Origin of the sequence: Caballeronia sp. dw_19, from assembly GCF_018449515.1 — a bacterium.
In the GTDB taxonomy this organism is placed as follows: Bacteria; Pseudomonadota; Gammaproteobacteria; order Burkholderiales; family Burkholderiaceae; genus Caballeronia.
In genome coordinates this window covers 114,540-170,319 of the sequence record NZ_JAAVUQ010000009.1, presented here as the reverse complement: position 1 = coordinate 170,319, position 55,780 = coordinate 114,540, and the positions used below count along the sequence as shown (strand labels likewise).

Here is a 55,780-nt window from a genome sequence, read left to right as displayed (position 1 = left end):
GATCATCGCTTCCATGGTCTTCTGGACCGCGATGGTCTCGGGCACGTTCTCTTCTTCCACGACCTTGACGTTGGGCAGCTTCTTGATGATTGCCGCCGCCGACGCCTGCGCCTGGTTGTAGCCATAGTCGCCACGCGCACCGACATAGATCACGCCAACCGTTGTGTTGCCCGCGGCAAACGCCGACCGGAACGGGGCCATGGTCGCGAGCGCCAACAGGCTCGCGTCTTTGATAAAAGTGCGGCGGCTAGTCATGTCATTCGACTCCTGGTTAGCGGTTATCGAGCTGTTTTCTGAAGACTGTAGAGATAGGCGATCCAGCGCCGAGAGCCGGCATGCCGTACGCGCCGCAAGAGCGGCTAACAAAGCCGCGACGCGTGGACGGATTGAATGGATCAGGGAGTCTGGACATGAATTCCGTCTTGAATACAAGATGGAATTCATCAATGCAGGAGCTATGCCAGGAGAAGGGCGCGCTCGCGTTCAACCCCGCCAAGCGTCATGGCACAAGGCTTTGCGCCAATCACGCGGGCTCGGCGCATTGGCTTGCTGAGTGCCCGGTGCTTTAGCTGCTGGTGCGCGATGCACCGTCGAGTAACGTGCGCGCACAAAAGCGGCGCTTGCAGGCGCCGCGAATCACAAGCCATCCTGAACAGTTCGGGTCAGGACGCCTGGTTCGCTCGCGAGGACGCGAGCGCACTTCGTCCCGTCAGGAATTTCCCCAGATAAATCGACGGACGCTCCACCACGAAGTGAGTCACGGCGGCAACGGGAATGACAAGCAACGCCGCTGTCATGATCGAGCGCCATGCCGGAACCGAAGCAGGCATTAGATGGATTACTGTAAGGAGAACGACAGTATGGGTCAGATAGAGACTGTAGGAGATCGTGCCCAGGAATACGATCGGGCGTCTGGCCAGCGCCAACGTGAAGCGCCTGGATACGATTGTCGTACAGGTGATACCCGCAGCACCCGCCACGACACACCAGTCGAAAATGTACTGGCCCAGGATACCCGACGTAATCGACATTATCGAGCGCGACAGGAAATAGAGCGTGACCGAAGCTGCGAGGACGAGCATGGTTCGATCGCCCTTCGCTAGCCATTGTTGCCAGCCCACGCGGTGGAAAGCCAGCGTCGCACCGACGATGAACATCCCCAGGTAATGCGCCGTCATCGCCCACTCGCCACTGAAACTTGGGCTGCTGGTCACGTCCGTATTTCGCCCCATCGCGAACGCGAAGGAAACCAGGGAAATACCCAGCGCCGCCGCCAGACACGTGCGTGCAGAAACGCGCCTGACGCAATATACGACCAGCGGCATCATCAATGAGATACGCATTTCGTAGATCAAGGACCAGATAACGGGAAGCACGCGATTGGCTTTATATTGTCCGATGAATAACAAATGCTCCAGTATTTCGCCGCCCGAGAATGATCCGGTCCATATATGGTTGAACCATGAACCGGCCCATTTAACGGGCTCTATATTGATCAGATAAATGGCCGAAAAAGCGGCAAACAACACAACGAGATAAGGCAGGTAGATCCGGCAAATCCGCTTGATCACATAGTCGCGATACGTAATGCGGCGGTCCGATATTAACTGGAGGGTCAGGACAAATCCGCTAAGTATGAAGAATAAGATGACCGCTTCATGGCCGAGCGCCAGCACGCGCAACGGTGACCTGGGTATCCACCGGAGCGGGCCGACCAATACAAAATGATTAATGACGACCATCAGGGCAGCTATGCCGCGCAATGCATCCAACTGAGGATAATGGCGACCGCGAAAAGGACTTGTTTCATTCATCCGATAAATACCTTGAAGTGGTGGTTATGGGTGAGTGATGCCAATGTTCGGTTGATACGCTCTACCAAATTAATTATTTGGTAAAGGAAAGTTTAATTGGCGGCTGAATAGCCAATTCGATCCGTATTACTTTCTAATATTTTTTTACTTTATTGCCGATGAATCCGGCACGAACACGCGTAGTTTTTGCCAGCGTGATTCAGGCAGCTTCATATTGGAACCTGGAGTACGTCGGCATGACCGTGACGCAGACGTTCAAGACGTGGACCGTGTGCGAAACGATTATTTCGGTGTTCACGCCGGGGTTGTCGATGGTGCCTTGTTGCGGATCGTATGGAACAACGTCTCCTGGTCTTCGGTATTGATCTTTCTCCGCAGCCGGCCTATCAGCAGATGCGCGCCACATTGATCAAAAATGCGGACGCATCCCACCGCAATCTGCTGTCGAGACCCAAGGAACAGCCCGCAAGCCCGCACCCCCTTGGTGCTCCAAGTCATCAAAGGTTCATTCAACTCGTCCACTGTCGCGCCGTTAAGTCAGTCAGATCAACGGAATTCCCATGCAATTCTCTACCCTCCATGTCACACACGGCGCGCCATCGACGGTCGACGCGTTGATTGCCGACCGTGCGTTGTGGGCGGTATTTCAGCCTATCGTGCATCTTTCCGATGGCGAAATTGCGGGCCATGAAGGGCTCATCCGCGGCCCGGCGGACACCTGGCTGGAAACTCCGCGCGGCTTGTTCGCACAGGCGCAGCAGGAAGGGTCGGCACACCGGCTGGAGATAGCGGCGGCACAGGTATGTTGCGAGTCCTTTGCCCGCCTCAACGGCAGCGGCCTGCTGTTCGTCAACGCAAGCGCCGCCGTAATCGAAGCAAGCATCGGCGAGGGCGACGGCATTGCCAATCTGCTCGGCGCCAGTGCGCTTGCGCCCGAGCGCGTCGTGATCGAACTGACCGAGCAGAGCGTCATTGCCGACCTTGATCGTTTCGACGCGACCGTTCGCGGATTGCGCGCAAGCGGGGCCGCGTTCGCGCTGGACGACTACGGCAGCGCGAACGCGAACATGAATCTCTGGGTACGGCTCGCACCCGGTTACGTGAAGATCGACCGGTTTTTCATCGACAATATCGCACTCGACCCGATGAAATTCGAGGCAATCAAAGCAATGGCCGCGTTTGCAAGAGCCAGCGGCGCCGAGCTGATTGCAGAGGGCATCGAGCGGCCAGCGGATCTGGGAATCGTCCGCGACCTGGGCATTACGTATGGACAAGGGTTCTTGCTGGGGCGCCCGGCGGCACTGCCCAGTCAGGCATTGCCCGCGCCCATCCTGCACTTGCTGCGCTCGTCCCGGATCACCGTCTATCCCTCGCATACCCATACGCACCGCGAGTCACGCGCGAGCGGATTTGAACTCGACCGGATGCTGATTCTCGCGCCTTCGTTGCCGCTGGATGCTCGCAACGATCACGTGGTCGACCTGTTCAACGCAGCGCCGGACTTGCACGCGGTGGCGATCATCGACGACGGCCGGCCGGTCGCGCTTATCAATCGCCGCGCCTTCATGGACCAGTACGCGCTGCCTTACCATCGCGAGCTGTTCGGCAAACGGCCTTGCCTTCAGTTTGCCAATCCGGCGCCGCTGGTGGTCGAGCGTTACGCCACGCTGGAGCAAGTGGCGCATATGCTTGCCAACGACGACCTGCGTTATCTCTCCGACGGTCTCATCATCACCGACGCAGGCCGCTACGTAGGGCTCGCCACCGGGGAGCGGCTGGTGCGCGCCGTGACGGACATCCGGCTGGAAGCGGCACGTTATGCCAACCCGCTGACGTTTCTTCCCGGCAACGTGCCGATCAATTCGCATGTCGAGCGGCTGATCGACAATGGCGTCGACTTCGTGGCGTGTTACGTCGATCTCGACGACTTCAAGCCATTCAACGACTGCTATGGTTATTGGCAAGGCGACGAAATGCTCAAGGCGGCCGCTGCGGCGCTACGCTCGGTCTGCGAACCAGCGAGCGATTTCCTTGGGCATATCGGGGGCGACGACTTCCTGATGCTGTTTCAAAGTGCGGACTGGCGCAACCGCAGCCTCCAGGCCATTGACCACTTCAATCAAGAGGTCAAACGTTTTTACTCACCGGAAGACCGGCTTGCGGGCGGCATCTACAGCGAAGACCGGAGCCGGCGCCGGCAGTTCTTCGGCTTCGTCACCATGTCCATTGGCGCGGTCAGGGTAGCTGCGGGAACGGCGCGCATCTGCGAGGAAATAGGCACAGTCGCGGCTGTTGCCAAGCGTCGCGTCAAGAAGGAAAAGACCGGGATTGTCGCGATCGATTTTGCTCATCACCGGTCCGTCTGATTATTCCGCACGCGGCGTCCGCTGCATGCTTACACTAAAGTTACATGCGCGCCGTTGCATCGCTCCCCGACCGGTCGGACGTTTTTTCTCCAGTATTCTGATGATCGCGAACGGAGCGGCCGCTCGCATGCGTGAACCAAGCCTGTTTAAAGCGTAACTGGTATAACGACATACTTAGCGTCGCACACGGCCCGCTCCGCGGAGCGCAATTCTGACAGCAAACTCGCGATTCCTTACGCACCATGACCACTCAAACTCATTCAGCCGCGCCCGATCTTCCTGTCGACATGATCATCTTCGGCGGCGGCGGCGACCTGTCCGCACGCAAGCTCCTGCCCGCTCTCTACATGGCGCATTTGCACGGCAACCTGCCTGTGCAAACCCGCATTATCGCGATCGGCCGCCGTGACTGGTCGCGCGAGCAGTACGTGCAATTCGTGGAAGAGCAATCGAAACCGTTCGTCGACAAGAAGGCGCTCGACCCGCAAGCGTGGGACAGTTTCCTGGCGCTCTTCGACTACGTGCGCATCAACATTGATTCGGCAAGCGACTATCTGCGGCTGGCGGAAGTTGCGCGCAGGGAGGTATGCCGCGTGTTTTATCTCGCGACGTCGCCGGACCTGTTCACGACCATCTGCGACAACCTCGCGGCCGCCGGTTTGGTCGACGGCAACTCGCGCGTCGTGCTGGAAAAACCGCTCGGCCATGATCTTGCCTCGGCGCAAGCGATCAATGCTTCCGTCGGCCGTCATTTCGCCGAAGCGCAGATTTATCGCATCGATCATTACCTCGGCAAGGAAACGGTGCAGAACCTGATGGTCCTGCGTTTCGGCAACGCGATCTTCGGTCCGCTATGGCAGGCTCCGTATATCAAGAGCGTGCAGATCACGGTGGCGGAAACGGTGGGCGTGGGTAGCCGTGCAGGCTTCTACGACCAGACCGGCGCGCTGCGCGACATGGTGCAGAACCACTTGCTGCAACTGCTGTGCATCGTGGCCATGGAGCCGCCTGTGTCGCTCGATCCCGATGCCGTGCGCGATGAAAAGCTCAAGGTGCTGCGTTCGCTGCGCAAGATGACCGTCTCCGATATTGCCCGCGATACCGTGCGTGGCCAGTACAGTCCGGGCGCGATTGGCGGCGAGCCGGTCAAGGGTTACATGGAAGAGGACAACGTGCCGGTGGAGAGCCGTGCCGAGACCTTCGTCGCCATTCGCGCGCATATCAACAACTGGCGCTGGGCGAATGTGCCGTTCTTCCTGCGTACGGGCAAGCGCTTGCAGAAGAAGCAATCGGAGATCGTGATCGACTTCGCCGACCTGCCGTTCTCGATCATTCCCAGCGGGCCGCGCAACTATGGCAACCGGCTGATCATCCAGTTGCAACCGGAGGAATCCATCCAGTTGCAGATGCTCGCGAAGGAGCCTGGTAGCGGCATGCATATGCTGCCGGTGAATCTGAATCTGGATTTGCAGCAGGCCTTCACCGAGCGTCGCGCGGAAGCGTACGAGCGGCTGTTGATCGATGTGATGCGCGGCCGCCTGACGCATTTCATGCGCCGCGATGAACTCGAAGCGGCGTGGGCGTGGGTGGAGCCGATCCTCGACGGCTGGAAGGAACTGAACGACCGGCCGCGCACCTACACGGCCGGCACGTTCGGCCCGGCCGCCTCTTCGGCGCTGATGGCGCGGGAGAACATGGCCTGGGCTGAAGAGGCCTAAAAGGGGGTTTTCGTTCGCACTCGGGGGGTGGGGTTTTTGGGGGCGATGCTGGGTTGCGGGTTGGTCGGTTCTGGGGTTAGTGGTCGGGGTCAATGCCGGGTTGGTGCTTTCAGTGTTAGTGGTCTGCGAGAGTCGGATTTTCTCTTTATCACTATTAGCCACTGTGCGTGGCGGCACGTCATTTCTTTGTCCAAAGCGACAAAGAAACGAAGCAAAGAAAGCGCTTTAACCGCTCTACCCTAAGTGTCCACAGCGTGCAGTTTTCATTCATAGGTGCCCCAAAAGCACGGTGCTCGCCAGAGCGACGGATGTGTGAAACCCTCCTTCTCGCGAATCCTGACACGAACACGCTTCGCCCCGTACGCTCTCGGGCAAGCACCATTCGCCCGGCAACCCGCTCGGCCCCACCCGCATTTAAGGCTTCGTTTCTTGGTAGGTTCGGTAAGTGGCTTGCGCTGCGGGTGTAGTGGTCTAATTTCGCTCTCGGGCAAGCACCATTCACCCGACAACCCGCTCGGCCCCACCCGCATTTAAGGCTTCGTTTCTTGGTAGGTTCGGTGAGTGGCTTGCGCTGGAAGGCCCCCGTGGCCAGCTTCGCCAATCACAGCCTGATGTCTATTTACCGCTTCAACCTTTGGCGAGTCGGCTGGTCGATTGCATGGAATTCGTCGGTTACGGCCTCACGCATCCTGCGGCCTCGTTTCAACGTAGGTTGGCGAGATAGTTCGTTATACATACAAATTGGTGCCCGGTTGTCCGCGGATAGCGCAGGGTGCCCCTTGGGCAGGTTCAATCACTGGTGGCGAAGCGTGTGGGTATCGGTGTTCGGAGAAAGAGGGGTTCACACATCCTCCGCTCTGGCGAGCACCGTGCTTTTGGGGCACCCATGAATCAAAACTGCACGCTGTGGACACTTAGGGTAGCGTGGTTTAAAAGCGCTTTCTTTGCTTCGTTTCTTTGTCGCTTTGGACAAAGAAATGACGTGCCGCCACGCACAGTGGCTAATAGTGATAAAGAGAAAATCCGACTCTCGCAGACCACTAACACTGAAAGCAGCAACCCGGCATAGACTCAGACCGCTAACCCTGGAACCTAGCAACCCAGCACTAACCCCGACCGCTAACCCCAGAACCGACCAACCCGGCACTGACCCCGGACCACGAACCCCAAAACCTCCCCGCCGCCACCCCAACTCCCCCGAGTGCGAACGCCCCTAAAGCGAAAACCGGACCTCGGCCGCAAGACCCTTCCCACCCGAGCCGTCATCAAGCCTGATGCTCGCCCGGTGCGCCCGCACGATCTCACGCACTATTGCAAGACCTAGCCCGCTGCCCTCCTCCCCCGATGCCCTGAAGAACGGCTCGAACACGCGATCGCGGACATCGGCGGGAATGCCAGGACCGTCGTCAGTGACGGCAAGCACAATCGTCTTCTCGCGCCGCTCGATCAGCAACGTCACGTGACCTGACGCGGGGGTGTATCGAATAGCATTGTCGACCAGGTTGAACACCAGCACCGACAATAAACGCGCGTTCCCTAATACGATCGCGTCGTCGGCAAGCTGCGCGGCCAGCTCGATCCCCCGACGTTGCGCCAGCAGCGCCAGCTCTTCAATCACGGTTGTCGCGACTTCGCGCAAATCGACACGCTCGCCCTCGAAATGGCTGTAATCAGCGGTCTCGGCTTGCGCGAGCAACAGCAACTGATTCGTCAGCGACACCAACGCCCCATTGCTCTTGTGCATGGCCGACAAGGTCTCTTTGACGGTGGCGAGATCGTCATGGCGTCGGGCATATTGCAGTTGCGCACCGAGCAACGTCAGCGGCGTTCTCAACTGATGCGCGGCATGCGCAATGAAACGGCGCTGCATGGCGGTCTGCCGCTCGATCCTCGCAATGCACTGATTGATCGCATCCACAATAGGCCGCAACTCGCTCTGAAGATGCTCCGAGCGCAACGGCACGAGTTCGTTCGGCGCCCGGTCGCGCACGTCGTTAGTCAGCGCCATTAAATGCCGCAACTCGAACGTCAGGCCGACGCACACCAGCACAATTGCAATCGCAATGATCTCCGCGAAATGCTGCAGTTGCGGTCGCCATAGCTCGGTCGCCAATGCATCGCGCTCCAGTTCCGTACGGCCCACCGAAACAAGGATGCGCTTGCTCTCGCCAGAGTCGTACATCGGCCGGATGATGGAAACTGCCCGCACCGGTTGACCGTCGATCTCGGTGTCGTACCAGCCGGGGGAACTCGGCGGCTCGACCTGCTCAAGATCCGACGTGCCCGCAATCGCCGGTCCGTCAATCACGCGGATACGAAAAAACACCCGGTCGCCATAGGGCGAACTCAGGATTTCAATAGCGCTCGGCGAGATGTCGGCGTGCAGGAAACTGTCGTCCCACTTGACGTCGCCGGCCATCACGCGCGCAGACGCGAGCAACGCATTGTCCTGGATCAGGCTCGCGGTTTTCTGAGCGCCTTCACGGGCCATGTAACCCGCGGCGAGCACATAGACCGTCAGCGGCAGCAGCAACCACAGCAGAAGCCGCAGGCGCAGGCTATTCGTCATCGCTGCTGGCTTGCAACAGATAACCCAGGCCTCGGAGCGTAATGATGGTGGCGGTACTTTTCTCGAGCTTCTTGCGCAGCCGGGAGACGTATATCTCGATGGCGTCTTCGCTCGTGTGGGTAGTCGAACTGCCGAGGGAATCGGCCAGCATCGGCTTGGAGACAGTTTTCTTGGCCTTGAGGATCAAGGTCTCGAGCACGGCATGCTCTCTCGGTGTCAGGCTCAGCACTTCGCCCGCTACCGAGAACTGCCGCCGGTCGATATCGTAGGAAAGATCGCCGCAGCGCGTGCTGTTGGAACGCGAAGGCAACTGCCGCCGCACCAGTACCTTGACCCGTGCGACCAGCTCGCGCGCATCGAATGGCTTGACGACATAGTCGTCCGCACCGGCGCTCAGGCAAATCACCTTTTCATCCACGGAACCACTGGCGGTCAGGATCAGCACCGGCGTGTGGTCGCCCCGTTCTCTCAGCCGCCGCAACACGCCCTTGCCCGACAGGTTAGGCAAGTTGAGATCGAGCAGCACGACGTCGTAGCGCGTGGTGCGCAGGAACCGGTCGGCCGCGTCGCCGTCGCTGACGCGATCGAGCACAAAACCATCGTCTTCCAGAATCTTAGCGAGCCAGTGAGCCAGTTGCTCATTGTCCTCGACCAGCAGTAGCTTCATCACGTTCACCGCGTTATGCGTGGGCATTGTCCGTCGACCCGGCATAGGCGTGATTCGAATGAGCCTCACGCCATGCCGGTCCACGGCCCTCAGGCGAAGTGTATCTCGCTCGGGGCGTGGTCATGGCGTCGTGCGCTGCCCGTCAAGCGGTCTTGTACTGACTGCGGGCTTCCGTGGATCGATACAGCACCAGCGTCGCGATCAATCCGCAGACTGCGGCAACGGCCATCCACGCGCCCGGCGCCGCCTTGTTGCCGGTTACGTGAATCAGGTACGTGGAGATAGCGGGCGTGAACCCGCCGATAGTCGTCGCCAGGCTATACGCCAGCGAAAAACCCGTCGTCCGTACTTCGACCGGCATGACTTCGGTGAGCGCCACGACCATCGCGCCGTTATAGCTGCCGTACAGGAATGAAAGCCACAACTCCACGCCGAGCAGGCGCAGGAACGATGGATCGGCGACCAGCCACTGCACCGCCGGATACGACGTGAGGATGGTCAGGACAGTGAAGAACAGCAGCACCGGGCGGCGTCCCACACGATCAGACAACGCACCCGAGAGCGGCAGCCAAACTAGGTTCGACAAGCCCACGAACACCGTCACCACCAACGCATCGATAGAAGAAAGCTTGAGCACTTCCTTGCCGAAGGTCGGCGTATAAGCCGTGATCATGTAGAACGACACCGTGGTCATGATGACCATGCCCATGCCGGCGAGCACAATGCCCCAGTTCGAGAGCATCGACTTCATGATCTCGCCCATCTGCGGACGATGTTTGCGTGCAAGGAATTCTTCGGTTTCCTGCAACGAACGGCGAATGATGAACAGGAACGGCACGATCAGGCAGCCGATGATGAACGGCACGCGCCATCCCCACGAAGTCATCTGGTCGGGAGGCAGGATGCGGCTCATGCCCACACCGATCAAAGCAGCGAACACCACGGCCACCTGCTGGCTGCCCGACTGCCATGAGCAGTAGAAGCCCTTGTTGCCCTTGGTCGCGATCTCGGAGAGATACACCGACACGCCGCCGAGTTCCACGCCAGCCGAGAAGCCTTGCAACAGACGCCCGAGCAACACGATGATCGGCGCCAGCACGCCAATGGTCGCGTACCCCGGAATCACCGCGACCAACAAGGTGCCGGCTGCCATCATGGCCAGCGTGAGGATCAGGCCCTTGCGCCGGCCGTGATGATCGATATACGCACCGAGCACAATTGCACCAATTGGCCGCATCAGGAAGCCCGCGCCGAACACGGACAGCGCGAGCATCAGCGACGCAAATTCGTTACCGCTCGGGAAGTAGGTCTTGGCAATGGCCGAGGCGTAATAGCCGTAGACCATGAAGTCGTACATTTCGAGGAAGTTGCCGCTGACGACCCGAAATACCGATTTGAATTTCGAGTCGTTGGCAGACGTAGCGTGTGAGGACATGAACTTGACCTTCTCAAAGGATGCGGCGTGCCGGCGCACGATGGCGACAACAATCACTGCATTCGATAACAATTAACCACGACCGGCGCGAGTGCGACGGACGCATTGGTGATGCCTATCCAATCATCAATACCGACTTGCCCACCTGGCGCCGTGCCTCCAGCTCGGCATGCGCCTCTTCAACCTGATCGAACGTATAGCGGGCGCTGATGGAGATGCTGAGCGAGCCATCGGCCAGCGCGGCGAACACGTCGTCGGCGCGGCGCTGCACGGTTTGCGCGTCGGCGAGATGATCGGCCAGCCGCGGACGCGTCAGGAACAATGAGCCGCTTTCGCCCAGTTCGATGGGATCGAGGTCGTTCAACGAACCCGACACCGATCCATAATTGACAACCAGTCCACGCACGCGCGTCGCGCGGAAACTGTCGCGCAGCGTCGTGCGGCCGACTGCGTCATACACCACATCCACGCCCCGGCCGCCGGTCGCTTCCCGCACACGATCAGCAAAGCGGCCATCGTCGTAAAGCATCACGTGATCCGCACCGAGCTTGCGCGCGACATCCGCCTTCTGCTCGCTGCTGGTGGTGGCAAACACCGTCGCGCCGCGACGCTTGGCAAACTGCACCAGCAACTGGCCGATACCGCCGGACGCCGCATGGATCAGGCACGTGGTGCCGGCGCTCACATGGCCGACATCGTCGATCAGGTAATGAGCAGTCGATCCCTGGAAGATAGCGGCGGCGGCGAGGTCAAAGGGAATCCAATCGGGAATTCGCGCGAGCCGTGCTGCTGGTACGACGGCATAATCGGCGTAAGCGCCCCACGAAATACACCACGCGACTCGCTCTCCCAGTTCGAACGACGTCACGCCCGGGCCGGTTTTAACCACGTCGCCGGAACCTTCCATGCCAAGCGTGCACGGAATTCTCACGGGGTACGTCCGCGACGCCTTGTATTTCCCCTGGCGCGTGTGGATATCCATGAAGTTGATACCGGCGCATCTGACCTTGACCAGCACCTCGCCATGCCCCGGTTCAGGAACTTCGATATCCTGACGAATCAGGACTTCGGGGCCGCCGTACTGTTCTATGCGTATCGCTTTCATGGCATCGCTTCGAATAGAGGGAAATGAGTCGCCGGTTCCACGTTATTGTTTCGACGTTACTTGGCGCCAAGCTGCACGCGATCCACGAACTCGTTCGTGTAGGTCCTCGACAGATCGATATGGCGCGGATCAATCGACGAGTTGGCCAGCGTGAGCACCTTCAGCACGGCCGCAGGCGTACCGTCCGGCATCCGCCCATCCTTCGTAAACATCGGCAGGGAGGACTTCAGGGCGCTGATATAAAGCGCCTTGCCTGGGCCCGGTCCATAAAAATCGCTGGGCACCTTGGCCGTTATCTCTTCGGCGCTATGGCTCGTAATGAACGCCAGCGAGCGCACCATTGCGCGCACGAGCTTCTGCGCTTCATCGTGGTGCGAGTTGACCCAGCTTCGCTGAGCATAGAAACACGGGCCGGCATACGGGCCACCCAATGCCGCCACCGTGCCCGCGGCACTGCGCATGTCCACCAGCACTTTCGCATCGCCGCTGGCCAGCAGCCGGCTCGCGACCGGCTCCTCGATCATGCCCGCGTCGATACCGCCCTGATTCAACGCGGAGATAAAACTGTCGTCGGAACCCACCGGCAATATCGAGTATTCCTTCGGCGACAACCCCGCGCGCGCGGCAAGATAATGAGTCAGGAAGTTGGTAGACGATCCCAGCCCCGTCACGCCCAGCGTCTTGCCTTTCGCGTCAGCCATGGTGTTGAAACCCGCCGCGGATTTCTTCGAGACCAACTCGACCAGCCCCGCGCTCTTGCTGAATACCATGAGCGCTTCAACGTCCTTGCCGCGGCTCTGCAGGTCGATGGTGTGATCGTAGAAACCGACCGCTCCCTGGATCGCGCCGGCGAGCAGTTCCGTCGCGGTATCGACGCCGGCCGGCTGGGACAGGATCTCGAATTCGAGTCCTTCATCCTTGAAATAACCAAGTTGCGACGCAAGGATCAAGGGCAGATAGACGATTTTGGAGGTGCCTCCCGCCATCAGCGTCAGCTTTTCTGCCTGCGCGGGCGGCGCGGCGCACATCAGCGCGGCCAGCGTGCAAGCGAGCGTGAAAAGGCGGGGCGAAAACTGCATCGAGAAACGTCTCCTTCTATCCCTGGCAAACCGGCATCTTGTTCTAATGTGCGCAAGTATAAGAAGGCAAAGCCTTCTGCCTGCTTTCTGCCAGGGTGGAAAAATATCGGCGTTTACCCTTGGCGGGTGGAATTGGCCGGGTTTTAAACGACTACGCGCTCAAACCCGTGAGGGAGAGAGCGCGTTTTATGTCCAGACTTTGTTACGGCGTCTTGCCTGAATCCGGGCTTACCAGGCGGCGATCACCGCGCCCGCGTACTTCGCTTCAATAAACTGCTTCACTTCTGGCGAGTGATAAGCGGCCACGAGTTTCGCCACCCACGGCTTGTCCTTGTCCACGGCGCGAATCGCGATGATGTTCGAGTACGGGCCGTTCGGATCTTCAATCGCGATCGCGTCCTGCTTCGGCTTCAATCCGGCTTCCATCGCGAAGTTCGTGTTGATCGCGGCGGCGTCCACATCCGCGAGCGAGCGCGGGATTTGCGCGGCGTCGAGTTCGACGATCTTCAGCTTTCTCGGGTTATCGATAATATCGAGCGGCGTTGCTTTCAGGCCTGCATCGGCGCGCAACTTCAGCAAGCCGTTCTTTTGCAGCAGCAACAGCGCCCGGCCACCGTTGGTCGGATCGTTCGGCACGGCAATGCGCGCGCCCACCGGCAACTCGGCCAGCGTCTTGAACTTCTTCGAATAGATGCCCATGGGGAACGTGACGGTATCGGCGATCTTGATCAGCTTGTAGCCGCGGTCTTTCACCTGCGCGTCGAGATACGGCGCGTGCTGATAGCTGTTCGCGTCGAGATCGCCCGAAGCCAGCGCCGCATTCGGCTGGACGTAATCGGCGAACTCGACAATCTTGATGTTCAGTCCGTTCTTCGCAGCTACCTGCTTCACGATTTCCATGACCTGCGCATGCGGACCACCGGTCACGCCCACCTTGATGGTTTCGTCGGCTTGTGCGACGTTGGCGAGCAAAACCGTTGCGCTGAAAACAGCAGCCAGTTTGAGAATGAATCGACGTTGCATGAACTATCCTATGAGCTTTATATGAAAAATTATTTGTGGCTGATCATTTGTGGCTAAGACGACGCACGAGCCAGTCACCGAGCGACTGCACAAGCTGCACGAAGACGATCAGGATCACCACCACCGTCAGCATCACTTCCGGCAAGAACCGCTGATACCCGTAGCGAATGCCCAGGTCGCCCAGACCACCGCCGCCGATTGCACCGGCCATGGCCGAATACCCGACCAGTGACACGAACGTAATCGTCAAACCAGCCACCACCCCCGGCAAGGACTCCGGCAGCAACACCTTGAATACGATCTGGCTCGTGGTCGCGCCCATGGCCTGCGCTGCTTCAATCAAGCCGCGATCGACCTCGCGCAGGGCAGTTTCGACCAGCCGCGCGATGAACGGCGCGGCCGCGATAGTCAGCGGTACAACCGCGGCCATCGTCCCGATCGACGAGCCCACCACCAGCCGCGTGAACGGGATCACTGCGACGAGCAGAATGATAAACGGTGTCGAACGCACCGCGTTCACGACGCCGCCCATGATCCGGTTCACTGCGAGATTGCGCAGCACGCCGTCGCGGTCGGTGAGATACAGCAGCACGCCCAACGGCAGCCCCAAGGCCGCGCCGACCAGCCCGGAAATGCCCACCATCACGAGTGTTTCCCAGAACGACTGGACGAACATATCGAACATTTCACTCAACATGGGACATCTCCTCTACCACTACACCTTGCTCACGCAGATAAGCAATGGCCTCGGCCACGTTCGCCGGTTTCCCCGCTGCGAGCACCGCCAGCGAGCCGAACGCCTGGCCCTGAATCTCGTCGATCTGGCCGTGCAGGATGTTGAAATCAAGTTCGAAGCGGCGAATTGTTTCGGAGAGGATCGGCTGGTCGACGCCGGAGCCGGTGAATGCGAGCCGCAGCAAATGACCGCTGCCGGTTTTCAAACGCTCGGCCACGCGCAGCTTCAACGCAGGCGGCAACTCATGCGCGATCACGTCACCAATCAACGCGCGCGTGACTTCGTGATGCGGCTGCATGAAGACATCGACCACATTGCCCTCCTCTACCACGCGGCCGGCGTCGAGCACCGCGACGCGATCGCAGACCTGCTTGATCACGTCCATCTGATGCGTGATCAGCACGATCGTCAGGCCCAGCTCCTTGTTGATCTTGCGTAGCAGATCAAGAATTGAGCGTGTGGTTTCAGGATCGAGCGCGGACGTGGCTTCGTCGGAGAGCAGCACTTTGGGCTTGCTGGCAAGCGCCCGGGCGATCCCCACGCGCTGCTTCTGGCCACCGCTGATCTGGGCCGGGTAACGATCTTTTTGCGTGGTCAGCCCGACGAGTTCCAGCAGCGGCAACACGGTCGCCTCGATCTCGCCGCGTTTCATGCCGACGAGTTCGAGCGGCAACGCGACGTTGTCGAACACCGTGCGCGACGACAGCAAATTGAAGTGCTGGAAGATCATGCCGATGTCACGGCGCGCCGTGCGCAATTGCGCGGCGGGCAGCGTGGTGAGGTCCCGGCCGTCCACGATCACGCTGCCTTCGCTTGGCCGCGTCAGCAGGTTGATGGTGCGCACCAGCGTACTTTTACCGGCGCCGCTGCGCCCGATAATGCCGAACACTTCGCCCGGCGGGATCGTCAAATTGACGTTATGCAGCGCTTCGATCCAGCCTCGTGGGCCCGCGAAGCGTTGCGAAAGATTGCGTATTTCGATCATGTAAACAAAAAAAGCGGCGGACTCCCTATTGAGCGAGTTCGCTCGGGAAGCCGGCCGCCGTTCATCCCTGGTTCGTGAGAGGCGAAAGTTTAACGTAACCCACGTCGCGGCTTAATAATCTATTGCGCAAGGCTAATTACTTATCCGTATGTACGTTGCGTGGCGGGGCCGTCAGGGGCGTTGATCGTCCTTGAAATACGCAAAGCTCATATCGATTCAAGCAAAGCTCGGTTCCATCGCGCAAAATCGCTCGATAGAATGGCTCGCCGAGATGGCGGGTTAATCCCGATTTGATCATCGCCCGATAAAGCTGCCGTGCTTTGCGTACGAACAATGCGCACGTGGCTCCACTGCAATCCTGGGAGTATTTCGTTGAAGAGCTTTGAATTTCGCCGGCCGCTTGTGGTTGGCATTGGCGGCACGACCCGCGCGGCTTCATCGACTGAACGCGCGCTTCGTCTCGCCCTGCTCGGCGCCGAAGCCGAAGGTGCACGCACGCGGCTGTTCGGCGGCACGTTCCTGCATTCGCTCCCGCACTATGCGCCCGAACATGGCGAACGCTCGGCAGAACAGCTCGAATTGATTGAGGCGGTGCGTGAAGCGGATGCGGTCATCATCGCGACGCCGGGTTATCACGGCGGTGTCTCGGGGCTGGTCAAGAACGCGCTGGACACGCTGGAGGAACTCAGTGACGACAAGCGTCCCTATCTCGACGGCCGTGCGGTGGGTTGCGTGGTGACGGCATATGGCTGGCAAGGCGCCGGCGCTGTGCTCACGTCGTTGCGCTCGATCGTGCATGCGTTGCGGGGCTGGCCGACGCCGTACGGTGCTGCGGTCAACTCGCTGGAAACGCGCTTCGAGACGATTGATTCCTGTTCGGACCCGAAGGTGGCGGAGCAGTTGGCGACGGTGGGGCGGCAGGCGGCTCAGTTTGCGCTGGCGTTCAATGCACGCGATGCGCTGGGTGAATTGGGTCTGCCATTGACCATATCCGATTGAAAGTTTCGCTCGCGCCGGTGGACGGGGTTGGGGGGGATTTGGGGGTGGTGGGAGTTGATGCCGGGTGGTTGTTTCTGGGTTAGCGGTCGGGGGTCTATGCCGGGTTGGTCGGTTCTGGGGTTAGCGGTCGGAGTCAATGCCGGGTTGCTGCTTTCGGCCTTAGTGGTCTGCGAGAGTCGGATTTTCTCTTTATCACTATTAGCCACTGTGCGTGGCGGCACGTCATTTCTTTGTCCAAAGCGACAAAGAAACGAAGCAAAGAAAACGCTTTCAACCACGCTACCCTAAGTGTCCACAGCGTGCAGTTTTCATTCATAGGTGCCCCAAAAGCACGGTGCTCGCCAGAGCGAAGGATGTGTGAAACCCTCCTTCTCCGAACACCGATACCCACACGCTTCGCCACCAGTGATTGAACCTGCCCAAGGGGCACCCCGCGCTATCCGCGGAAAACCTCCTCCGAATTTGTACGCATAACGAACCACGTCGCTAACCCATCAAGAAACGGGGCCACGCGGATGCATCAGGCCGTAGCGTAGCTGGCAAAAGAATCGCGCAGCCCGCGCAACAACCCACCAAACATGAAGCCGTAAATATACGTTCGGCCGTGTAGCCCACCAAAAAAATAGCGCACGCTCGGCCAACGCACCGAGAAACGCGGCAGCGAATGCGTGTGAGGCCGTGCGGGTCCCTCGGCAATTGTGCTTGCCCGAGAGCGTACGGGGCGAAGCGTGTTCGTGTCAGGATTCGCGAGAAGGAGGGGTTCAAACATCCGTGGCTCTGGCGAGCACCGTGCTTTTGGGGCACCTATGAATGAAAACTGCACGCTGTGGACACTTAGGGTAGCGTGGTTAAAGCGCTTTCTTTGCTTCGTTTCTTTGTCGCTTTGGACAAAGAAATGACGTGCCGCCACGCACAGTGGCTAATAGTGATAAAGAGAAAATCCGACTCTCGCAGACCACTAAGGCCGAAAGCAGCAACCCGGCATTGACTCCGACCGCTAACCCCAGAACCGACCAACCCGGCATAGACCCCGACCACAAACCCAGAAACAACCACCCGGCATCAACCCCCACCCCCAACTCCGTCCACCGGCGCGAGCGAAAAACCCTTGGCTAATCCCTGAACGGTAACTCCGGCGTGAAAACAAACGGATCGAGCGCATAACCCGTGTGGAAATAGCCACTGCATGCACACGTTGCGATGCGTTCAAGATCGTACGGCTCGCGTGCCGCCCCGCGCGATTGATCAGCGGCCACCGTACGCCGCTCCCGCCAGTGCCGCAGCACTTCACTCCCCCAGTTTCTAAAAATGGCTCTCGGTTCAGACATCGCAATTCTCCTTGAACACGTTCCGGTACGGGCTACCGCTAAATACAAGGTAGGTCAAACTTAAACGTACAGGAACCATCTTTTATTCATTTGGATATCTGACGATGAATAGAAAACCTATCGATCCCGAATCGATCCCTATTAAGCCAGCGTCACGGAGTGTCATTAAGGGTCCCTCATAAACGACCCATGTCCGGTGTGTAAAGCAAAGTCCAATCGCTTCGTTGCCGCGACCGCGCACGGATGCTTCAATTTATTGCCGCTGCATTTTTCCGCCCGCCCCAGCGCGCAAGCATCCCGATACACAACGATCGACAACGACACCCGACAATATCCAACGATTCCCCAAGGAGCACCCGATGACCCTCATCGCCACGCCTGCCGTTGCCGCCGAATCCTCAACCGCGCTGGACCTCAACGTCCATGCAGTAGGCGGCCGGATCGGCGCCGAAATCCGCGGCGTACGCCTCGGGCCGGATCTGGCCGACTCGACCATCGCGGCCATCAACGCCACGCTGCTGCGGCATAAGGTGATCTTCTTTCGCGGTCAGTCGCATCTGGACGACGCCGCGCAGGAAGCGTTCGCCAGCCGCTTCGGCGAAACCGTCGCTCATCCAACGGTGCCATCGGTCGCCGGCAGCAATCGTCTGCTCGAACTCGACTCGAAGGACGGCACGCGCGCCAATTCCTGGCATACGGACGTGACCTTCGTGGAAGCCTATCCAAAGATCTCGATCCTGCGAGGCGTGGTAATCCCGCCCGCTGGCGGCGATACGGTCTGGGCCAACACTGCCGAGGCCTACACTCGTCTGCCGGACCCGCTGCGTGCCTTGGCGGACTCTCTGTGGGCCATTCATACGAATACCTACGACTACGCGGCGAACCGCAGCGCACCCGCCACCGACGCCGAGCGGGCATATCGCGAACAGTTCACCTCGACAGTCTATGAAACCGAACATCCGGTCGTGCGCGTGCATCCGGAAACAGGTGAACGCAGCCTCGTGCTGGGTCATTTCGTGCAACGCTTCGTCGGCTTGTCACAACGCGATTCGGATCGCCTGAAAGAGCTCTTTCATGATCACGTCACGCGCCTCGAAAACACGGTGCGCTGGCGCTGGACCCAGGGCGACGTAGCGATCTGGGACAACCGGGCAACGCAACACTACGCGGTAGCGGATTACGACGAGAGCGCACGCCGCGTGGTCCGGCGCGCGACGGTGCATGGTGATGTGCCCGTGGGTATCGACGGCCGGCGCAGCCGCGCGTTGCGCGGTACGCCTGCACCAAACTGATCCCGCCCCCGGCAGCGTTGCAGGCCACGCTGCCTTTCGCCTCCCCTTCATTGCGTCTTCCTTACGAATTCAATGACCCCACGATCCCTCCTGCATTCCCTCATTGTCACGCTGGGCATGGTTGCCGCCACGAGCGTCCTGGCTGCCGCCCCGGCTGTCGTCCGGATCGGCGTGGCGACGCAAGGTTATGGCGATCCGCCCGTGTTCGGCGGCTCGCCGGCCGCGACCGCCCAGTTGCAGCACCGCGTGGAAGACGCGCTCAAACCCGACGGCGTCAAGGTGGAATGGCTGTTCTTCAAAGGCGCCGGACCCGCGGTCAACGAGGCGTTGGCGAATCGTCAGATCGACTTCGCCTACCAGGGCGACCTGCCCGCCGTGCTCGGCCGCGCGAATGGCCTCAAGACAAAATTGCTGCTGGAATCCGGCGTGCGTACGGGCGTCTACCTGGCCGTGCCGCCCGACTCCGACATCAAAAGCGTCAAGGACCTGAAGGGCAAGCGAGTCGCGATCTTTCGCGGCACCAACCTGCAACTTGTAGTCGATAACGTCCTGAAGGCGAACGGTCTCTCCGAGCGTGACCTGCGCGTGATCAATCTCGACGACGCCGCGTCGCAAGCCGCGCTTGCATCGAAGGGCGTGGACGCCGTGTTTCTCGACTTCAAGCTCTTCAAGCTCCAGCGGCAGGGTCTCGCGAAGATCATCTACGCGTCGCGTGACGGTGGCTTGCAGTACACGCGTCAGGCGCATCTGCTGGTTCTCGACGACTTCGACCATGACCACGCCGACATCGTGCAAAAGGTAGTGACGTCGGTCGTGCAAGCGTCGCAGTGGTCCTCGGACGAAGCCAATCGCAGCGCGCTTTTCACGCTGTGGGCGAAGAGCGGTGTGCCAGTGGAATCGTGGCAATCGGAGTACGCGAACCAGACACTCAAGGAGCGCACTTCGCCGTTGATCGATCCGTTTATCGTGGCGCGCTATCAGGCCGTTGCCGACGACGCGCTGCGTCTCAACCTGATCCGTCAGCCCGTGAGCGTGAACGGCTGGTTCGAACCGAAGTATCTCGATCAGGCCTTGAAGACGCTGAAGCTCGAAAACTACTGGCCCCGTTTCGATCCGTCCGGCAAGCCGCTGGCATCGTGAACGTCTGAACTTTTCTGGAGAAGCCGGTCATGGCGAACAGCATTGCCCGCACTGTGTCTCCCAACCGCCGCCAGGCTTCGCTCGACAACGCGCACGGTCACGCGGCGAGCGTGGCGCGCTCGCTGGGCTGGATCGCGTTGCCCTGGCTCGTGCCCGTGGCTTGCGCCGTGTTGTGGGTGCTCGGGTCCCACTACGGCTGGATCTCGCCGCAAATCCTGCCGTCGCCCACCCTCGTCTTCGATACCCTCGGCGGCCTCGCCAGCACCGGCGAACTGTGGATGCATATCGGCGCGAGTCTGTCGCGGATCGCGGTCGGATTCACCGGCGGCGTCGTGCTCGGCTTGCTGCTTGGCGCATGGCTGGGGCTGTCGCGCACAGCCGAGGCTTACATCCTGCCCAGCTTCAATGCCGTCGTGCAGGTGCCGGTACTGGGATGGCTGCCGTTTCTCATGATCGTGGTGGGTATCGGAGAGCCGTTGAAGTATTTGCTGATCGGACACGCCGCGCTCGTGCCGGTGACCTTGAGCACGCTGCAGGGATTCCGCCGGACGCCACCCGCGTATCTCGATGTTGCGCGCGTCTTTCGCTATTCACGCCGCCAGACGATCTTCAGCGTGATCCTGCCCTCGGCCGTGCCGGTCATCGGCACCGGTATTCGCCTCGCGTTCACCAAGGCGTGGCTCACGCTGGTCGTGGTTGAACTGGTGGCATCGTCGGAAGGGCTGGGTTATCTGATCGTGTACGGACGGCAGTTGTTCCAGCTCGATCTGGTGCTTGCATCGGTGCTCATCGTGGGTGCGATCGGGTATGCGGCGGATCGCCTGCTTACGGTTCTGGAACACAAACTGTCGCCCGCGCGGCCGGCCTGAAGGAGTATCGAAATGGCCACGTCGTCTCTTGAACTCGAAACCGGCTCCGCGGCTATCGCAGCGTCGGGCGAACCGGGCAAAACCGGACGCCGGCGCGGCTGGGTCATCCCGGCTGTCGCCCTGTTCTCCTGGTGGTTTGTCTCGCGTCATGTGGTCGCCGGGCACGGCATGATGACCTCGCCTGCGCAGGTGTTGCATACCGCTATCGATCAGGCGCGAAGCGGTGCGCTGTGGCGGGCGCTCTCGGCATCGCTTGCACGCGAACTCACCGGCTTCACGCTCGGCGCAAGTCTTGGGCTCGTGCTGGGTGCGTTGCTCGGTGTCTCGCCCTTCGCGAACCGGCTGATCGGCCCCAGCTTCAATGCGTTCAAGCAGGTCTCCCTGTTTGCGTGGATACCGCTGATTTCCGTATGGTTCGGTCTCGGCGATGTCGCGAAAGTCGTGTTCCTTTCGCTCGCCGCGCTGGTGCCCGTGGTCGCGCATACGAGCGACGGCATCCGCGCGGTCTCCCCTGCGCTCCTCGATGTCGCCCGCGTGTTCCGCTACAGCAAGTTGCAGACCGTCAGACATGTCGTGCTTCCCGCTGCGTTGCCGTCCATCTTCACCGGCATCTATCTCGCGCTCATCTATTCGTGGCTTGCAACGCTCGGTGCGGAGTATCTGCTGGTCGCTGGCAGCGGCATCGGCAACACGCTGGTCGACGGCAGCGAGCAGTTCCGCATGGATCTCGTGGTATTCGGCGTGATCGTGATCGGCATCACCGGGTGGGCGTTGAATGCGTTAGCCCGTGCCATCCAGCAACGCTGGTTCCGCGATCCGGCCATGTGATTGCGCATTTTTCATATTTCATAAAGAGTCCATATCATCATGGCGACTGTCCCCAGCACCCGAACAAGCGATCTCAACCTGCATCACGTCTCCAAGCGTTTTGCCGGCGACGACCACGCCGTGCCTGTGCTCGATCGCATCGACCTGTCGGTGAAGAGCGGCGAGTTCGTGGCTATCGTGGGGGCCAGCGGTTGCGGCAAGTCCACCCTGCTGCGCCTGATTGCAGGGCTCGACGACCAGTTCGATGGCGACATCGAATTCAGCGGCGAGCGCGTTCGCACCACCGATCTTGCGCGCGGTATCGTGTTCCAGGATCACAGGCTGTTTCCGTGGCTCAACGTCGAGCAGAACATTGCGGTTGCGCTGAAGAATTCAGGGCGTAGCAAGGAAGAGAAACGCCGTGCGGTAGCCGAGCATATCGCGCTGGTCGGCCTGAAGGGTAATGAAGGGCATCATCCGCATCAGCTTTCGGGCGGCATGGCGCAGCGCGTGGCAATCGCCCGGGGGCTCGTCAACCGGCCGAAGCTCCTGCTGCTCGACGAGCCGTTCGGCGCGCTCGATGCGCTCACGCGCAGCCGCCTGCAGAATGAGTTGCGACGCATCTGGGAACACGAGCGGATCACCATGATCCTGGTCACCCACGACGTTGACGAAGCCGTATTCCTTGCCGACCGCGTGGTCGTCATGCAGGCGCGGCCGGGGCGCATTGGCAAGATCGTGAAGGTTGATCTGCAACGGCCGCGCAATCGCAGCGATGCCGCGTTCGTGCGCTTGCGCGATGAAATACTGGCGGACTTCAGCGTGCCGCAGGACGTGGCCGCCTGATCAGGCGCGTTCTCTCATGCACATGCTTCGCAACTTTTTCTTCTTTCCAATCCCTGGCGGCAACGGGTTTGCTTTTGCCAAATGCTTGTTTCCATTGTCTTGCGAGGCTCGTTAATGTGGGGCACATGCATTCCACTGCATTGTGTACCGGAGGAAAAACAAGCATGCATTACAAGGGTTATGAAGTCGCTCCCGCGGCACAAGCGCTGCCTAGCGGATTGTTCGCCGCCAATCTCGTGATTCAGGACGAAGCGTCGCTGCAAAAGCGCGCTTATGTATTCGACGCGCTCGACTACTTCTTCGAATCCGATCTCGCCATTGCTTACGCTGCGCGCTGGGCTCGCATGTGGATCGACAACCGGCGGCTGCCGCGCGCCTGACGTTGGTTTCCATCCATCCCCCCGAATTCACGGAGGGGGGAGTTCCGTAACCGATTTCAGTTCAATGCCATGGCTGCTGCCGCATTGACCGGCGACCCTTCCAGGGCGACCGAAGCACGACCGTCCGGTCCCACCGGCACGTCGCCCACCAGCGTTGTCCGATACAGTTGCCGGTCGAACTCCAGGTCGAAGATATCCGATGGCGCGAGGTGCGCCGTCGACCGGTTGTCCCAGAACGCTATGCTGCCGGGTTCCCATTTGAACCGTACCGTGAACTCCGGACGCGTCACGTGCTCCCACAGCAGTTCGAGAATCGCCTGACTCTCACGCGGCGTCACACCAACAATGTGCTTCAGGAAACTTGGGCTGACATACAGCGCCCGCTCGCCAGTTTCAGGATGCACGCGCACCAACGGATGTTCACTGACCAGTGCGCGTTGCTGCACGGCTTGCTCAAATGCGCTGGTGGCGCTGGCCCCGGCGGGCGCCGTAAATTTATGCACGCCGCGCAAGCCATCGACAAAATCACGCAGCGGCGCCGAGAGTTTTTCGTACGCGGCAACAAGGCTTGTCCATTGCGTGTCGCCGCCATAGGGCGGAATGGTGACGCCCCGCAGGATCGATGCGAACGGCGGATTGACGGCAGCCGTTACGTCGGTATGCCAGCCGGTCCACGGACGCAACAACGCCTGTCCTTCGAAACGCGTTGCCTTGCGATACTTGGAAATGGAATAGATCTCGGGGTGCCCGTCAACGTGCCCAAACACGGGATGCCCCAGCGTAAGCTCGCCGAACTGCGCGGAGAACGCCACGTGCTGCGCGTGCGTGAGGAACTGCTCGCGAAAGAAGATCACGCGCCACTTCAACAACGCCGCGCGAATCTGCGCGACCTGATGGGTGTCGAGTGGCTGCGATAGATCGACGCCGCTGATTTGTGCCCCTATGAATGCCGACAGCGGCGTGACCTGGACCGACTCCGTAGTACTTGCGACGGCTGCGTTCATTATGTGTCTCCTGAAAGGGGATCGCCAGCTTGAGGTGGGGATATTCGGGTCTTACGATTGAAGCTCAGGCATACGCGGCGGCATGACAAAGGACCCCGATGTTTCGATATGCACCTTACGACCGCCTCGCAGCGGCCTCAACCAATCGATCCGCATATGCAAACCACGCCGAACGCAAAAGATGGCCGAAGACTAGAATCAATCTCGCTGTGTCGAATAACGTTATCGTGTTTTCTTCCTTTCCAATCGCCACGAGCCGGTCTAACTTCACCGCCATGAACTCAACCATCCAGTCACCTTCCAGTCTTCCGCATGAACAACCGCCGGTCGCGTGGATCGCCGGGGTCGGCGCCAGCGCGGGACTGGGCGCAGCAGTCGCCCGGCGCTTCTCGGAGGGCGGCTTCACGGTCGCCCTCACGGGACGCACGGCCGAACGTGTGGGGAGCATCGCCGCGGAGATTCGCGCCTCGGGCGGCGTGGCCCACGCATTGCCCGGCGATATTTCGGATGAAGCAACCGTTGCCGAGCTTGCCGAGCGCGTGCGTGAACTTGGTCCGCTAACGGCGGCCGTATTCAACGCAGGCGGTGCAAGCCGTGCGCCCACGCTTGAACTGAGCGCAGCGGACTTCGAGCAAGCGTGGCGTACCGGCGTGCTCGGCGGTTTCCTGTTTGCGCAGGCAGCGCTGCGCCGGATCTTGAACAATGGACTGAACGGCGGCAGTTCAACGGGGCGCGGCACGCTGCTGTTCACGGGCGCTACGGCCGCGTTGCGCGGCAAACCACCCTTCGCGGCGTTTGCTGCTTCGAAGGCGGCGTTGCGCTCTCTCAGCCAGACCCTCGCGCGCGAGTTCGGCGCCCAGGACGTGCATGTCGCGCATATCGTGATTGATGGGGGCATTGACGGCGAGCGTCTGCGGCAATCCGCGCCGCAGCGCGTGCAGCAGGCCGGTGACGATGGCTTGCTGCATGCAAGCGCCATAGCAGAGAGCTATTGGCAGTTGCACCATCAGCATAGAAGCGCATGGACGCAGGAACTTGATCTGCGTCCGTTCAAGGAAACGTTCTGAACAACGAGCCGCGCGTTGAAACGTTGCGCGCGGTTCGCTTTGATTTCGCTGTCATGCGTTCCTTATGGGCCCGCATGCGGTCATTTACTTCCTCTATTTATCCCCTCATGTCTAAACGCCCCTTCCTCCTTGCGTTGGCGCTGTGCGCTGCGCTCGCTCCATTCAATGCCCGCGCCGCTGGTGCAAACGAACTGCGCATCGGCTTCGTGCCGGGGCCTTACGCCGATGAATTCAAGGCCGGTGTCGAACCGCAATTGCGCCAGAAGGGTTACACGATCAAGTACGTGGAATTCAGCACGGGGCTGGAGGCTAACCAGGCGGTGTATCGTGGGGAGATCACAGCCGATGTCATGCAGCACGAGGTCTATCTGAAGTCATACAACGACCGCAACGGAACCGATCTGGTTGCCGTCGTGCAAGTACCCACACCGCCAATGGGCCTTTATTCGAAGAAGCACCATGCGTTGACGGACGTCCGGGCCGGCGCGACAGTGGCCGTGCCCAACGATCCGGTCAACCTGGAGCGCGCGCTCAAGATCTTGCAGCGGATAGGCTGGATCAAGCTTCGTCCGAACAGCAATCCAGTGGATGTGACCGAGCGTGACGTGATCGCGAATCCGGCCGGCATCAAGATTGTTCCGCTTGAAAATGCGCAGGCGCCGCGTGCGCTCGATGACGTCGATTTCGCCGCCATCCAGGGCAATTTCGCGATCTTCAGCGGTTACAAACTCACCGACGCGCTCGCCCTGGAGCAGATGACTCCGCCGTACATCAACCAGGTCGTGGTGAGGGCTGTGAACAAGACATCGCGCAGCACGCGGGACATTGTCGATGCGTATCAGTCGCCCGCGTTTCAGCAGGCCATCCTGAACAACCATTTCTACGATGGTTTTCGTCTTCCCGAATACTTCGCCAGCAAGTAGGGTTATCGCCATGCCGACCGAATAACCTTATGGAATTTTATTCGTTCAGCTTCGAGTCATGCGGGTATAGCTTAGAAAGTTCTGACTTCCAGGCCGAGGAACGACTATGAGCACCGTATTCGAAGAACGCCCGCGTGCAGAAACGCTGCATGCGGTAGAGGCTGAACTCAATTATTTGCGTGCCGGCGAAGGGCGGCCGGTGAGCTACACGTTCGAGCCGCCGCCCGGCGTGCCCTGGACTTCCGGCGCACTCGAACCCCGGCGCGTGACGATCCGCGACGCTCGTCCGCTCGCCGCAGCGGGAGAGCTATCGCTGGATAAAAGCGGCTTTGAACGCATCGCGCACGCGAGCGCGCTGACCGACTTCAGCGACGACGCCGCCATCCGCTCGATCTACTACAACGAATCCGCACAAGTCCTGCTCAAAGCGACGGGCGCCGAGAAGGTTGTGGTATTCGATCACACCCTGCGCGACAGCTTGAACGGCTCGCGCGCCACCTCGTCCTTGCGCGAGCCCGTGAGGCGCGTACACAACGACCAGACGTTCGTCTCCGGGCCGCGTCGGGTGCGTGACCATCTGCCTGCCGATGAAGCTGCTCAACGCCTCAAGCACCGCTTTGCAATCATCAACCTGTGGCGGCCGCTCGACGTAGTCGAGCAGCTACCCCTCGCCCTCTGCGACGCACGCTCGATCGCGGCGAGCGATCTGGTGCCAAGCGATCTTGTGTACAAGGACAAGGTCGGCGAGACCTTTTCCTTCACGCATAACCCGGCGCATCGCTGGTATTACTTCCCGAAGCTACGGCCCGACGAAGCGCTGCTGCTCAAGATCTACGACTCTCGCGACGACGGCACGGCCCGTCTAACCGCACACACGGCGTTTGAAGATCCGACCACACCGGACGGCGCCGCGCCGCGCAGAAGCATCGAATTGCGCGCACTCGTTTTCTGGAAGGAATGACAAGCGACAACTAGCCGCCAACCGGTGCATGCCAACCCGGTTTCTCGCATGCACCGGATCTTAGCTAAGCTTTCAAATTTGCATAAACACATGAAAACAGAATGGTTAGGCTAGTGCGCAAGTCATGAGAGGATTCGCGCCTGCCAACCAGAAAGAGTTTCAACATGCATCGTAGAACTGTTCTTGCAAGTATTGCCTTCGTCGCACTCGGCGCTGTCTTTGGCGTCGCCCATGCGGAAGACGCCCCGCTTAGAATCGGCACCATGAGCGGCCCCGACGCGCAAATCTGGACCGAAGTGTCCAAGGTTGCGGCGCGCGAAGGCCTCAAGATCAAGGTGATCGAATTCTCCGATTACATCCAGCCCAACGCCGCCCTCGACGCCGGCGACCTCGATGCAAACGGCTTCCAGCACCAGCCGTTCCTCGACAGCCAGATCAAGCAGCGCGGCTACAAGATCGTCAACGTGGGCCTGACCTATGTTGCGCCAATGGGCTTCTACTCGAAGAAGTTCAAGTCGTTGAAAGACCTGCCGCAAGGGGCGAAAGTCGGTATCCAGAACGACCCGTCGAACGGCAATCGCGCGCTGTTGCTGCTGCAGAAAAACGGCATCATCAAGTTGAAGGACGGTGTGGGTAAAGATGGTGTGAACGCGACGCCGCTCGACGTGATCGAGAACCCGAAGGGTATCAAGCTGATCGAGCTCGACTCGGCGCAGTTGCCGCGTTCGCTTGACGACCTCGCCGCCGCATCGATCAATACGGACTATGCCGTGAAAGCGGGCCTGTCGCCTACGAAAGACGCTATTGCCATTGAAGACCTGAAGGGTCCTTATGCCAATCTGATCGCCGTTCGCACTCAGGATCGCAACGCACCCTGGGTCAAGAAACTGGTCGCCGCGTATGAGTCGCCGGATGTGAAGAATTTCATTAATACTCAGTTCAAGGGTTCGATTATTCCGGCGTTCTAAGCGGGATATCCTCGCTGCGGGCGAATCGTATCTGCTTGAACCGGGCTAGCGTTTGACGTGCTTAGGTCGTGGGCTTTTATTGGTTCGCCGTGGCGGCGGTTTTTATTATATTGACCGGTCACTAAAAATTGCATCGAAGACCACCGGGATCAATTGATGAAACTTCGCCAGGGGCATTTGCGACGAGCCTGCGCGGCGAATTGTTGGTCGGGGTTAGTGCTTGGGGGGTTAGGTTCCGAGGTTTGCGGTCAGGGTCTATGCCGGGTTGGTGCTTTCGGCCGTGGTGGTCTGCGAGAATCGGATTTTCTCTTTATCACTATTAGCCACTGTGCGTGGCGGCACGTCATTTCTTTGTCCAAAGCGACAAAGAAACGAAGCAAAGAAAACGCTTTAACCGCTCTACCCTAAGTGTCCACAGCGTGCAGTTTCTATTCATAGGTGCCCCAAAAGCACGGTGCTCGCCAGAGCCACGGATGTGTGAAACCCTCCTTCTCCGAACACCGATACCCACACGCTTCGCCACCAGTGATTGAACCTGCTCAAGGGGCACCCCGCGCTATCCGCGGACGACCAACCACCAATTTGTATGCATGACGGACCACGCGCCGCCAACCCGCCAAGAAATGGGGCCGCGAAGATACGTAAGGCCATAGCCTACGAAAATAACCGCACTGACCAAGCCGCTAACCCACGAAGAACCGTAGAAGCAAATACGCGTTAGGCCGTGCTGGTTCCTGGTCAATTCGTGCTTGCCCGAGAGCGCGGGTGGTGAGGCGTGTTCATTGGCAAGCGCGAGTCTACGAGTACGTGTGAGGCGGTACGGGCTCCTTGGCAACTGGTGCTTGCCCGAGAGCGTACGGGGCGAAGCGTGTTCGTGTCAGGATTCGCGAGAAGGAGGGGTTCAAACATCCTCCGCTCTGGCGAGCACCGTGCTTTTGGGGCACCTATGAATGAAAACCGCACGCTGTGGACACTTAGGGTAGAGCGGTTAAAGCGCTTTCTTTGCTTCGTTTCTTTGTCGCTTTGGACAAAGAAATGACGTGCCGCCACGCACAGTGGCTAATAGTGATAAAGAGAATATCCGACTCTCGCAGACCACTAACACTGAAAGCAGCAACCCGGCACTAACCCCGACCGCTAACCCCAGAACCGACCACCCCAGCATAGACCCCCAACCACTAACCCCAAAACCTAACCCCCCGCCGCCCCTCAAAGCCTCGCAATAGAAACCTCCGTAGACTTCACAAACGCAATAACTTCACTCCCTACCTTCAGTTCGAGCTCATCGATCGACCGCGTAGTAATCACCGACGTGACAATTCCATACGGCGTTTCCACATCGACTTCCGAGACCACCGAACCGCGAATAATCTCCTTGATATGCCCCTTGAACTGATTGCGTACATTGATCGCCGTAATGCCCATGGTAATGCTCCGTATTGATTGAATAGTGCCGGGGCCAGTAGACAGCGGCAATGAGTGATCGATAACCAAATCTAGCCCGGCTGCGCACCGTTCCTGAGAACACGCGACAAGACCTGTTCTTCCAACTCGGCAAACCCTTCCGCCGTGCGCAAACGCGGACGCTGCAGCGTGATGGCGGCATCGAAGGAAATCTTCCCCGCTTCGATCAACACAATCCGCTCGCCCAGCGCCACCGCTTCCTGCACATCGTGCGTGACAAGCAGTGCGGTAAAGCGATGCTCGCGCCACAAACGCTCAATCAACGCATGCATTTCAATGCGCGTCAGCGCATCAAGCGCGCCCAGTGGTTCATCCAGCAACAACAGGTCTGGCCGGTGCACCAGCGCACGCGCAAGCGCCACCCGTTGCCGCTGACCACCCGACAATTGCGCCGGCCAATCGCCCTCCCGCGCGCTCAGGCCCACTTCAGCCAGCGTCGCCCGGGCATCCTCACGAGACGAACGCGGCAAGCCGAGCATGACGTTTTGCAGCACGCTTTTCCACGGCAGCAAACGTGCATCCTGGAACATGATGCGGGTCTCAAGCACACTGGATCCCGCCGCCGCGTTACGCTGAACAACACCACCGGTCGCTTTTTCAAGCCCCGCGATCAAGCGCAACAACGTGGACTTGCCGCAGCCGCTGCGGCCGACTATCGATACAAAACTGCCGCGTTCAATGGCGAAATCAAAGCTCGACAACACCTTGCGCTCGCCGAAATGCTTATCGACGCCTTGCAGCGAGACCGCCATGTCAGCAGGGAGCTCAAGGGGCGCAACCGCCGCCGGTGCACGTCCGCGTGTGGCAACGTCCAACTCGCCATCTTCCAGCAAGACTTTGCCCGATGCATACGATGCATAGCTTGATGTCACGGTTTTGCTCCCTTCTGATACGCAGGATGCCAACGCAGCGTTGCGCGCTCGATCGACTTCGCGAGCATGTCGGCGAGTTTGCCGAGCAGCGCATAAAGCAGGATGCCGACCACCACCACATCAGTCTGCAGGAACTCGCGCGCATTCATCGTCATATAGCCAATCCCCGATTGCGCGGAGATGGTCTCAGCCACAATCAGCATCACCCACATCAACCCGAACGCAAACCGCACGCCCACCAGAATGGAAGGCAATGCCCCCGGCAGAATCACGTCGCGATACAGCGCAAAGCCCGAGAGTCCGTAGCTGCGAGCCATCTCGATCAGGTCTGCATCAACGGAACGAATGCCGTGATACGTGTTCGTATAGACAGGGAAAAATACGCCCAGTGCGACCAGGAACAACTTCGCTTCCTCACCGATACCGAACCACAGGATCACCAAGGGAATCATCGCGAGCGCAGGGATATTGCGGATCATCTGCACGGTCGAGTCGAGAGCGATCTCAGCCGGCTTGAAGAGTCCTGTCCCCAGCCCGAGCACGAAGCCGATACCACCGCCGATCGCGAAGCCCGTCAACGCGCGCCATGCGCTGACCTTCACGTTCGCCCACATGTCGCCCGACTGGATCAGCTCCCACGCCGCTTTGACAACAGCCAGGGGCTCGGGCAATACCCGCGACGATAAACCGCCCGTGCGCGCAGCCAGTTCCCATGCGATCAGGATCAGGATGGGCACGAGCCATGGCGCGGCCTGTACACCGGCGCGGCGAAAAAACGGGACGACGTTCATCAGACCTCCGGGTTCAACTTTGCGACGCGCGCGGCAAATACGACGTGCCGACGATTTCACCGAACGGCCCCGACAACGGTCCCGACGTGCGCTCTTTCTGTTCACGCGGCAGCAGCGGGAATACGAGTTCGGCGAACCGGTACGACTCTTCAAGATGCGGATAGCCCGACAGAATGAACGTGTCGATACCGAGCGCCGCGTACTCTTTCATCAAGCCCGCGACCTGCTCTGGATTGCCCACCAGCGCCGTGCCCGCACCACCACGTACGAGGCCGACACCGGCCCACAAATGCGGATAGACCTCAAGCTTGTCGCGCTGACCGCCATGCAACGCGGCCATGCGCCGCTGGCCTTCCGAATCCATCTTTGCAAACGATGCCTGAGCGCGCTGGATGGTTTCGTCGTCGAGCTTGCTGATGAGCCTGTCCGCGTCGGCCCACGCTTCCTGTTCTGTCTCGCGCACGATCACATGGAGACGAATGCCGAACTTGATCTCGCGGCCTTTATCGGCTGCGCGACGACGAATATCGGCGAGCTTCTTTTCAACTTCAGCGGGCGGTTCGCCCCAGGTCAAATAGGTATCAATATGATCGGCCGCGATCTCGTGCGCTGCCGGCGACGAGCCGCCAAACCACAGCGGCGGATGCGCCTTCTGCACGGGCGGATAAAGTACCTTGCCGCCCTTCGAGCTCAGATGCTTGCCCTCGAAATCGATCGTGCCGCCTTCATGCGACGACTCGAGCAGACCGCGCCAGATCTGCAGGAATTCGTCCGTGACTTCATAGCGGGTGTTGTGGTCATTGAACACGCCGTCGCCGGCCAGTTCGATCGGGTCACCGCCCGTCACCACGTTGATCAGCAGACGGCCGCCTGAGAGCCGGTCGAAGGTCGACGCCATGCGTGCAGACAACGCCGGTGACGTCAGACCCGGACGGATCGCGACGAGGAACTTGAGGCGTTTCGTGGCCGGAATCAGGCTGGATGCAACCACCCATGCGTCTTCGCAGGAACGCCCCGTCGGCAGCAATACGCCCTCGTAGCCGAGCGTATCGGCCGCCACCGCGATCTGGCGAAAGTAATCGTAATCCGCGGCGCGCGCGCCTTGCGTCGTGCCGAGATAACGGCTGTCGCCGTGGGTCGGAATGAACCAGAAAACATTCATTGGGGGCTCCTGCCTTGCGGGTGTAAGTTCAAGTTTCGAGTAGGAAGCGAGCACAGACGCGACGAACAAAAGTGCGGCCCATGTTCGTGCGAACGAGTCACCCGTCCCCGTTCAGATGATTCATCTTAGCGATGCTCACTTTAGGCATGAACGATTTATTTAAGCTAAGGTTCTCGCCAATTCTGCTTATGCGTCTCTAGTGATGCAGGAGCGCAATATCCAGCCTAAACGACGCTCCAGCGCGCATCGGTCACCACCAGCTTTTTCGGAATCAGCTTGAGCTCGGTGAAGGTATCGGCAATCTGTTGCTGGTACGCAAGGGTCTCCGGCGTGATCGGCTGCACGCCATAGGCCGTCCGTTTCAATGCGCGTTCAAGCGTCGGCTGATCCAGTCCGACCAGCGGTGACAAAAGCTTCGCGGCATCCGGAACGTTGTCGCGCCCCCATCTGTCGACGTGATCCAGTTCCTCCAGCAGCGCATGCACAAGCTGCGGCTGGGCGGTCGCAAACTTACGGGTCGCAAGGTAGTACTGCGTGTTGCGCACCAGCCCGGTGCCGTCCGCAATCACGCGTGCGTTCGCCTGACGTTCAACGGCCGCGAGATACGGGTCCCAGATGACCCATGCGTCGACGCTGCCCTGCACGAACGCCGCGCGCGCGTCGGCGGGAGCCAGATAGACCGGCTGGATATCCGCATATGAAAGCCCCGCTTTCTTCAGCGCAACGACCAACAGGTAGTGGACATTCGAGCCCTTGTTCAAGGCCACTTTCTTGCCGCGCAGATCTTCTACCTTACGGATAGCCGAATCGTGCGGCACGACAATCGCTTCGCCTTGCGGTGCAGGCGGTTCGTTGCCAACATAAACGAAGTCCACGCCCGCGGCCTGAGCGAAGATCGGTGGCGTTTCACCTACCGTACCGGCATCGACCGCGCCTGCGTTGAGCCCTTCCAGAAGCTGCGGTCCGGCGGGGAATTCAAGCCATTGCACGGTGACGCCTTGCGCCGCGAGCCGTTTGTCGAGCGTACCCCGCGCCTTCAGAACGACGAAGTTGCCGTACTTCTGATAACCGATGCGGAACGTTTTCCCCGACTCCTCGGCGCGTGCCGTCTGGCTCGCCAATAGTGCGGCGCCGCCGGTCAGGATACTGGTGGCTCCGGCGCTTAAGGCGGCTATCTTCAGCAATGTACGACGGCGTGATGGAACGGCCAGTTGCGGTAATGTTTCGTTTTTTGTTGGGTAATGGTCAGACATGCTTTGCTCCTTGATATTCAGAGGCGGCCGGGACGTGGATCGGGTACGAAACCGTCACGATTCGGCATCCTTACTTTTTTGTAGAGATTGTGCATCGAGCCACGCGTCGGGCGGCGCAATGCCGTTCTGATTCAACAGGAATGCGCCAAGCGCATAAACCTCGTCAGCCGACAGGGACTCCGGCGCGTTGTAAGCCGTGACGGCAGGCCGTATGGATGTTCGAGGATCGGTGCACCGGGCGTCTTCGACCATGATGCGATCTCAAGTGGTTTGAGCAACTCGGCAACGAGACTGCCGAGCGGACGCCGGCGCCCCGGCGAAGGTGAGGACTGACGGGAGGTCATCGGAAAATTACGGCTGTGTTGCGGCCAGCGATGCCGTCGCCACATTCGCCGCGACCGCCTTGCGCGCGGCGAAGTCCCAGACGAGCGCACTGGCGGTATCGACGGGCTTGGGCAGCAGCTTCGCCTGATAGAAGATGTCGGCAATCGCTTGCTGCTCGCCGAAGTTCTTCGCCACGACCGCACGCACGACGTAGGTGCGCCGCGTGTTGGCGCGCTCGACCGTCGCCTGGTCGAGACCCCACACCGGGGCCAGGATCTTCGCCGCTTCCTGCGGATGCGCCTTGGTCCAGACGCCCGCTTCAACCAGTTGCTTGAACACGATATCGATGATCTGCGGATGCGCTTGCGCAAAGGGGGTGGACGCAAGGTAATACCGCTGGTATGACGCAAGCCCGTCCCCGCGAATCAGAATGCGGGCGCCCGGGTCTTGCTCGACGGACGCCACGTACGGGTCCCACGCGAACCACGCGTCCACGTCGTTGCGCTCAAAGGCCGCGCGCGCGTCGGCGGGCGCCAGGTAGCTGATCTTGACATCGGCAGGCGAGAGTTTGGCGCGTGCCAGCACGGCGAGCAGCAGATAGTGGCTGCCGGCAGCCTTCGTCACCGCAATGCGCTTGCCCTTCAGGTCGGCGAGCGTGTGGATGGGTGCATCGCGATGCACGATCACGGCTTGCGCCGAGGGCGACGGCGTTTCCTGCGCGACGTAGACGAAGTTGGCGTTGGCTGCCTGAGCAAAGACCGGGACGGTATCCGCCACGTCGGCGCTGAAATCCACCGCGCCCGCATTCAACGCTTCGGTAAGCGGCAGCCCGCTCGCGAACTCACCCCATTCAATGCGCACATTAAGCGGCGCCACGGCCCGTTCCAGGGTGCCGCGTGCCTTCAGGATCGCGATCAGCGTGGAGGATTTCTGAAAGCCGATTCGCAGCTTGACGGGGTCGCCCGAAGGCGTTTGCGCCATGCCGCTCGCAGCGCTCAGGGCAGTCACAGCCAGCGCGAGACACGCGGCCAGACGGATGAAGATTTTCATGGGGGCATCGCAGGCGGATTAGGCAGCCGACCATACTAACAACGCACGCGTCCAGCACTAAACGATCAATCGTGATATCGATTGCAGCATGGATGCTGAGACGGTTGCGCGGGCGCTCCCGGCAGCGCGGCATGGGCTCGACGGGCTTGAAATAGCCGCAAGAATCCCGCATCTCATGATCCATTTATCCGGAGCACGATCATGGGAAGCCGTCCCCAATTCATCGATGATCTCTCGCGCGGCCCCGCCGGCGCCGCGTTCGCAAGCCCGCTCGGCGACGAGGCCCTGCTGGACGCTTACTCCCAGACCGTGATCAGCGCACTCGAACGCGTGCAGCAGGCGGTCGCCTTTATTTCAGTCGAACGACGTTTGCCCGGAGACAAGAGCGGCCGCGGCGCGCACGGAGGTTCGGGCTCGGGATTCATCTTCACGCCCGATGGTTATCTGCTGACGAATAGCCACGTCGTGCACGGCGCCACGCAGATCCGCGTGACGCTCGCGGACGGCGCGAAGTTCGATGCCGACCTCGTCGGCGACGACCCGGACAGCGACCTCGCGGTGCTGCGCATTGGCTCAGCCGACGCTTTGCCGCACGTCGAGCTGGGCGAATCCGGCAAGCTGCGAGTCGGGCAGATCGCGATCGCCGTGGGGAACCCTCTCGGCCTCGCGCAGACGGTCACGACGGGCGTAGTCTCGGCACTCGGACGGTCCCTTCGATCGAACTCCGGACGCATGATCTACGACGTGATCCAGACCGACGCCGCGCTCAATCCCGGCAACTCGGGCGGCCCGTTGATCAACTCGGCGGGTCAGGTGATCGGCGTGAATACGGCGATCATTGCCGGCGCCCAGGCGATCTCGTTCGCCACTGCAATCGATACCGCCAAATGGATCATCATGCAGCTCTTCGCGTACGGGCGCGTGCGGCGCGCCTATATCGGCGTGGCCGGTACGACAATGCCCATCTCGCGCCGCGTGCAGCGTTATTTCGAGCTGCCGGCGGCAAGTGGCGTACACGTAATGGAGGTCGTGAAAACGAGCCCGGCCGCGCTCGGCGGATTGCGTACGGACGACAGGATCGTCGCCATCGACACGCTGGCGGTAGATAGCGTGGATAGCTTGCAGCGCTCGCTGGATGCTTCACGTATCGACCGGGCGGTGAAAGTGACCGTGTTGCGCGGCACGCAAAAGCTGGAACTGGACGTGACGCCGGTCGAACAAGCAGGATGAAACGACCGGCGTGGTGTGACAGGCGGGCCGCCTAGTCGCGGCCTTTCGCCATGCTCGAAAACACGCCGTCGCGTCGAATCAGTCCATGGAACAACGCCGCGGCGAGATGCGCGAGGAAGGTCGCGAACAGCAGCAAGGCGAGCACCGTATGCGCTGATCGGAGCAACGCATACAGGCGCACGTCCTGCGGGACGATGGGCGGCAGGTTGACGGGTCCGAACAAGTGGATCGGAAAACCGCCGGCCGACAGCATCGACCAGCCGACCAGCGGCATGGCGAACAACAACGCGTAGAAAACCCAGTGCGACAGATGTGCAATGTGCTGCTGCCAGCGCGGCATGTCGTCGGGCAGAGGCGGTATGCGATGGGTTAGCCGCACAATGAAACGCACACTCACCAGCACAAGAATTGCAATGCCCAGCGGCTTGTGAATCGCGAGCAGCGTTTGATGCCATGAAGATAAAGTGGCCACCATCCCCACGCCGATGAACAACATTGCAATGACGAGCGGCGCCATGAGCCAGTGCAAAAACCGCGCTGACGGGCTGAAGTGCTTTCGATCGGCGCTCATTCGTGACCCCGTGCCGGTGATTGAGCGGAGGCCAGATGCTGCGCCTCCTCATGCGTGCGGCGGTTGTAAGAGACCGCATAAGCGGAAGAGCGCGCGGCCAGCAGCGGATCGGCCGATGGCTCCAGGCCATCGGGAAGAATGGTCGGATCGTAGTTGATGTCCCGGCAATCGCCGTCGCTCTGCGCGCTCTCGTGCTCTATCACTAATGTTCCTGCGTCAATGTGCGGCCGGTCTTCGGGCCACGCTTGCGTTGCGTCGGTGGTTGGGTCGCCGGGCTTGGCCACCGTCAGGATCAGGTGCCAACGCAACGGACCGCTTGCCAGCCTGCCGCGCAGTTCGTTATCGAGAAAGTCGTGTTCACCCTTCTGTTCCGCGGTGACGGGTGCGTATGGCGCCTCAGGCACCATCGACCAGCGGACGAAGTGAGTCTTGCCGTTTGCATCGATTGCACGAAATGCATTGATGCCGTAATAAGCCGCATTGCCGAAACTGGAAGACGGCGGATGATTTTTCACCCAGCTCTGGAACGGCGCGGTCTCGGGATGCGCCGCAAAGAACGCCTTGAGCTTTGCCGGATCGGGCTTGCCCGTGACAGGGTCCGGCTTCGACGCCACCAGTTGAGCGAAGAAAGCCTGCGGTGTATTGACGATAAACACCGGCGTATTGTTCATGCCCGTGCGCCATTGCTGACCGTCGGGTAACTTGAAATCCAGTGCCATGCTGCGCACCGGCACGCTGGCGTCCGGAGCTGATGGATCGCTGCCCGGTATGGCGAAACGTCCAATGATTGGCGTCCGCACGGCCTTGAACACGTCAGCGCGAGAGATGTCCGACGCTTGGTCATTGCCTTCGAAATATCCCGACACGCAGACGCCCTTCGCATGATTGCGGCGGAATCCGGGATGAACGCCCGCATTCGCTTCGAAGGTATTGATAATGCGCTGCGGCGTCAGGCGATGCGGTGTCGCGAAGCCGGCAACATAGACAAAAGCGCCGCCGACAGCCGCCACAACCGCGCCGATAGCCGCAAGCCTGAATAGCGGAATGGTTTGCCGCCCGCGAGGGCGAGGTGAGAATGGGTCAGTCGTCATGTGGAGTGATCCGGTTTGTTGCCCTTGCCATTAATTCGATATCCTTATCGATTCGAATTTTCAAAGAGCGTGCAATTTTCTTCTATAAGGGGGTTCTACAATGGTAGTGAACTACTTTGCGTAGCCGAATATTCCGGGGCCCGTGCAATTAACCGGCCAACGCTGCGCCCCGGAACAGATACAGCCGCTTATTGCGTAGACACAGAAGCGCCCGAGGGTGCCTTGGCCCCGCCCATCGCGGTCAACTGCGAATAGACGTCGTGCGAGAGGTCAAGCAGCACCTTCCGGTCGATCGCGCCGGACACGGCGTAGCCAAAATCGCCGTCGATCCAATAAAACACGTTCACCGAGCCGTCCTGATACAGCTTGAACGCGGTCGTGTCCGAGCTGATCTTGCGATGCGATATGCACAGCGTAATACGCTCGCCCTTCGCGTCGTGGTACATGAACTGTGCAACCGGGCCGTCGTCGCCAGGCAGCAGGCGGCCGCCCATCAACTCGAAGCCCGAGCGGGTCAGTACGGGCGGACGCACGTCCGTACCCAGCCGGTTCGAGATCCACTGCACCAGTTCCTGCTCCCGATCCGCGCCCACTTCTACAGGCCGCACCACTTCCGGCGCGTACATCACATGGGCGATAGCCGATTGCCGCGCGAACGATTCGCCGACCGCATAGCTTGCACGTTCCACCGATGCCCCGCCGCTTCCGGGCATCGAGGTGTCGTGGCCCATGGTCCCTGTCATGCCCGCCACGCCAATCCCGACGCCCAGTACCAGCGCCGCGGCCATGCCCGCGAACTGCGGCCAATTGGCGGCAGCACGCCAGCGCTTGGGTTCCGGTGGTAGCAAACGCTGTGGCACGGGTTCGCTTAGCACGCGGTCATAGCGATCATGAAACATGCTGTTCAGCGAGAAATAGTCGCTGACCTTCGTAGCCAGTGCTTCGTCGCGTTCCAGCAGGCGATCGATCTCCTCGCGGCGATGTTCCGCCAGCGATCCGTCGACATAAGCGTGAATTTCGTCTTCACTGATGGGTGTTTGTTGGTCGCTCATCGCACCACCTGTAATTTAGCGCCCGGTTGCGCGCCGGCCATCAACGCGCGCAGTCTTTCACGTCCGCGCGAGAGGCGCGACATGACAGTCCCGATCGGGATTTCCAGCGCTTGCGCCACATCGGCGTAACTCATTTCTTCCAGTCCCACCAACAGCACGACCTGCCGCTGGTCAAGCGGCAAACGCTGCAACGCGAAGTCCAGATCGCGCATTTCAAGCGACTGTGTTTGCGTGCCCGGCACGGCAAATTCGCGCTCGGAAATGTTCTCGTCATCGACGGAAACATGCACCGCCTTCACGCCCGCCCGGCGCGCCTGATTCGCGAACACGTTGTGCATGATCGTGAACAGCCACGCGCGCAGATCGGTGCCTGTCTGAAACTTCTCGGTGTGCCGGAGCGCGCGTTCGAGCGTGTCCTGAACCAGATCGTCGGCGAGATCGCGATTGTTGATCAGTGCTCGCGCGTAGCGGCGCAATCGCGGCACATGCTCCATTAATTCGTCACGGACGCCCATCGGCCTTCCTTCATTTTGTAAGCTTATGCAACGTTCGATAAAACGCCGCCCTGATGATGGACTAACACCGGATCGTGGCAAATATTCCCGTTGTCGGCGTGCTTTTTTGCCGAGTGCGCGATTAGATTATGCCGTCGGCAGCTTCATGGCGGCGGCTTGATACCTAGCTGCCCGTCATCAGGTCGGCGGCCAGCATCAAGCCGCGAGTCTTCGCACGACCCGCCAGCACGTAACGCTTGCCACCCGCCGTCCATGCAAGCAAGCGGCTCGCGCCCACGCGATGGGCTCTCCATTGAGGCTGCGGCTGCGCAAACAGGCCCGGCGCCATAAGCAGCACGGCGGCCTCGCCGCCTCGATTGCGGTAGACGAATTCGGTTGCCGAAGCGAATGGCCCCACGGACATTTGCCGGCGCGCAACGGCACGAAAACCGACACCTGACAGATCTGGGGCGCTCGCCAAAACCTTCACCGAGCTTTCATAGCCCACCGCACCCGATGCCATCTCCTGGGCGGCGACGGCCTGTTCGAGCGCCATCATGGAGGCATTGTCGAGCGCTGAATCGGAAATGTCGAACGCAAAGATTGCTGCGGCAGCGACTGCCAGCATCATGACTGCCGCGACCAGCAGCGCACGAAGGCTACGTCTTGACATGCGCCTCAGCGGAGCTGGCGCAGGTGGCGCATCTTCGTTGTCGGTTTCGTGAAAGGCATTCTGCATCTGCCAGTTCAGGCGACCGTAAAACGCGACCCGATCCGCCTCGTCAGGGCGACTCTTCAAATACGTTGCTACGCTCGCGGCGCGTTTCGGATCGAGCATGCCGTCGGCGAATGCCTGGACGTCCGACTCCGAGAGCCTGGGTTCCGTTGGGGGTTTTGTTATGGGCATGATCTGGCAATGTTTGGCTGTTCGTACAGGGGCGAACACGAAGTGCCGGAGTTTATTCCACGCCAGGCGTAAAAATCCCCCACGCGCGTAAGCACCGTCTCCAGCGGGTTATTCCGCGTCTCCTCAAATAAATTTTCATTCTTCCGAACATAAAAATAATCAAATTCATCGGGAATATCCCGATGCCATTCCGGGTTCTCTCCATTGCAAGCCGCACACATTCAACCTCGCAGGAGAGAGCCATGAAAACCCTCAGCGTCGCAGTATTGTTTCTCGCTACTATTGCCTCGGCACACGCATTCGCTCAAACCAAGACCCGTGCCCAGGTCTATCAAGAGTTGATCCAGGCTCAGCAGGACGGCCGCGATTTTGTCACCGATACGTCCTACCCCGACGTCAACCCGATCTTCGCGCATCAACTCGAACAGCAACAAGAAGCCCGCCTGGCGCAAAACCAGACGACCCACGCCAACTCGGTAGCCAGCGCAACGGCCGGCAACTCGTCCAGCGCAACGAACTGATTCATCGCGTCAAATCAACCCATGCAAGCCGGTTAAACAAATCGGAATCCTAACTTTACTATTGAGGTCGTCATGAAAAAATTCCTTATTTCAGCTCTCGTTATCTCGTCGGCACTGGCTGCCCCGGCCTTCGCTTTCGCGCAAAGCAACATCCCCGTCACCCGCGCCCAAGTCGAAGCCGAACTCGTTCAACTGGAAAGAGCCGGCTACAATCCGGGCGGCGAAGACGTCAACTACCCACAGGACATTCAGGCCGCAGAACAACGGGTCGCCGAACAACAAGGCATTGCGTCTTCGTCGTATGGATCGGCGGACAACGGCACGTCGGCATCGGGTACTCGCGTGCAGGTTGCGCCGGACGACGCCACTCAATCGACCTACTTCGGCCATTGAGCCGCATGTACGGCAAGACCGCGGCGCGCGACGATCACCGCCAGCATTTTCCTCGTCCGATCCGCGCGCTCGCTGTCTGCCGAAACCCGCTCCAGCCGATAAACTTCACAGGCACGCGCGACTCTTTCCCCAATCGCGCATTCCCTTCCGGAGACATCGGCATGAAGCAGGCGCTCCATCATCTGAGCGTGCCCACACGCACGCGCGGACTGCACGAAATCACCCGCGACATCCATCGCTGGATCGATCTCCAGGACGTCCGCACCGGTCTGCTGACCGTGTTCCTGCGGCACACCTCGGCTTCCTTATTGATCCAGGAAAACGCCGACCCCGACGTCCGCACGGACCTGGAACAGTTCTTCGAGACCATTGCGCCGGAAGCGCCCGGGCGCTACGTCCACGACGCGGAAGGTCCTGACGACATGCCAGCGCATTTGCGAACCGCCCTGACGCAAGTCCAGTTATCCATTCCCGTCGATGCCGGCCGGATGGTCCTCGGCACGTGGCAAGGCATTTATGTCTTCGAACACCGGCGCGCCCCAAGTAGGCGTGACGTCGTATTGCACCTTTTCGGCGAGTGATTTAATATACGCATCGCGTACATAACCACCTACGGAGCGCCCATCGTGCAAGCTCAACAGCAAACCCTCCTGCGCGATGCCATGCGCCGCCTGAACATGACCCGCGACGCGTTCGCGAACCGAATTGGCGTGACGCGCCGGGCATTGGACACCTGGCTGCTCCCGGACGAATCGGCGGAATCGCGGGCCATGCCCGAGATTGCGAGCCGCTACGTCATGGAGCTGGTAGAAAGAATCCCGTCCGGCGACGAATATACACAACGCGTATATTCTCCATCCATCCTTCACGAAGGCCGGCCGCATCTGCTTTCCGTCGATCAGTTTTCCCGTGATTCGGTGGAAGCGCTGTTCCAGGTCGCCGACACGATGCAACCCATCGCGCGCCGCCAGAAGATCACGCGCGTGCTCGAAGGCGCGGTGCTTGCCAATCTGTTCTTTGAAGCCAGTACACGCACGCGTGTCAGTTTTGGTGCGGCGTTTTGCCGGCTGGGCGGCTCGGTGTGCGACACGACCGGCTTCACGTTTTCGTCGATGGCAAAAGGCGAGTCGATCTACGACACCAGCCGCGTGATCAGCGGTTACGCTGACGCGCTCGTCGTGCGTCATCCGGAGAAAGGCTCGGTGGCGGAATTCGTGCGCGCGACCAACGTACCCGTCATCAATGCCGGCGACGGCCCCGGCGAACATCCCAGTCAGGCGCTGCTCGACCTCTACACCATCCAGCGCGAATTCTCGCGCGTGGGGAAGATCGTCGACGGTTCACATATAGCAATGGTGGGCGACCTTAAATACGGCCGCACGGTCCATTCACTGGCCAAGCTGCTGGCGTTGTATCGAGGACTGAAGTTCACGCTGATCTCGCCCACGTCGCTTGAGATGCCCGCTTCCATCCTCGATCAGATCACGCGCGGCGACCATGTGATCGAGCAGACCAACGACTTGCAGACGGGGTTGAAGGGCGCGGATGTGGTGTATGCAACGCGGATTCAGAAGGAGCGTTTTGCGGACGAATCCATTGAAGGTTACACGCCGGATTTTCAGATTAACCAGGCGTTGGTGGACAGCGTCTGCGGGCCTGATACCTTGATCATGCATCCGTTGCCGCGCGATGGCCGACCAGGGGCCAATGACCTGAGCACCGACCTCAATCACGATCCAAGGCTGGCAATCTTTCGGCAGACAGACAACGGCATTCCGGTGCGCATGGCGATCTTCGCGGTGCTATTAGGCGTCGAGCGCCAAGTCCAACATTCAATGCGCGACGCCGCATGGAAGTCGCCGGCTTACATCGGACCTGACGACGCGGTATTCCACGGCATCGATTAAGCGATCTATACAGCGCCGCAAGCAATATTAACGCGGCGTTTACACGCAAAAAGATACGCTGCAAGTGAATCCCGAATACAGGAGCTTGCAGCGTAATGAACCTCGTCCTTGAAAGAATTTCCGGCTCGGCTACATCGAAAAGCCCCGCCGCGCAGGAAGCGATCTCTGCGTCTTGCGTTTCCCGCGTCCATCTCTCAGCCATCCTGCACAGCCGGCAGGATGAGGCAGCACGCGAGCGCATCAGGCGCCTCTTCCATTCGCCGCTGGGCGTGTATGTCAGCCAGGCGTCGCGCGACCACGACGACCTCCGGCTGATCTTCGACGTGGCAATGGAAGACCTCGACTTCACGGTGCGCACGCTGCATCAGGTCCTGCCCGAAGCAGTAATCGAAGCCGTGCGTCCGCGTGTGTTTACGCATCGCCGCGAGCATTGAACGGCGGCTTCAACGCCTGATCGCTCACGCTTGCGCCAGCGAGAAATCGACGGCGGCGCGGGCGTGAAGCGCGGTGGTATCGAGTAACGGTACGGGGCTGTCGGCTTCGTTCACCAGCAGCATGATCTCGGTGCATCCCAGCACGATCGCTTGCGCGCCACGCGCAGCGAGTCCGTGAAGGACATCGCGATATAGCTTGCGGGAATCGTCGTTGACGATCCCGAGACACAACTCGCGATAGATGATGTCGTGAATGACGGCTTGCTCGGCGGGCTCGGGCAAGAGCGTCGAAATGCCATGCCGTTCTTGCAGGCGGTCGCGGAAAAAGCTTTCGCGCATTGAAAACGCCGTGCCGATAAAACCGACCTTGCGTATGCCCCTCTTTTGCGCTTCGATGCCCGTCGGATCGACGATATGCAGGAACGGCACGGACACCGCTGCGGCAATTTGCGGCGCAACGAGATGCATGGTGTTCGTGCAGAGCACGATGCAATGCGCGCCGCCGGCTTCGAGATGACGCGCGGCGTCGGCCAGCCGGATGCCCGCGATGTTCCACTGTCCGTCACGCTGAAGTTGTTCGATCGGCGCGAAATTCACGCTATGCAGCAGGACTTGCGCGGAGTTCAGGCCGCCAAGGCGCGTGCGCACATCCCGGTTGATCAGCCGATAATATTCCGTAGTCGATTCCCAACTCATGCCGCCGATCATGCCAATGGTTCGCATGCTGTTCATGATGCCCGTCCTGCAAATCAGATTGGTCGAAGCGACATAGTGCAGCGAAGCGCGATGGGCGGCTAGGGCAAAATTTCGAGATATGGACCGCTGAATCTATTTCGAACGCGCAACGGCGCAGGTATGGTCCTGCAACTCCTCCGACGACCCGAAGTCGCCCGTATCGCGTTGTACGTGATCGTTGAGAAGGAAGAAGGCGGGCTTGCCGTCGGGCGCCGTGGTACCCGCGAGCAGCAAGGTCTGGTCAGCCATGACCTGGCCCTCTCTCGCCACATCCGGGGCCAGGAGTTTGAAGGGATCGATAGACGCAAGGTCTGCGTCATCAATACGGCGAATGCGGTATGCATGCCCGCGTAATAGCGTGGGGAATGCAGTCCATTCGGTGCCGATCTTCGGGCCTTGCTCACGCAGTGCGCGAACCACATCCGGGGCAAGACAATCAATATGGATGTGCAACTGGTTTTGCGTTCGCCCGCTGGTTGAGTTGATGGCGAGCGAGAGTTCGTCGCGGGGAAGATCCTGCCCTAGTTTCGCTTCAACAAAACGCCGTGCTTCCCACGCTGCGCGCCAATAATTCGGCGAACCCGGTATCAGCAGATCGGGACTTTCAATGCCACCAATACGAGCAGTCGGAATCAATAAATACTGCGCAATGCCATTGATATCCTTGAGGACCGCGAAGCCGCCAGACGGATCGACATCGACACATTTCTGCGGGACATCGGCACCGCGCGCGGCGGGCTCACACGAGTTGTGAATGATCTGCCATAACGCGTCGGGGTTGCCCGCGTGAGCGGCGGAGAAAAAAAACGCGGCAACGGTGAGCGAAGCTAAGCGAACGAGGAGCCGGACATTGCGCATGGGATAAGCAGTCGACACGAAAGCGTGCATCGTAACAAGACTTCGTGACGACGGCGTGCAACTCAAGCCCCTACATCACCGGCAAATGCAGATGATGAGGATGTTCGACAGTGTCCGCAATCAGCCTGAGCGCGTCTTCACACTCATCGAGATTCTTCGGACCGCCAAGGCATACGCGAATGGCTTCGGGCGGATTGCCATCGGTCGCGAAAGCCGACGCGGAAACCGCGCCAATCCCTTGTGAGCGCAACTGCAATGCAAGTTCGGACGCGTTCCATCCGCAATCCGCCGGAATGGGCATCCACAAATGGAACCCGGCCGGATCGGCGTCGAACTTCCAGTTGGAAAGCACTCGCGCAGCCAGCTCCTGACGCGCCGCGGACTCCGCACGAATCGCATCGAGCATAAGGTCTGCCGTACCGTCGCCGACCCACTGCGTCGCCAGCAGCACGGTGAAGGGACTCGCCATTACCGTCGTCGCGCGCAGCGCTCCGGCAAGATGCTGGGAGCGCCGGGCGGACGGCGCACGAATGTAAGCCACGCGCAGACCGGCGCCAAAACTCTTGGAGAACCCGGTGACGTAGTAAGTCAGATCGGGGGCGAACGTAGCCAGCGCATCGGGCGCCTGGACCGGCAACATGCCATACGCGTCGTCTTCGATAATAGGCACGCTGTACCTTAGCGCGACATCGGCAAGCGCCTCACGCCGCTTCGACGACAAGGTCACCGTGCTCGGATTCTGGATCGTCGGATTGCAATAGAACGCGCTGGGTTTGTCGCTCTTGCACAGCGCCTCGAACGCATGGGCCAGCGGGCCGTCGTCATCGCGTGCCAGCGCCTGCAAACGCACACCCAGTTGCGCCGCAATGGCCTTGATGCCCGGGTAAGCCAGCGTATCGAGGCAAATGGTCCCGCCCGGCCGCGCAAGCTGCGAGACCAACGCCACCAGCGCGCTATGAATGCCGGGACAGACCAGGACCTTGTCCTCATCGCAATCGTCGAAACGACGCTTCAGCCACTTCGTTCCGGCAGCACGATCGTCAGCAGTGCCACCGAAATCCTGATACCTCAGCAGCCGATACGGGTCCGTAGCCGACAACAGCCGCGCTGCTGAATCGCGCAAGCGCGCGGCGAGTTCGGCCGGCTCGGGCGGCATGTTCATGGTCATCTCGACGCTACTGCCGCCGGACAGCGGCAGCGTCGCAGTCCGGCCGCGTACGAACGTGCCGCTGCCGGCACGGGAGTCAAGCAGCCCTCTTTTGCGCGCCTCGGCGTAGGCCCGCGCCACGGTCGTGTAATTGAGCTGCAGTTCGTCAGCCAGGTCGCGCAGACCCGGCAGTCGATCGCGCGGACGCAAACGCCCGCTCGCCAGATCTTCTTCAATTAACTCGGGAATCAGCAAATAAGCCGGCTTGCGGCTTTCTGTCAATTTTCTGATCCAGTGATGAGTAAGACTGGCCATGAAACGCTCACGAATAAATGCGGTTAAAAAACGATAGCACGCCGGCGCTCGAAAAAAATAAATTGATCGCTTATGTGACATTAAGTGATCGTATGGAGAATCCGATAAATCAGGGGCCAATGCACATATCCGGTGTTTATTGCACCAGACGGGCGCGGCTGCACCACTGCGATCACGCCATGCTGGTGCGCGCTCATTGCCTCACCGGGCCTGAATTCAGGCCCTGAAAGGCTTCCAGGGATCATCGTAAAAAAATTTCACTGCTCCGCGTGCAATGATCGTTTGAATGATCGGGCATTGATCGCATTAACACAGTCATTGAATGGCATGCCCGTTGCATTAACAGCTTCGTATCTCGCGGTTTGGTGCCGGGTTAAAAACTGCGGCGCCACTGATTAAATTGCCTATTTACTGGAGATTAGAATGCCTGCCGTCAATACCCCGATGCACAAAAAAGGCGATTACCTTGTCGATTATGAAGAAAAGGTGTTTGAAGACGTCAAGGCCACGCCGGGCGAGAAGGCGCTGGTGACATTCCACACGGTCGCGTTCGAAGGTTCTATCGGCTTCGTCAACTTGCTGCAAGCCACCCGGCTGCTGCGCAAGGGCTTCGAAACCTCGGTGCTGCTGTATGGGCCGGGCGTGACGCTCGGGCTTCAACGCGGCTTCCCGACGCTCGGCGACGAAGCATTTCCCGGCCACCTGAACTTCAACAAGCAGATCCAGAAGTTCATGGAGGAAGGCGGCAAGGTCTATGCGTGCCGCTTTGCGCTGCAAGCGCTGTATGGGCAGGGAGAAGCTTCGCTGATCGAAGGCATCAGGCCCATCAGCCCGCTCGACGTGCTCGACATCCAGTTGCTGCATCGCAAGGACGGCGCGCTGATCATCAACACCTGGACCGTCTGACGCTTAAGTCCGAAGCCTTTCATCAACACGGAACGACCATGCCTGACAAGAGAATCGTCCGCGCCGCCGCGGTCCAGATAGCACCGGACCTCGAACGGCCCGGTGGCACGCTCGAGAAGGTCCTCGAAACGATCGACGACGCCGCACGCCAGGGCGTGCAACTCATCGTCTTTCCGGAGACCTTCCTGCCTTACTACCCGTACTTTTCGTTCGTGCGGGCGCCGGTGGCGTCGGGTCCCGAACACATGCGCCTCTATGACGAAGCGGTAGTCGTGCCCGGTCCGGTGACGCATGCTGTCGCGGAACGGGCACGGCGGCACGGCATGGTCGTCGTTCTCGGTGTGAACGAGCGCGATCACGGCAGCTTGTACAACGCACAACTGATCTTCGATACCGACGGCGAGTTGCTGCTCAAGCGCCGCAAGATCACGCCGACGTTTCACGAACGGATGATCTGGGGCATGGGCGACGCGGCGGGCCTGAAGGTGGCGGAAACCAGCATCGGCCGGGTGGGCGCGTTGGCCTGCTGGGAGCACTACAACCCGCTTGCACGCTATGCGCTGATGACCCAGCACGAAGAGATTCATTGCAGCCAGTTCCCGGGCTCGCTGGTCGGTCCCATCTTCGGTGAACAGATCGAAGTGACCATCCGGCATCACGCACTGGAATCCGGCTGCTTCGTGATCAATTCCACGGGCTGGCTGACCGAACCGCAGATCGAGTCGATCACGAAAGATCCGGGCCTGCAGAAGGCGCTTCGCGGCGGCTGCAACACGGCAATCATCTCGCCCGAAGGCCAGCATCTCGCCCCGCCGCTGCGTGAAGGCGAGGGGCTGGTGATCGCTGACCTGGATATGTCGCTGATCACCAAACGCAAACGCATGATGGATTCTGTCGGTCACTACGCCCGGCCCGAACTACTGAGCCTCGCCATCAACGACCGGCCGGCAGTCACATCGGCACCCATGAACAGCTTCTCACCTTCAACCGGGGGATTGCACCTTGAACGCGAACGAGACCTTGTCGGCCGTGAGCCGGCAATTGATGACTGAACTGCAATCGGCGGGCTTGCGTCTCGCCGATCCGGGCGCGGGTGCCGGTCTCAGCGTGGCCAGCCGTCGCGGCGGCGCGGGTCCGTCCGATCACAAGGCGGTCACCATCGACGGCGTGACCATCATGGTGCCCGTGCATACGAACACCGCATGGCACTCGCCGTTCGTGGCATCCGCGCCCGACGCTCACGGCAGCAGTGCGTTGCTGCGCGGTTCGATCCCGATCGCGAGCATCAGCTTCCCCAAGTCCCCGCGCTTCTATGCCATGCAGACCTTCGACGGCGTGCCCTACTCGCACATCGCGACGCTGCATGGGTCGGACGTACTTGCCACGACCGTGCTGCAAACCTGCATCCGGTATGAAAGCCGCAAGAAGACCTGCAAGTTCTGCGCAATCGGACAATCGCTTGCGGCGGGCAGGACGATCGCCCGCAAGACGCCCGAGCAACTGGCGGAGGTCGCACGGGCCGCCGTATTGCTCGACGGCGTCAAGCATATGGTCCTGACCACCGGCACGCCGCCGACCAAGGACCGCGGCGCACAGATCCTGTGCGAAAGCGCGTTCGCGATCAAGGCCGCGGTCGACCTGCCGATCCAGGCGCAATGCGAACCGCCGGATGACGATAAATGGTTCGAGCGCATGCGCGCAAGCGGCATCGATACGCTTGGCATGCATCTCGAAGTGGTCGCGCCGGCGCTGCGTGAACAGATCATGCCGGGCAAGGCGAGCGTGCCCATCTCGCGCTACATGGAAGCCTTCAGGGCGGCCGTGGCGGTGTTCGGCCGGGGTCAGGTGAGCACCTACATCCTCGCGGGTCTCGGCGACACGGCAGAAGCCATTCTCGCGATCTCGCGCGAGCTGGTCGATCTCGGCGTGTATCCGTTCGTGGTCCCGTTCGTACCGATCAGCGGCACGCCGCTCGAGGATCATCCCGCGCCTTCGCCCGAGTTCATGAAGTCGATCCTGCAACCACTAGGCGCGATGGTATCGGCAGGCGGCATGCGCTCCGCCGATATCAAGGCGGGCTGCGGCAAATGCGGTGCGTGTTCGTCGTTGTCATCCTACGAGGTCTGATCATGCTTGCCGATACCGAAGATCTCGCGCGTCTTTATACCCCCGCCAGCTACACGATTAAGTGGACCACGCTGCCCTGGGAAGCGAACGAAGCGTACAAGCTGCGGCGGGCGGTGTTCTGCATCGAGCAGGGGATTTTTATCGGCGATGACCGCGATGAGATCGATGAGCACGCGCAACTCCTCGTGGCGGTGAGTTGCATTGGCGGGATGCCTGAACAGGTGGTCGGCACGGTGCGGATTCACGAGGATGAACCCGGTGTATGGACCGGCTCGCGGCTCGCCGTGCATGCCGCGTTCCGGCGGCACGGCAAGCTTGGCGCAACGCTGATCAAGCTGGCAGTCAGCAGTGCGCATGCACTCGGCTGCACGACTTTCCTCGCGCATGTGCAGAGCCAGAATGCGCCGCTGTTTCATGCGCTGCACTGGACCACGCTCTCTGAAGAACTCATGCATGGGCGGCCGCATCATCTGATGCAGGCGGACCTTGGCTTTTATCCGCCTTGCGTGACACCGCAGAGCGGTTTCACCACGCATCAGTCGCCCGCGCGGAGCACTTCATGACGTTGACGGATCTCGTCGCCGCGCTAAGGGAAACACGCGGCTTTCGCCACAAGACCGATATAGCGGGCGTGATGTCGTCGCTTGCGCGGTACATGCCGCGCAGCGCTTCCGACGATTCGCAAGCGATCGCCATCGGCGACGACTGCGCAGCCATTGCCGACGGAGACTCCCACCTCCTGTTCGCTATTGAAGGTCTGGTCAGCGACTTCGTGCGCGACATGCCCTGGTTCGCCGGCTATAGCAGCGTGATGGTCAACGTCAGCGACATCTACGCGATGGGCGGCCGCCCAATCGCTGTTGTCGACGCACTCTGGAGCGACGGCCTGGACGCGGCTGAAGACGTGCTTGCGGGCATGGTGGCGGCATCGTCCGCGTACGGCGTGCCGATCGTCGGCGGCCATAGCAACACGCGCAGCGACCAGGCCCAACTGGCAGTGGCAATCCTTGGGCGCGCGAACAAACTGCTGTCCAGTTTCAATGCTCGTCCCAGCGACCGCCTGATGATGGCGGTCGATCTGCGCGGCGCGTTCGAAGATCCGTATCCGTTCTGGAACGCATCGGTTGGCGCACCCGCCGCGCGCCTGCGTGCCGACCTCGAGTTGTTGCCCATGCTCGCCGAAAGCGGTCTCTGCGATGCAGCCAAGGACGTCAGCATGGCCGGCGCACTCGGCACCGCGCTGATGCTGCTGGAATGCTCGGGCGTAGGCGCGAGCATCGACCTTTCGTGCCTGCCGTCGCCGCCTGGACACGATCGCCTGCGCTGGTTAAGCGCGTTCCCCAGCTTTGGCTTCGTGATGTCCGTACGCGAAGAACATGCGGCTCAGGTAGAGCGGTTGTTCGTTGAACGCGAGCTGGCGTGTGCGGTGATCGGTACGGTCGATGCCTCGCGCAAAGTGGTGCTGCATGAAGGCGGAGAATCGGCCGAGCTTTGGAACTTCAACGATGACGCGTTCATCGTCGGAAGGTAAGGGAGCCGGACATGACACCCATTGCGATGCGGATTGCCCTCACCACGCACTCGGTCAATCCACGCGGCGGGGTGGTGCATGCACTCGAACTCGCGAGCGCGCTTGTTGAAGAAGGCCACGACGTAACGCTCTTCGCGCCGGCCGCAGCCGGAGAAACGCTCTTCCGGGAGCCACCATGCCGCGTGATTCTCGCCACTATCGAAGGGTCGCAACACAGCACGGTCGCGCTCGTCGACGCACGGCTTCGCGCGCTCAAGGCCAGCGTGAAGGCCTGCGATCCGCGCAGCTTCGACGTGCTGCACGCGCAGGACAGTATCAGCGGAAATGCGCTTGCCGAGTTGACGGCGGAAGGTGAAATAGCGGGTTTTGTGCGAACCGTTCATCACCTGGATCACTTCGACAACCCGCGCCTCGCCGCCTGGCAAACGCGTGCATGGCGCGATGCGGATCGTGTGCTGTGCGTGAGCGAAGTATGGACGCGCGAGATGCGCGACACATACGGGATTGAAGCGGCGACCGTGCCGAACGGCGTCGATCTGAAACGCTACTCGACACAGCGCACGCCCCACGACGAAAGGTTGCGGCAACGTCTTGGAATCGACGGTGACGGCCCGGTCGTGCTTGCGGTCGGTGGCATTGAAGCGCGCAAGAACACGCTTGGTTTGCTCGACGCTTTCGCGGAACTGGTCAAACATCATCCCCATGCGCGCCTGGTGATCGCGGGCGGTGCAAGTCTGCTCGATCACGACGCTTACGCGCTTGCCTTCATGGATCGGGTGACCAGGTACGGGCTGTCGCAGGCGGTGAGTGTCACTGGTCCGCTCGACGACGCCGACATGCCCGCGCTTTTCCGTTGCGCCGATGTCCTGGCCATGGTCTCGCTGCGCGAAGGTTTCGGTCTCGTTGTACTCGAAGCGCTTGCATGCGGCACGCCGGTCGTCGCCTCAAACATTGCGCCATTCACCGAGTATCTCGACAACTCGCTGTGCTGCTGGGCCACGCCCACCGATCCCGCGTCAATAGCTGACGCGCTCGCACGCGTGATCGATGGCCGTCATCGAACCGACTTCAACCATGCCGTGCCTGCGCTGCTCGATCGAATGAGCTGGCAGGCGTCGGCACGAAAACACCTCGACATCTATAGCGCCTTGCTCGCAAGCCGCTCTCTTCCAACACTTTAGGAACCCGTCATGCCGGTCATGCATTTTCGAATCCAGTGGCCCGATAACAGCGAAGCAAACTGTTATTCGCCCTCGCAAGTGGTCAGCGATTTCTTTACGGCGGGAGAAGATTATCCCATCGATGACTTCGTCTCGCGCGCCCGTGAAGCGCTGAACATCGCTTCCGAACGCGTGCGAGAAAAGTACGGCTTTGCATGCTCGGCTGCAATGGATCAACTCGCGAAAATCGAAGTCGAGGCCGAACGATTTATCGGTGAGCCAAACGCGAAGGTCAAGGTCATCGCGCTCGTCTGAGCGCCACACTTTTCGAAAGGACAAGTCATGTCACAAACATCGGACAACACGACGCACACCAGCGTCATTGTGGTGGGTGGCGGTCAGGCGGGATTGTCGGCCAGCTATTACCTGAAGCAGGTGGGAATCGATCATCTCGTGCTGGAGAAAAACACCGTCACGCATACATGGCGCACGCAACGCTGGGACGCGTTCTGCCTCGTCACGCCGAACTGGCAATGTGCGCTGCCCGGCTACCCCTACACCGGCGACGATCCGCATGGTTTCATGAAGAAGGACGAGATCATAGAGTATCTCGATGGCTTCATCCGCACCGTCGATGCTCCCGTGCTTGAGCACGTGGAAGTGCAGCGAGTCGCACGTAACAGCGAAGGCGGCTTTAGCGTATCCACCAGTCAGGGGCAGTTCACGGCGGACCAGGTCGTGGTCGCGTCGGGCGGTTACCACACGCCAATCGTGCCGCGCATGGCTGAACGCCTGCCGCGTTCCATCAAACAGATCCAGTCGTCCGAATATCGCAATCCGCAGGCTTTGCCCGAGGGCGCGGTACTGGTGGTTGGATCTGGGCAATCCGGCGCGCAGATCGCGGAAGACCTGCATCTGGCTGGACGCAAGGTGATCCTCGCCGTGGGCGAAGCACCGCGTTGCGCGCGCTTTTACAGGGGCCGCGACGTGGTCGACTGGCTCGCCGACATGAAGTATTACGACATGCCCGTCGATCAGCATCCACTGCGTGAAGGTGTCCGCGACAATACCAATCACTACGTAACCGGCCGTGATGGCGGCCGTGATATTGATCTGCGCAAGTTCGCGGCCGAGGGCATGGAACTGTACGGCCGGCTTCAGGATCTGCAGGACGGCGTGCTCCATTTCGCCCCCAACCTGACCGAGAATCTCGACAGCGCGGACAAGACCTTCAACGGCATCAACGCGGGAATTGATTCGTACATCGAAAAGAATGGCATCGATGCCCCGCCGGGATCGCGCTATGAGCCCGTTTGGTCGCCCACGGAAGAACGCACCACACTCGATCTGCAAGCGAGTGGAATAGGCTCGATCGTCTGGTGCATCGGCTTCACGCCGGACTTCAGTTGGCTCGATGCGCCTATTTTCAACGGTCGCGGTTACCCCGCGCATACGCGTGGACTGACGCCGCTCGACGGTCTCTATTTCGTCGGATTGCCGTGGCTGCATACATGGGGATCGGGCCGCTTTTCTGGCGTTGCCCGGGACGCTGCGCATGTTGTGGAAAAGATCAGCGCTTGCCGGGAGGCGAAAGCGCGTGCGCACGACGAAGCGACCGTCTGACTAGACAAAGACTCTATATTCCGGGCTTAATGCCCAACAAACGCTTCGTTACATGAAAGCAAAAAATAACCGGCGCATCGAGCGCCGGTTTGTTGTGACATTACCTTGAACCTCACGCCGCCTTCACGACCTTGTCGCCGGCACGATGGATTGGATGCGGTTCCTTCAGGTGGTTCGCGATCCGTGTGGCATCGAAATAAGCCCCGTTCGGCGGACGCTTCAGATACTGACCCGCCCCGCGCACTGCGCGCAGATCGCCGTCCGTCCACGCAAGCGCACCGCGCGTCAGCGTGTGAGTGGCCACACCTTGCACGGTCATGCCTTCGAACACGTTGAAATCGACCTTCTGGTGATGAGTCTTGACCGAGATCGTCCTGGTCGCCGCCGGGTCCCACACCACGAGATCGGCATCCGCGCCCACCTGAACCGCGCCCTTGCGTGGGAACAGATTAAAAATCTGTGCGGCGTTGGTAGAGGTCACGCGCACGAACTCATTCGGAGTCAGCCGGCCTTTATTCACGCCGTGGTGCCAGAGGATCGACATGCGGTCTTCCACCCCGCCGCAACCATTGGGAATGCGCGTGAAGTCCTCGCGGCCCATCGCTTTCTGCGATGCACAAAACACGCAGTGATCAGTCGCCGTGGTGTGCAATTGTCCCGATTGCAGGCCACGCCACAATGCTTCGCGATGCTCGCTGGTACGGAACGGAGGGCTCATCACGTGCGCAGCCGCCCTCGTCCAGTCCGGGTCGCTATAGACCGATTCATCGATTACCAGATGGCCCGGCAAGACCTCAGCGAACACGCGTTGACCTTCGCTGCGTGCACGCGTGATGACATCGACGGCGTCTTTCGACGACACATGCACGATATAAATGGGCACGCCCAGCACTTGCGCAATCCTGATCGCACGGTTCGCCGCCTCGCCTTCCACCTCAGGCGGCCGCGACAACGGATGTGCTTCCGGCCCCGTGAAACCTTTCGCGAGCAATTGCTTTTGAAGCTGGAACACGAGCTCGCCATTCTCCGCGTGCACAGTGGGCAGTGCTCCCAGTTCCAACGACCGTGCGAAGCTGTTCACGAGAACTTCGTCGTCGGCCATGATGGCGTTTTTATACGCCATGAAGTGCTTGAAACTCGACACGCCATGTTCATGCACCAGCGTGCCCATGTCGCGATGCACCGACTCGTCCCACCACGTCACCGCCACGTGAAAACCATAGTCGGCCGATGCTTTCTCCGCCCAGCCGCGCCATTCGTGAAACGCTTCCATCAGCGGCTGCTTCGGACTGGGAATCACGAAGTCGATAATGCTTGTCGTGCCGCCCGACAACCCCGCTGCCGTACCCGTATAGAAGTCGTCGCTCGCCGTGGTGCCCATGAACGGCAACTCCATGTGCGTATGCGGATCTATGCCGCCGGGCATTACATACTGGCCCGATGCATCGACCGTTTCGGTACCTGCCGGAACGTCGAGATCGAGGCCGATCTGCAGGATCGTGCCGCCGTCCTTCGGGTCTGCGCACAACACGTCCGCACGGTAGGTACGGTCCGCGTCAATCACCGTGCCGCCGCGAATCAGGATCGTCATCTTGCTGTCTCCCAGAGAAATCACGCGAAATCAGGCGCTGGCAATCCGCGCCGTCGGGCGCTTGCCCATCTTCATCCATGCGCCATAAACAATCGATGCCAGCGCGAGGCCCACGAACCATGCATAGGTATAAAGCGTGTTGAAGAATGCCGGCACGTTCGGGAACGACGCGGGAAATGCCGTGTGCAGG

General features: G+C 60.3%; 56 protein-coding genes and 2 pseudogenes (2 of these 58 only partly in view). 28 read left to right on the top strand and 30 right to left on the bottom strand.

Annotated features, from left to right (window positions below; translation table 11 throughout):
• Both HB376_RS15425 and HB376_RS15420 read right to left on the bottom strand, forming a co-directional pair.
• On the bottom strand, nt 1-255 hold the start of the coding sequence (locus tag HB376_RS15425) for a BMP family ABC transporter substrate-binding protein (protein ID WP_213764529.1). It extends 843 nt beyond the left edge of the window; the window shows 255 of its 1,098 coding nt (coding positions 1-255); the start codon lies at nt 253-255; its stop codon lies beyond the left edge, outside the window.
• A gap of 407 nt (nt 256-662) precedes the next feature.
• Nucleotides 663-1,814 (bottom strand): acyltransferase, encoded by a 1,152-nt coding sequence (locus tag HB376_RS15420; protein ID WP_255631364.1) that lies wholly within the window; start codon nt 1,812-1,814, stop codon nt 663-665.
• A 194-nt stretch (nt 1,815-2,008) separates the two neighbouring features.
• Here HB376_RS15420 and HB376_RS15415 point away from each other — a divergent pair, with 194 nt between their 5' ends.
• The 3 genes from HB376_RS15415 to zwf all read left to right on the top strand — a co-directional run bounded on the left by HB376_RS15415 (nt 2,009) and on the right by zwf (nt 5,898).
• Complete coding sequence (locus HB376_RS15415; RefSeq protein WP_346730502.1) at nt 2,009-2,179, top strand: hypothetical protein; 171 nt, start codon at nt 2,009-2,011, stop codon at nt 2,177-2,179.
• Nucleotides 2,180-2,374: 195 nt separating this feature from the next.
• A complete protein-coding gene (locus tag HB376_RS15410; RefSeq protein ID WP_213764527.1) occupies nt 2,375-4,180 on the top strand; it encodes a phosphodiesterase in 1,806 nt (601 codons plus the stop codon).
• A 242-nt stretch (nt 4,181-4,422) separates the two neighbouring features.
• Nucleotides 4,423-5,898 (top strand): glucose-6-phosphate dehydrogenase, encoded by a 1,476-nt coding sequence (zwf, locus tag HB376_RS15405; protein ID WP_213764526.1) that lies wholly within the window; start codon nt 4,423-4,425, stop codon nt 5,896-5,898.
• A gap of 1,213 nt (nt 5,899-7,111) precedes the next feature.
• On the opposite strand, the gene HB376_RS15400 is transcribed toward zwf, so the two are convergent.
• From HB376_RS15400 to HB376_RS15365, 8 genes are all read right to left on the bottom strand, one after another.
• A complete protein-coding gene (locus HB376_RS15400; protein ID WP_213764525.1) occupies nt 7,112-8,467 on the bottom strand; it encodes a sensor histidine kinase in 1,356 nt (451 codons plus the stop codon).
• A complete protein-coding gene (locus HB376_RS15395; RefSeq protein WP_213764599.1) occupies nt 8,457-9,134 on the bottom strand; it encodes a response regulator transcription factor in 678 nt (225 codons plus the stop codon). Before HB376_RS15395 ends, HB376_RS15400 begins: the two co-directional genes overlap by 11 nt.
• A gap of 142 nt (nt 9,135-9,276) precedes the next feature.
• Nucleotides 9,277-10,569 (bottom strand): MFS transporter, encoded by a 1,293-nt coding sequence (locus HB376_RS15390; protein ID WP_213764524.1) that lies wholly within the window; start codon nt 10,567-10,569, stop codon nt 9,277-9,279.
• A gap of 115 nt (nt 10,570-10,684) precedes the next feature.
• Nucleotides 10,685-11,674: a quinone oxidoreductase gene (locus HB376_RS15385; protein WP_213764523.1), complete on the bottom strand. Its 990-nt coding sequence runs from the start codon at nt 11,672-11,674 to the stop codon at nt 10,685-10,687.
• A 56-nt stretch (nt 11,675-11,730) separates the two neighbouring features.
• Nucleotides 11,731-12,753 (bottom strand): ABC transporter substrate-binding protein, encoded by a 1,023-nt coding sequence (locus HB376_RS15380; protein WP_213764522.1) that lies wholly within the window; start codon nt 12,751-12,753, stop codon nt 11,731-11,733.
• Between the two features lie 228 nt (nt 12,754-12,981).
• The gene (locus HB376_RS15375) at nt 12,982-13,776 is read right to left on the bottom strand and encodes a MetQ/NlpA family ABC transporter substrate-binding protein (RefSeq protein ID WP_213764521.1); all 795 of its coding nucleotides are present in this window, start codon (nt 13,774-13,776) and stop codon (nt 12,982-12,984) included.
• 43 nt (nt 13,777-13,819) lie between these two features.
• A complete protein-coding gene (locus tag HB376_RS15370) occupies nt 13,820-14,473 on the bottom strand; it encodes a methionine ABC transporter permease (protein WP_213764520.1) in 654 nt (217 codons plus the stop codon).
• Nucleotides 14,463-15,497: a methionine ABC transporter ATP-binding protein gene (locus HB376_RS15365; RefSeq protein WP_213764519.1), complete on the bottom strand. Its 1,035-nt coding sequence runs from the start codon at nt 15,495-15,497 to the stop codon at nt 14,463-14,465. Before HB376_RS15365 ends, HB376_RS15370 begins: the two co-directional genes overlap by 11 nt.
• A gap of 372 nt (nt 15,498-15,869) precedes the next feature.
• Here HB376_RS15365 and HB376_RS15360 point away from each other — a divergent pair, with 372 nt between their 5' ends.
• Nucleotides 15,870-16,496: an NAD(P)H-dependent oxidoreductase gene (locus HB376_RS15360; protein ID WP_255631362.1), complete on the top strand. Its 627-nt coding sequence runs from the start codon at nt 15,870-15,872 to the stop codon at nt 16,494-16,496.
• Between the two features lie 1,112 nt (nt 16,497-17,608).
• Here HB376_RS15360 and HB376_RS15355 read toward each other — a convergent pair.
• Nucleotides 17,609-17,824 carry a hypothetical protein gene (locus HB376_RS15355; RefSeq protein ID WP_213764517.1) on the bottom strand — a complete coding sequence of 72 codons (216 nt, stop codon included), beginning with the start codon at nt 17,822-17,824 and terminating at the stop codon, nt 17,609-17,611.
• Nucleotides 17,825-18,183: 359 nt separating this feature from the next.
• Here HB376_RS15355 and HB376_RS15350 point away from each other — a divergent pair, with 359 nt between their 5' ends.
• The 6 genes from HB376_RS15350 to HB376_RS15325 all read left to right on the top strand — a co-directional run bounded on the left by HB376_RS15350 (nt 18,184) and on the right by HB376_RS15325 (nt 23,158).
• Entirely contained in the window at nt 18,184-19,116 is a 933-nt protein-coding gene (locus HB376_RS15350; protein WP_213764516.1) for a TauD/TfdA family dioxygenase, read from the top strand.
• Between the two features lie 72 nt (nt 19,117-19,188).
• The gene (locus tag HB376_RS15345) at nt 19,189-20,256 is read left to right on the top strand and encodes an ABC transporter substrate-binding protein (RefSeq protein WP_213764515.1); all 1,068 of its coding nucleotides are present in this window, start codon (nt 19,189-19,191) and stop codon (nt 20,254-20,256) included.
• 29 nt (nt 20,257-20,285) lie between these two features.
• Nucleotides 20,286-21,125 (top strand): ABC transporter permease, encoded by an 840-nt coding sequence (locus HB376_RS15340; RefSeq protein WP_213764514.1) that lies wholly within the window; start codon nt 20,286-20,288, stop codon nt 21,123-21,125.
• A 12-nt stretch (nt 21,126-21,137) separates the two neighbouring features.
• Nucleotides 21,138-21,953, top strand: coding sequence for an ABC transporter permease (locus HB376_RS15335; RefSeq protein WP_213764513.1), 816 nt, complete (start codon nt 21,138-21,140; stop codon nt 21,951-21,953).
• A gap of 39 nt (nt 21,954-21,992) precedes the next feature.
• Nucleotides 21,993-22,778 carry an ABC transporter ATP-binding protein gene (locus HB376_RS15330; protein WP_213764512.1) on the top strand — a complete coding sequence of 262 codons (786 nt, stop codon included), beginning with the start codon at nt 21,993-21,995 and terminating at the stop codon, nt 22,776-22,778.
• Between the two features lie 164 nt (nt 22,779-22,942).
• Nucleotides 22,943-23,158 (top strand): hypothetical protein, encoded by a 216-nt coding sequence (locus HB376_RS15325; protein ID WP_031357276.1) that lies wholly within the window; start codon nt 22,943-22,945, stop codon nt 23,156-23,158.
• A 56-nt stretch (nt 23,159-23,214) separates the two neighbouring features.
• Here the strand turns inward: HB376_RS15325 and HB376_RS15320 are convergent, their stop codons facing one another.
• Nucleotides 23,215-24,162, bottom strand: a complete 948-nt coding sequence (locus HB376_RS15320) for a TauD/TfdA family dioxygenase (RefSeq protein ID WP_213764511.1) — start codon at nt 24,160-24,162, stop codon at nt 23,215-23,217.
• A 275-nt stretch (nt 24,163-24,437) separates the two neighbouring features.
• On the opposite strand from HB376_RS15320, the gene HB376_RS15315 reads away from it, so the two are divergent.
• From HB376_RS15315 to HB376_RS15300, 4 genes are all read left to right on the top strand, one after another.
• On the top strand, nt 24,438-25,229 hold the full coding sequence (locus HB376_RS15315) for an SDR family NAD(P)-dependent oxidoreductase (protein WP_213764510.1): 792 nt from the start codon (nt 24,438-24,440) through the stop codon (nt 25,227-25,229).
• A gap of 107 nt (nt 25,230-25,336) precedes the next feature.
• Nucleotides 25,337-26,152 carry a MetQ/NlpA family ABC transporter substrate-binding protein gene (locus tag HB376_RS15310; protein WP_255631361.1) on the top strand — a complete coding sequence of 272 codons (816 nt, stop codon included), beginning with the start codon at nt 25,337-25,339 and terminating at the stop codon, nt 26,150-26,152.
• A gap of 106 nt (nt 26,153-26,258) precedes the next feature.
• Nucleotides 26,259-27,113, top strand: coding sequence for a CmcJ/NvfI family oxidoreductase (locus HB376_RS15305; RefSeq protein ID WP_213764508.1), 855 nt, complete (start codon nt 26,259-26,261; stop codon nt 27,111-27,113).
• Between the two features lie 164 nt (nt 27,114-27,277).
• Nucleotides 27,278-28,081, top strand: coding sequence for a MetQ/NlpA family ABC transporter substrate-binding protein (locus tag HB376_RS15300; protein ID WP_213764507.1), 804 nt, complete (start codon nt 27,278-27,280; stop codon nt 28,079-28,081).
• Between the two features lie 1,209 nt (nt 28,082-29,290).
• Here the strand turns inward: HB376_RS15300 and HB376_RS15295 are convergent.
• From HB376_RS15295 to HB376_RS15265, 8 genes and pseudogenes are all read right to left on the bottom strand, one after another.
• A complete protein-coding gene (locus tag HB376_RS15295) occupies nt 29,291-29,506 on the bottom strand; it encodes a molybdopterin-binding protein (protein ID WP_031357267.1) in 216 nt (71 codons plus the stop codon).
• Nucleotides 29,507-29,577: 71 nt separating this feature from the next.
• Nucleotides 29,578-30,360, bottom strand: coding sequence for an ATP-binding cassette domain-containing protein (locus HB376_RS15290; protein WP_255631373.1), 783 nt, complete (start codon nt 30,358-30,360; stop codon nt 29,578-29,580).
• A 53-nt stretch (nt 30,361-30,413) separates the two neighbouring features.
• Nucleotides 30,414-31,208, bottom strand: a complete 795-nt coding sequence (ssuC, locus tag HB376_RS15285; protein WP_213764506.1) for an aliphatic sulfonate ABC transporter permease SsuC — start codon at nt 31,206-31,208, stop codon at nt 30,414-30,416.
• Nucleotides 31,209-31,221: 13 nt separating this feature from the next.
• Nucleotides 31,222-32,370, bottom strand: coding sequence for an FMNH2-dependent alkanesulfonate monooxygenase (gene ssuD, locus HB376_RS15280; protein WP_213764505.1), 1,149 nt, complete (start codon nt 32,368-32,370; stop codon nt 31,222-31,224).
• A gap of 224 nt (nt 32,371-32,594) precedes the next feature.
• A complete protein-coding gene (locus HB376_RS15275) occupies nt 32,595-33,623 on the bottom strand; it encodes a sulfonate ABC transporter substrate-binding protein (RefSeq protein ID WP_213764504.1) in 1,029 nt (342 codons plus the stop codon).
• 17 nt (nt 33,624-33,640) lie between these two features.
• Nucleotides 33,641-33,836, bottom strand: a pseudogene (locus HB376_RS15270) (hypothetical protein); the annotation flags it as partial.
• Nucleotides 33,821-33,967 (bottom strand): annotated as a pseudogene (locus tag HB376_RS41010) (sulfite dehydrogenase); the annotation flags it as partial. The pseudogenes HB376_RS15270 and HB376_RS41010, both read right to left, overlap by 16 nt.
• Before the next feature lie 7 nt (nt 33,968-33,974).
• On the bottom strand, nt 33,975-34,928 hold the full coding sequence (locus tag HB376_RS15265) for an aliphatic sulfonate ABC transporter substrate-binding protein (RefSeq protein ID WP_255631372.1): 954 nt from the start codon (nt 34,926-34,928) through the stop codon (nt 33,975-33,977).
• A gap of 270 nt (nt 34,929-35,198) precedes the next feature.
• Between HB376_RS15265 and HB376_RS15260 the strand changes: the two genes are divergently transcribed.
• Nucleotides 35,199-36,227 (top strand): trypsin-like peptidase domain-containing protein, encoded by a 1,029-nt coding sequence (locus tag HB376_RS15260; protein ID WP_213764502.1) that lies wholly within the window; start codon nt 35,199-35,201, stop codon nt 36,225-36,227.
• A 31-nt stretch (nt 36,228-36,258) separates the two neighbouring features.
• Here HB376_RS15260 and HB376_RS15255 read toward each other — a convergent pair whose 3' ends face one another.
• The 5 genes from HB376_RS15255 to HB376_RS15235 form a co-directional block, all read right to left on the bottom strand.
• Complete coding sequence (locus HB376_RS15255) at nt 36,259-36,798, bottom strand: cytochrome b (RefSeq protein WP_213764501.1); 540 nt, start codon at nt 36,796-36,798, stop codon at nt 36,259-36,261.
• On the bottom strand, nt 36,795-37,889 hold the full coding sequence (locus HB376_RS15250; protein ID WP_213764500.1) for a catalase family peroxidase: 1,095 nt from the start codon (nt 37,887-37,889) through the stop codon (nt 36,795-36,797). The genes HB376_RS15255 and HB376_RS15250 overlap by 4 nt, the downstream gene beginning before the upstream one ends.
• A gap of 188 nt (nt 37,890-38,077) precedes the next feature.
• The gene (locus HB376_RS15245; RefSeq protein ID WP_213764499.1) at nt 38,078-38,941 is read right to left on the bottom strand and encodes an anti-sigma factor; all 864 of its coding nucleotides are present in this window, start codon (nt 38,939-38,941) and stop codon (nt 38,078-38,080) included.
• Entirely contained in the window at nt 38,938-39,456 is a 519-nt protein-coding gene (locus HB376_RS15240) for an RNA polymerase sigma factor (RefSeq protein WP_213764498.1), read from the bottom strand. Before HB376_RS15240 ends, HB376_RS15245 begins: the two co-directional genes overlap by 4 nt.
• Before the next feature lie 163 nt (nt 39,457-39,619).
• Nucleotides 39,620-40,342 (bottom strand): transcriptional regulator, encoded by a 723-nt coding sequence (locus HB376_RS15235; protein ID WP_213764497.1) that lies wholly within the window; start codon nt 40,340-40,342, stop codon nt 39,620-39,622.
• A 242-nt stretch (nt 40,343-40,584) separates the two neighbouring features.
• On the opposite strand from HB376_RS15235, the gene HB376_RS15230 reads away from it, so the two are divergent.
• The 5 genes from HB376_RS15230 to HB376_RS15210 all read left to right on the top strand — a co-directional run bounded on the left by HB376_RS15230 (nt 40,585) and on the right by HB376_RS15210 (nt 43,597).
• A complete protein-coding gene (locus HB376_RS15230; protein WP_213764496.1) occupies nt 40,585-40,863 on the top strand; it encodes a DUF4148 domain-containing protein in 279 nt (92 codons plus the stop codon).
• Nucleotides 40,864-40,935: 72 nt separating this feature from the next.
• Nucleotides 40,936-41,256, top strand: coding sequence for a DUF4148 domain-containing protein (locus HB376_RS15225; protein WP_213764495.1), 321 nt, complete (start codon nt 40,936-40,938; stop codon nt 41,254-41,256).
• Nucleotides 41,257-41,417: 161 nt separating this feature from the next.
• Entirely contained in the window at nt 41,418-41,837 is a 420-nt protein-coding gene (locus tag HB376_RS15220) for a secondary thiamine-phosphate synthase enzyme YjbQ (protein WP_213764494.1), read from the top strand.
• A 45-nt stretch (nt 41,838-41,882) separates the two neighbouring features.
• Entirely contained in the window at nt 41,883-43,163 is a 1,281-nt protein-coding gene (locus tag HB376_RS15215; RefSeq protein ID WP_213764493.1) for an aspartate carbamoyltransferase, read from the top strand.
• Between the two features lie 95 nt (nt 43,164-43,258).
• The gene (locus HB376_RS15210) at nt 43,259-43,597 is read left to right on the top strand and encodes a hypothetical protein (protein ID WP_213764492.1); all 339 of its coding nucleotides are present in this window, start codon (nt 43,259-43,261) and stop codon (nt 43,595-43,597) included.
• Between the two features lie 24 nt (nt 43,598-43,621).
• Here the strand turns inward: HB376_RS15210 and HB376_RS15205 are convergent, their stop codons facing one another.
• The 3 genes from HB376_RS15205 to HB376_RS15195 form a co-directional block, all read right to left on the bottom strand.
• Nucleotides 43,622-44,329, bottom strand: a complete 708-nt coding sequence (locus HB376_RS15205; RefSeq protein WP_346730499.1) for an aspartate/glutamate racemase family protein — start codon at nt 44,327-44,329, stop codon at nt 43,622-43,624.
• A 96-nt stretch (nt 44,330-44,425) separates the two neighbouring features.
• Nucleotides 44,426-45,220, bottom strand: a complete 795-nt coding sequence (locus tag HB376_RS15200; RefSeq protein ID WP_255631360.1) for a CDP-diacylglycerol diphosphatase — start codon at nt 45,218-45,220, stop codon at nt 44,426-44,428.
• A 40-nt stretch (nt 45,221-45,260) separates the two neighbouring features.
• Nucleotides 45,261-46,652 carry a PLP-dependent aminotransferase family protein gene (locus HB376_RS15195; RefSeq protein ID WP_213764491.1) on the bottom strand — a complete coding sequence of 464 codons (1,392 nt, stop codon included), beginning with the start codon at nt 46,650-46,652 and terminating at the stop codon, nt 45,261-45,263.
• 423 nt (nt 46,653-47,075) lie between these two features.
• Between HB376_RS15195 and HB376_RS15190 the strand changes: the two genes are divergently transcribed.
• From HB376_RS15190 to HB376_RS15155, 8 genes are read left to right on the top strand one after another with little or no spacing between them, the layout of a single operon-like run.
• Nucleotides 47,076-47,558 (top strand): MSMEG_0572/Sll0783 family nitrogen starvation response protein, encoded by a 483-nt coding sequence (locus HB376_RS15190; protein WP_213764490.1) that lies wholly within the window; start codon nt 47,076-47,078, stop codon nt 47,556-47,558.
• A 38-nt stretch (nt 47,559-47,596) separates the two neighbouring features.
• On the top strand, nt 47,597-48,610 hold the full coding sequence (locus HB376_RS15185) for a Nit6803 family nitrilase (RefSeq protein ID WP_213764489.1): 1,014 nt from the start codon (nt 47,597-47,599) through the stop codon (nt 48,608-48,610).
• Nucleotides 48,603-49,685 carry an MSMEG_0568 family radical SAM protein gene (locus HB376_RS15180; protein WP_213764488.1) on the top strand — a complete coding sequence of 361 codons (1,083 nt, stop codon included), beginning with the start codon at nt 48,603-48,605 and terminating at the stop codon, nt 49,683-49,685. The genes HB376_RS15185 and HB376_RS15180 overlap by 8 nt, the downstream gene beginning before the upstream one ends.
• 2 nt (nt 49,686-49,687) lie before the next feature.
• Nucleotides 49,688-50,248: an MSMEG_0567/Sll0786 family nitrogen starvation N-acetyltransferase gene (locus HB376_RS15175; protein ID WP_255631359.1), complete on the top strand. Its 561-nt coding sequence runs from the start codon at nt 49,688-49,690 to the stop codon at nt 50,246-50,248.
• Nucleotides 50,245-51,216, top strand: coding sequence for a sll0787 family AIR synthase-like protein (locus tag HB376_RS15170; RefSeq protein WP_213764486.1), 972 nt, complete (start codon nt 50,245-50,247; stop codon nt 51,214-51,216). The genes HB376_RS15175 and HB376_RS15170 overlap by 4 nt, the downstream gene beginning before the upstream one ends.
• An 11-nt stretch (nt 51,217-51,227) precedes the next feature.
• Nucleotides 51,228-52,397, top strand: coding sequence for an MSMEG_0565 family glycosyltransferase (locus HB376_RS15165; protein WP_213764485.1), 1,170 nt, complete (start codon nt 51,228-51,230; stop codon nt 52,395-52,397).
• Nucleotides 52,398-52,406: 9 nt separating this feature from the next.
• On the top strand, nt 52,407-52,691 hold the full coding sequence (locus tag HB376_RS15160) for an MSMEG_0570 family nitrogen starvation response protein (RefSeq protein WP_213764484.1): 285 nt from the start codon (nt 52,407-52,409) through the stop codon (nt 52,689-52,691).
• A 27-nt stretch (nt 52,692-52,718) separates the two neighbouring features.
• On the top strand, nt 52,719-53,999 hold the full coding sequence (locus HB376_RS15155; RefSeq protein WP_213764483.1) for an MSMEG_0569 family flavin-dependent oxidoreductase: 1,281 nt from the start codon (nt 52,719-52,721) through the stop codon (nt 53,997-53,999).
• A gap of 112 nt (nt 54,000-54,111) precedes the next feature.
• Here the strand turns inward: HB376_RS15155 and hydA are convergent, their stop codons facing one another.
• Together hydA and HB376_RS15145 are read right to left on the bottom strand one after the other, a co-directional pair.
• Complete coding sequence (gene hydA, locus HB376_RS15150) at nt 54,112-55,590, bottom strand: dihydropyrimidinase (RefSeq protein WP_213764482.1); 1,479 nt, start codon at nt 55,588-55,590, stop codon at nt 54,112-54,114.
• A gap of 30 nt (nt 55,591-55,620) precedes the next feature.
• Nucleotides 55,621-55,780: the final stretch of an NCS1 family nucleobase:cation symporter-1 gene (locus tag HB376_RS15145; protein ID WP_213764481.1), read on the bottom strand. Its footprint extends 1,349 nt past the window's final position; only the last 160 of its 1,509 coding nucleotides appear in the window; its start codon lies beyond the right edge, outside the window; its stop codon occupies nt 55,621-55,623.

What these genes read in the sequence shown, in the direction of transcription:
- HB376_RS15410 (WP_213764527.1), top strand. Translation starts at nt 2,375, where the DNA reads ATGCAATTCTCTACCCTCCATGTCACACACGGCGCGCCATCGACGGTC.
- HB376_RS15345 (WP_213764515.1), top strand. Translation starts at nt 19,189, where the DNA reads ATGACCCCACGATCCCTCCTGCATTCCCTCATTGTCACGCTGGGCATG.
- HB376_RS15355 (WP_213764517.1), bottom strand. Translation starts at nt 17,824, where the DNA reads ATGTCTGAACCGAGAGCCATTTTTAGAAACTGGGGGAGTGAAGTGCTG.
- HB376_RS15210 (WP_213764492.1), top strand. Translation starts at nt 43,259, where the DNA reads ATGAACCTCGTCCTTGAAAGAATTTCCGGCTCGGCTACATCGAAAAGC.
- HB376_RS15330 (WP_213764512.1), top strand. Translation starts at nt 21,993, where the DNA reads ATGGCGACTGTCCCCAGCACCCGAACAAGCGATCTCAACCTGCATCAC.
- HB376_RS15310 (WP_255631361.1), top strand. Translation starts at nt 25,337, where the DNA reads ATGTCTAAACGCCCCTTCCTCCTTGCGTTGGCGCTGTGCGCTGCGCTC.
- HB376_RS15350 (WP_213764516.1), top strand. Translation starts at nt 18,184, where the DNA reads ATGACCCTCATCGCCACGCCTGCCGTTGCCGCCGAATCCTCAACCGCG.
- HB376_RS15400 (WP_213764525.1), bottom strand. Translation starts at nt 8,467, where the DNA reads ATGACGAATAGCCTGCGCCTGCGGCTTCTGCTGTGGTTGCTGCTGCCG.
- HB376_RS15395 (WP_213764599.1), bottom strand. Translation starts at nt 9,134, where the DNA reads ATGAAGCTACTGCTGGTCGAGGACAATGAGCAACTGGCTCACTGGCTC.
- HB376_RS15340 (WP_213764514.1), top strand. Translation starts at nt 20,286, where the DNA reads ATGGCGAACAGCATTGCCCGCACTGTGTCTCCCAACCGCCGCCAGGCT.
- HB376_RS15175 (WP_255631359.1), top strand. Translation starts at nt 49,688, where the DNA reads ATGCTTGCCGATACCGAAGATCTCGCGCGTCTTTATACCCCCGCCAGC.
- HB376_RS15190 (WP_213764490.1), top strand. Translation starts at nt 47,076, where the DNA reads ATGCCTGCCGTCAATACCCCGATGCACAAAAAAGGCGATTACCTTGTC.
- HB376_RS15305 (WP_213764508.1), top strand. Translation starts at nt 26,259, where the DNA reads ATGAGCACCGTATTCGAAGAACGCCCGCGTGCAGAAACGCTGCATGCG.
- HB376_RS15230 (WP_213764496.1), top strand. Translation starts at nt 40,585, where the DNA reads ATGAAAACCCTCAGCGTCGCAGTATTGTTTCTCGCTACTATTGCCTCG.
- HB376_RS15195 (WP_213764491.1), bottom strand. Translation starts at nt 46,652, where the DNA reads ATGGCCAGTCTTACTCATCACTGGATCAGAAAATTGACAGAAAGCCGC.
- HB376_RS15320 (WP_213764511.1), bottom strand. Translation starts at nt 24,162, where the DNA reads ATGAACGCAGCCGTCGCAAGTACTACGGAGTCGGTCCAGGTCACGCCG.
- HB376_RS15325 (WP_031357276.1), top strand. Translation starts at nt 22,943, where the DNA reads ATGCATTACAAGGGTTATGAAGTCGCTCCCGCGGCACAAGCGCTGCCT.
- HB376_RS15250 (WP_213764500.1), bottom strand. Translation starts at nt 37,889, where the DNA reads ATGACGACTGACCCATTCTCACCTCGCCCTCGCGGGCGGCAAACCATT.
- HB376_RS15235 (WP_213764497.1), bottom strand. Translation starts at nt 40,342, where the DNA reads ATGCCCATAACAAAACCCCCAACGGAACCCAGGCTCTCGGAGTCGGAC.
- HB376_RS15370 (WP_213764520.1), bottom strand. Translation starts at nt 14,473, where the DNA reads ATGTTGAGTGAAATGTTCGATATGTTCGTCCAGTCGTTCTGGGAAACA.
- HB376_RS15220 (WP_213764494.1), top strand. Translation starts at nt 41,418, where the DNA reads ATGAAGCAGGCGCTCCATCATCTGAGCGTGCCCACACGCACGCGCGGA.
- hydA (WP_213764482.1), bottom strand. Translation starts at nt 55,590, where the DNA reads ATGACGATCCTGATTCGCGGCGGCACGGTGATTGACGCGGACCGTACC.
- ssuC (WP_213764506.1), bottom strand. Translation starts at nt 31,208, where the DNA reads ATGAACGTCGTCCCGTTTTTTCGCCGCGCCGGTGTACAGGCCGCGCCA.
- HB376_RS15365 (WP_213764519.1), bottom strand. Translation starts at nt 15,497, where the DNA reads ATGATCGAAATACGCAATCTTTCGCAACGCTTCGCGGGCCCACGAGGC.
- HB376_RS15240 (WP_213764498.1), bottom strand. Translation starts at nt 39,456, where the DNA reads ATGGGCGTCCGTGACGAATTAATGGAGCATGTGCCGCGATTGCGCCGC.
- HB376_RS15375 (WP_213764521.1), bottom strand. Translation starts at nt 13,776, where the DNA reads ATGCAACGTCGATTCATTCTCAAACTGGCTGCTGTTTTCAGCGCAACG.
- HB376_RS15300 (WP_213764507.1), top strand. Translation starts at nt 27,278, where the DNA reads ATGCATCGTAGAACTGTTCTTGCAAGTATTGCCTTCGTCGCACTCGGC.
- HB376_RS15420 (WP_255631364.1), bottom strand. Translation starts at nt 1,814, where the DNA reads ATGAATGAAACAAGTCCTTTTCGCGGTCGCCATTATCCTCAGTTGGAT.
- HB376_RS15225 (WP_213764495.1), top strand. Translation starts at nt 40,936, where the DNA reads ATGAAAAAATTCCTTATTTCAGCTCTCGTTATCTCGTCGGCACTGGCT.
- HB376_RS15170 (WP_213764486.1), top strand. Translation starts at nt 50,245, where the DNA reads ATGACGTTGACGGATCTCGTCGCCGCGCTAAGGGAAACACGCGGCTTT.
- HB376_RS15390 (WP_213764524.1), bottom strand. Translation starts at nt 10,569, where the DNA reads ATGTCCTCACACGCTACGTCTGCCAACGACTCGAAATTCAAATCGGTA.
- HB376_RS15295 (WP_031357267.1), bottom strand. Translation starts at nt 29,506, where the DNA reads ATGGGCATTACGGCGATCAATGTACGCAATCAGTTCAAGGGGCATATC.
- HB376_RS15160 (WP_213764484.1), top strand. Translation starts at nt 52,407, where the DNA reads ATGCCGGTCATGCATTTTCGAATCCAGTGGCCCGATAACAGCGAAGCA.
- HB376_RS15255 (WP_213764501.1), bottom strand. Translation starts at nt 36,798, where the DNA reads ATGAGCGCCGATCGAAAGCACTTCAGCCCGTCAGCGCGGTTTTTGCAC.
- HB376_RS15165 (WP_213764485.1), top strand. Translation starts at nt 51,228, where the DNA reads ATGACACCCATTGCGATGCGGATTGCCCTCACCACGCACTCGGTCAAT.
- HB376_RS15260 (WP_213764502.1), top strand. Translation starts at nt 35,199, where the DNA reads ATGGGAAGCCGTCCCCAATTCATCGATGATCTCTCGCGCGGCCCCGCC.
- HB376_RS15205 (WP_346730499.1), bottom strand. Translation starts at nt 44,329, where the DNA reads ATGAACAGCATGCGAACCATTGGCATGATCGGCGGCATGAGTTGGGAA.
- HB376_RS15185 (WP_213764489.1), top strand. Translation starts at nt 47,597, where the DNA reads ATGCCTGACAAGAGAATCGTCCGCGCCGCCGCGGTCCAGATAGCACCG.
- zwf (WP_213764526.1), top strand. Translation starts at nt 4,423, where the DNA reads ATGACCACTCAAACTCATTCAGCCGCGCCCGATCTTCCTGTCGACATG.
- HB376_RS15265 (WP_255631372.1), bottom strand. Translation starts at nt 34,928, where the DNA reads ATGGCGCAAACGCCTTCGGGCGACCCCGTCAAGCTGCGAATCGGCTTT.
- HB376_RS15155 (WP_213764483.1), top strand. Translation starts at nt 52,719, where the DNA reads ATGTCACAAACATCGGACAACACGACGCACACCAGCGTCATTGTGGTG.
- HB376_RS15245 (WP_213764499.1), bottom strand. Translation starts at nt 38,941, where the DNA reads ATGAGCGACCAACAAACACCCATCAGTGAAGACGAAATTCACGCTTAT.
- HB376_RS15200 (WP_255631360.1), bottom strand. Translation starts at nt 45,220, where the DNA reads ATGCACGCTTTCGTGTCGACTGCTTATCCCATGCGCAATGTCCGGCTC.
- ssuD (WP_213764505.1), bottom strand. Translation starts at nt 32,370, where the DNA reads ATGAATGTTTTCTGGTTCATTCCGACCCACGGCGACAGCCGTTATCTC.
- HB376_RS15335 (WP_213764513.1), top strand. Translation starts at nt 21,138, where the DNA reads ATGGCCACGTCGTCTCTTGAACTCGAAACCGGCTCCGCGGCTATCGCA.
- HB376_RS15380 (WP_213764522.1), bottom strand. Translation starts at nt 12,753, where the DNA reads ATGCAGTTTTCGCCCCGCCTTTTCACGCTCGCTTGCACGCTGGCCGCG.
- HB376_RS15315 (WP_213764510.1), top strand. Translation starts at nt 24,438, where the DNA reads ATGAACTCAACCATCCAGTCACCTTCCAGTCTTCCGCATGAACAACCG.
- HB376_RS15180 (WP_213764488.1), top strand. Translation starts at nt 48,603, where the DNA reads ATGACTGAACTGCAATCGGCGGGCTTGCGTCTCGCCGATCCGGGCGCG.
- HB376_RS15385 (WP_213764523.1), bottom strand. Translation starts at nt 11,674, where the DNA reads ATGAAAGCGATACGCATAGAACAGTACGGCGGCCCCGAAGTCCTGATT.
- HB376_RS15275 (WP_213764504.1), bottom strand. Translation starts at nt 33,623, where the DNA reads ATGTCTGACCATTACCCAACAAAAAACGAAACATTACCGCAACTGGCC.